Source organism: Streptomyces sp. NPDC048370 (genome assembly GCF_043200825.1).
Taxonomy (GTDB): domain Bacteria; phylum Actinomycetota; class Actinomycetes; order Streptomycetales; family Streptomycetaceae; genus Streptomyces.
This window is the reverse complement of the sequence record NZ_JBICYI010000014.1, coordinates 115,344-171,722: the sequence shown is the minus strand read 5'-3', so window position 1 is coordinate 171,722 and position 56,379 is coordinate 115,344. Positions and strand designations below refer to the sequence as shown.

General features: G+C 71.2%; 54 protein-coding genes and 1 riboswitch (2 of these 55 running past the window's edge). Of the genes, 45 read left to right on the top strand and 9 right to left on the bottom strand.

What is annotated here, in order from left to right; all coding sequences use genetic code 11:
* Both ACGFYP_RS27405 and ACGFYP_RS27400 read right to left on the bottom strand, forming a co-directional pair.
* A protein-coding gene (locus ACGFYP_RS27405; protein ID WP_393498785.1) for a tetratricopeptide repeat protein crosses the window boundary here: on the bottom strand, positions 1 to 1,554 show its 5' portion. The gene continues 1,284 nt to the left of window position 1, outside the view; the window shows 1,554 of its 2,838 coding nt (coding positions 1-1,554); the start codon lies at positions 1,552 to 1,554; its stop codon lies beyond the left edge, outside the window.
* A complete protein-coding gene (locus ACGFYP_RS27400) occupies positions 1,551 to 3,362 on the bottom strand; it encodes an HSP90 family protein (RefSeq protein ID WP_393498782.1) in 1,812 nt (603 codons plus the stop codon). The genes ACGFYP_RS27405 and ACGFYP_RS27400 overlap by 4 nt, the downstream gene beginning before the upstream one ends.
* A 164-nt stretch (positions 3,363 to 3,526) precedes the next feature.
* On the opposite strand from ACGFYP_RS27400, the gene recG reads away from it, so the two are divergent.
* From recG to mutM, 8 genes are all read left to right on the top strand, one after another.
* Entirely contained in the window at positions 3,527 to 5,740 is a 2,214-nt protein-coding gene (recG, locus tag ACGFYP_RS27395) for an ATP-dependent DNA helicase RecG (protein ID WP_393498779.1), read from the top strand.
* Between the two features lie 72 nt (positions 5,741 to 5,812).
* Entirely contained in the window at positions 5,813 to 6,397 is a 585-nt protein-coding gene (gene rsmD / locus ACGFYP_RS27390) for a 16S rRNA (guanine(966)-N(2))-methyltransferase RsmD (RefSeq protein WP_393498776.1), read from the top strand.
* Positions 6,398 to 6,423: 26 nt separating this feature from the next.
* On the top strand, positions 6,424 to 6,915 hold the full coding sequence (gene coaD, locus ACGFYP_RS27385) for a pantetheine-phosphate adenylyltransferase (protein WP_361959284.1): 492 nt from the start codon (positions 6,424 to 6,426) through the stop codon (positions 6,913 to 6,915).
* 110 nt (positions 6,916 to 7,025) lie between these two features.
* Entirely contained in the window at positions 7,026 to 8,111 is a 1,086-nt protein-coding gene (locus ACGFYP_RS27380) for an ATP synthase F0 subunit B (RefSeq protein ID WP_393498772.1), read from the top strand.
* Positions 8,112 to 8,262: 151 nt separating this feature from the next.
* Positions 8,263 to 8,901 (top strand): YceD family protein, encoded by a 639-nt coding sequence (locus ACGFYP_RS27375; protein ID WP_393498887.1) that lies wholly within the window; start codon positions 8,263 to 8,265, stop codon positions 8,899 to 8,901.
* A gap of 2 nt (positions 8,902 to 8,903) precedes the next feature.
* Positions 8,904 to 9,077 carry a 50S ribosomal protein L32 gene (gene rpmF / locus ACGFYP_RS27370; protein WP_030496967.1) on the top strand — a complete coding sequence of 58 codons (174 nt, stop codon included), beginning with the start codon at positions 8,904 to 8,906 and terminating at the stop codon, positions 9,075 to 9,077.
* Positions 9,078 to 9,096: 19 nt separating this feature from the next.
* On the top strand, positions 9,097 to 9,930 hold the full coding sequence (rnc, locus tag ACGFYP_RS27365; protein WP_361959032.1) for a ribonuclease III: 834 nt from the start codon (positions 9,097 to 9,099) through the stop codon (positions 9,928 to 9,930).
* A gap of 178 nt (positions 9,931 to 10,108) precedes the next feature.
* Positions 10,109 to 10,969: a bifunctional DNA-formamidopyrimidine glycosylase/DNA-(apurinic or apyrimidinic site) lyase gene (mutM, locus tag ACGFYP_RS27360; RefSeq protein ID WP_393498767.1), complete on the top strand. Its 861-nt coding sequence runs from the start codon at positions 10,109 to 10,111 to the stop codon at positions 10,967 to 10,969.
* Here the strand turns inward: mutM and ACGFYP_RS27355 are convergent.
* Together ACGFYP_RS27355 and ACGFYP_RS27350 are read right to left on the bottom strand one after the other, a co-directional pair.
* Positions 10,959 to 11,366 carry a winged helix-turn-helix transcriptional regulator gene (locus tag ACGFYP_RS27355; protein ID WP_393498764.1) on the bottom strand — a complete coding sequence of 136 codons (408 nt, stop codon included), beginning with the start codon at positions 11,364 to 11,366 and terminating at the stop codon, positions 10,959 to 10,961. The genes mutM and ACGFYP_RS27355 overlap by 11 nt on opposite strands.
* A gap of 93 nt (positions 11,367 to 11,459) precedes the next feature.
* A complete protein-coding gene (locus ACGFYP_RS27350) occupies positions 11,460 to 12,308 on the bottom strand; it encodes a CAP domain-containing protein (protein WP_393498761.1) in 849 nt (282 codons plus the stop codon).
* 168 nt (positions 12,309 to 12,476) lie between these two features.
* Between ACGFYP_RS27350 and ACGFYP_RS27345 the strand changes: the two genes are divergently transcribed.
* The 4 genes from ACGFYP_RS27345 to ACGFYP_RS27330 all read left to right on the top strand — a co-directional run bounded on the left by ACGFYP_RS27345 (position 12,477) and on the right by ACGFYP_RS27330 (position 18,785).
* Positions 12,477 to 12,758 carry an acylphosphatase gene (locus tag ACGFYP_RS27345; RefSeq protein ID WP_393498758.1) on the top strand — a complete coding sequence of 94 codons (282 nt, stop codon included), beginning with the start codon at positions 12,477 to 12,479 and terminating at the stop codon, positions 12,756 to 12,758.
* A 394-nt stretch (positions 12,759 to 13,152) separates the two neighbouring features.
* Positions 13,153 to 13,368, top strand: coding sequence for a hypothetical protein (locus ACGFYP_RS27340; RefSeq protein WP_315893843.1), 216 nt, complete (start codon positions 13,153 to 13,155; stop codon positions 13,366 to 13,368).
* A 209-nt stretch (positions 13,369 to 13,577) separates the two neighbouring features.
* Complete coding sequence (gene smc, locus ACGFYP_RS27335) at positions 13,578 to 17,129, top strand: chromosome segregation protein SMC (RefSeq protein WP_393498754.1); 3,552 nt, start codon at positions 13,578 to 13,580, stop codon at positions 17,127 to 17,129.
* 222 nt (positions 17,130 to 17,351) lie between these two features.
* Positions 17,352 to 18,785, top strand: a complete 1,434-nt coding sequence (locus ACGFYP_RS27330) for a sugar porter family MFS transporter (protein WP_361959014.1) — start codon at positions 17,352 to 17,354, stop codon at positions 18,783 to 18,785.
* A 47-nt stretch (positions 18,786 to 18,832) separates the two neighbouring features.
* Here ACGFYP_RS27330 and ACGFYP_RS27325 read toward each other — a convergent pair whose 3' ends face one another.
* Both ACGFYP_RS27325 and ACGFYP_RS27320 read right to left on the bottom strand, forming a co-directional pair.
* Positions 18,833 to 19,810, bottom strand: coding sequence for an LLM class flavin-dependent oxidoreductase (locus tag ACGFYP_RS27325; RefSeq protein ID WP_393498749.1), 978 nt, complete (start codon positions 19,808 to 19,810; stop codon positions 18,833 to 18,835).
* Between the two features lie 78 nt (positions 19,811 to 19,888).
* Positions 19,889 to 21,361, bottom strand: coding sequence for a cytosine permease (locus tag ACGFYP_RS27320; RefSeq protein ID WP_393498746.1), 1,473 nt, complete (start codon positions 21,359 to 21,361; stop codon positions 19,889 to 19,891).
* An 85-nt stretch (positions 21,362 to 21,446) separates the two neighbouring features.
* Here ACGFYP_RS27320 and ftsY point away from each other — a divergent pair, with 85 nt between their 5' ends.
* Entirely contained in the window at positions 21,447 to 22,673 is a 1,227-nt protein-coding gene (gene ftsY / locus ACGFYP_RS27315) for a signal recognition particle-docking protein FtsY (RefSeq protein WP_361959005.1), read from the top strand.
* A gap of 65 nt (positions 22,674 to 22,738) precedes the next feature.
* Here the strand turns inward: ftsY and ACGFYP_RS27310 are convergent, their stop codons facing one another.
* Positions 22,739 to 23,392, bottom strand: coding sequence for a bifunctional DNA primase/polymerase (locus tag ACGFYP_RS27310; protein WP_361959002.1), 654 nt, complete (start codon positions 23,390 to 23,392; stop codon positions 22,739 to 22,741).
* A 416-nt stretch (positions 23,393 to 23,808) separates the two neighbouring features.
* Here ACGFYP_RS27310 and ACGFYP_RS27305 point away from each other — a divergent pair, with 416 nt between their 5' ends.
* From ACGFYP_RS27305 to ftsH, 6 genes are all read left to right on the top strand, one after another.
* A complete protein-coding gene (locus tag ACGFYP_RS27305) occupies positions 23,809 to 25,284 on the top strand; it encodes a hypothetical protein (RefSeq protein WP_393498740.1) in 1,476 nt (491 codons plus the stop codon).
* A 400-nt stretch (positions 25,285 to 25,684) separates the two neighbouring features.
* A complete protein-coding gene (locus tag ACGFYP_RS27300; protein ID WP_393498737.1) occupies positions 25,685 to 27,031 on the top strand; it encodes an ammonium transporter in 1,347 nt (448 codons plus the stop codon).
* Positions 27,028 to 27,366, top strand: coding sequence for a P-II family nitrogen regulator (locus tag ACGFYP_RS27295; RefSeq protein ID WP_101390346.1), 339 nt, complete (start codon positions 27,028 to 27,030; stop codon positions 27,364 to 27,366). Before ACGFYP_RS27300 ends, ACGFYP_RS27295 begins: the two co-directional genes overlap by 4 nt.
* Positions 27,367 to 27,393: 27 nt before the next feature.
* Complete coding sequence (locus ACGFYP_RS27290) at positions 27,394 to 29,889, top strand: [protein-PII] uridylyltransferase (RefSeq protein WP_393498732.1); 2,496 nt, start codon at positions 27,394 to 27,396, stop codon at positions 29,887 to 29,889.
* A gap of 113 nt (positions 29,890 to 30,002) precedes the next feature.
* On the top strand, positions 30,003 to 31,556 hold the full coding sequence (ffh, locus tag ACGFYP_RS27285) for a signal recognition particle protein (protein ID WP_393498728.1): 1,554 nt from the start codon (positions 30,003 to 30,005) through the stop codon (positions 31,554 to 31,556).
* 164 nt (positions 31,557 to 31,720) lie between these two features.
* A complete protein-coding gene (gene ftsH, locus ACGFYP_RS27280; protein WP_393498725.1) occupies positions 31,721 to 33,646 on the top strand; it encodes an ATP-dependent zinc metalloprotease FtsH in 1,926 nt (641 codons plus the stop codon).
* A gap of 11 nt (positions 33,647 to 33,657) precedes the next feature.
* Here the strand turns inward: ftsH and ACGFYP_RS27275 are convergent, their stop codons facing one another.
* On the bottom strand, positions 33,658 to 34,404 hold the full coding sequence (locus tag ACGFYP_RS27275) for a class I SAM-dependent methyltransferase (protein ID WP_393498722.1): 747 nt from the start codon (positions 34,402 to 34,404) through the stop codon (positions 33,658 to 33,660).
* A gap of 380 nt (positions 34,405 to 34,784) precedes the next feature.
* Here ACGFYP_RS27275 and ACGFYP_RS27270 point away from each other — a divergent pair, with 380 nt between their 5' ends.
* From ACGFYP_RS27270 to ACGFYP_RS27185, 18 genes are all read left to right on the top strand, one after another.
* Complete coding sequence (locus ACGFYP_RS27270) at positions 34,785 to 35,378, top strand: hypothetical protein (protein WP_361958981.1); 594 nt, start codon at positions 34,785 to 34,787, stop codon at positions 35,376 to 35,378.
* A gap of 180 nt (positions 35,379 to 35,558) precedes the next feature.
* Complete coding sequence (gene rpsP, locus ACGFYP_RS27265; protein ID WP_393498718.1) at positions 35,559 to 36,002, top strand: 30S ribosomal protein S16; 444 nt, start codon at positions 35,559 to 35,561, stop codon at positions 36,000 to 36,002.
* Positions 36,003 to 36,004: 2 nt separating this feature from the next.
* Positions 36,005 to 36,244, top strand: coding sequence for an RNA-binding protein (locus tag ACGFYP_RS27260; RefSeq protein WP_005311361.1), 240 nt, complete (start codon positions 36,005 to 36,007; stop codon positions 36,242 to 36,244).
* Between the two features lie 84 nt (positions 36,245 to 36,328).
* Positions 36,329 to 36,874 carry a ribosome maturation factor RimM gene (rimM, locus tag ACGFYP_RS27255; RefSeq protein WP_393498713.1) on the top strand — a complete coding sequence of 182 codons (546 nt, stop codon included), beginning with the start codon at positions 36,329 to 36,331 and terminating at the stop codon, positions 36,872 to 36,874.
* The gene (gene trmD, locus ACGFYP_RS27250) at positions 36,874 to 37,695 is read left to right on the top strand and encodes a tRNA (guanosine(37)-N1)-methyltransferase TrmD (protein WP_361958973.1); all 822 of its coding nucleotides are present in this window, start codon (positions 36,874 to 36,876) and stop codon (positions 37,693 to 37,695) included. Before rimM ends, trmD begins: the two co-directional genes overlap by 1 nt.
* Positions 37,696 to 37,824: 129 nt before the next feature.
* Complete coding sequence (gene rplS / locus ACGFYP_RS27245) at positions 37,825 to 38,175, top strand: 50S ribosomal protein L19 (protein ID WP_393498709.1); 351 nt, start codon at positions 37,825 to 37,827, stop codon at positions 38,173 to 38,175.
* A gap of 71 nt (positions 38,176 to 38,246) precedes the next feature.
* Complete coding sequence (gene lepB / locus ACGFYP_RS27240) at positions 38,247 to 39,095, top strand: signal peptidase I (RefSeq protein ID WP_393498706.1); 849 nt, start codon at positions 38,247 to 38,249, stop codon at positions 39,093 to 39,095.
* Complete coding sequence (gene lepB / locus ACGFYP_RS27235; protein WP_393498703.1) at positions 39,088 to 40,179, top strand: signal peptidase I; 1,092 nt, start codon at positions 39,088 to 39,090, stop codon at positions 40,177 to 40,179. Before lepB (ACGFYP_RS27240) ends, lepB (ACGFYP_RS27235) begins: the two co-directional genes overlap by 8 nt.
* A complete protein-coding gene (lepB, locus tag ACGFYP_RS27230) occupies positions 40,061 to 41,029 on the top strand; it encodes a signal peptidase I (protein ID WP_393498699.1) in 969 nt (322 codons plus the stop codon). The genes lepB (ACGFYP_RS27235) and lepB (ACGFYP_RS27230) overlap by 119 nt, the downstream gene beginning before the upstream one ends.
* Positions 41,030 to 41,092: 63 nt before the next feature.
* Positions 41,093 to 41,845, top strand: coding sequence for a signal peptidase I (gene lepB, locus ACGFYP_RS27225; RefSeq protein WP_393498696.1), 753 nt, complete (start codon positions 41,093 to 41,095; stop codon positions 41,843 to 41,845).
* Positions 41,846 to 41,967: 122 nt separating this feature from the next.
* Positions 41,968 to 42,444, top strand: a complete 477-nt coding sequence (locus ACGFYP_RS27220; RefSeq protein WP_393498884.1) for an NUDIX hydrolase — start codon at positions 41,968 to 41,970, stop codon at positions 42,442 to 42,444.
* Between the two features lie 55 nt (positions 42,445 to 42,499).
* Positions 42,500 to 42,808, top strand: a complete 309-nt coding sequence (locus tag ACGFYP_RS27215; protein ID WP_005311352.1) for a DUF2469 domain-containing protein — start codon at positions 42,500 to 42,502, stop codon at positions 42,806 to 42,808.
* A gap of 105 nt (positions 42,809 to 42,913) precedes the next feature.
* Positions 42,914 to 43,279: a YraN family protein gene (locus ACGFYP_RS27210; protein ID WP_393498692.1), complete on the top strand. Its 366-nt coding sequence runs from the start codon at positions 42,914 to 42,916 to the stop codon at positions 43,277 to 43,279.
* 1 nt (position 43,280) lies between these two features.
* Positions 43,281 to 44,894, top strand: coding sequence for a YifB family Mg chelatase-like AAA ATPase (locus ACGFYP_RS27205; protein ID WP_393498690.1), 1,614 nt, complete (start codon positions 43,281 to 43,283; stop codon positions 44,892 to 44,894).
* The gene (gene dprA, locus ACGFYP_RS27200) at positions 44,891 to 46,048 is read left to right on the top strand and encodes a DNA-processing protein DprA (RefSeq protein WP_393498687.1); all 1,158 of its coding nucleotides are present in this window, start codon (positions 44,891 to 44,893) and stop codon (positions 46,046 to 46,048) included. The genes ACGFYP_RS27205 and dprA overlap by 4 nt, the downstream gene beginning before the upstream one ends.
* Positions 46,049 to 46,287: 239 nt before the next feature.
* Positions 46,288 to 47,124 carry an RNA polymerase sigma factor WhiG gene (whiG, locus tag ACGFYP_RS27195; RefSeq protein ID WP_393498684.1) on the top strand — a complete coding sequence of 279 codons (837 nt, stop codon included), beginning with the start codon at positions 46,288 to 46,290 and terminating at the stop codon, positions 47,122 to 47,124.
* A gap of 53 nt (positions 47,125 to 47,177) precedes the next feature.
* Positions 47,178 to 47,735 carry a TetR/AcrR family transcriptional regulator gene (locus ACGFYP_RS27190; protein WP_393498881.1) on the top strand — a complete coding sequence of 186 codons (558 nt, stop codon included), beginning with the start codon at positions 47,178 to 47,180 and terminating at the stop codon, positions 47,733 to 47,735.
* Between the two features lie 10 nt (positions 47,736 to 47,745).
* Complete coding sequence (locus tag ACGFYP_RS27185; RefSeq protein WP_393498681.1) at positions 47,746 to 48,048, top strand: hypothetical protein; 303 nt, start codon at positions 47,746 to 47,748, stop codon at positions 48,046 to 48,048.
* On the opposite strand, the gene ACGFYP_RS27180 is transcribed toward ACGFYP_RS27185, so the two are convergent.
* Positions 48,006 to 48,566 carry a M23 family metallopeptidase gene (locus ACGFYP_RS27180; RefSeq protein WP_393498678.1) on the bottom strand — a complete coding sequence of 187 codons (561 nt, stop codon included), beginning with the start codon at positions 48,564 to 48,566 and terminating at the stop codon, positions 48,006 to 48,008. The two genes, ACGFYP_RS27185 and ACGFYP_RS27180, sit on opposite strands and share 43 nt — an antisense overlap.
* 256 nt (positions 48,567 to 48,822) lie before the next feature.
* Between ACGFYP_RS27180 and rpsB the strand changes: the two genes are divergently transcribed.
* From rpsB to ACGFYP_RS27140, 8 genes are all read left to right on the top strand, one after another.
* Positions 48,823 to 49,728, top strand: a complete 906-nt coding sequence (rpsB, locus tag ACGFYP_RS27175; protein WP_361958940.1) for a 30S ribosomal protein S2 — start codon at positions 48,823 to 48,825, stop codon at positions 49,726 to 49,728.
* Between the two features lie 121 nt (positions 49,729 to 49,849).
* Complete coding sequence (gene tsf, locus ACGFYP_RS27170) at positions 49,850 to 50,686, top strand: translation elongation factor Ts (protein WP_361958937.1); 837 nt, start codon at positions 49,850 to 49,852, stop codon at positions 50,684 to 50,686.
* 158 nt (positions 50,687 to 50,844) lie between these two features.
* Positions 50,845 to 51,609 carry a UMP kinase gene (pyrH, locus tag ACGFYP_RS27165; protein WP_329115390.1) on the top strand — a complete coding sequence of 255 codons (765 nt, stop codon included), beginning with the start codon at positions 50,845 to 50,847 and terminating at the stop codon, positions 51,607 to 51,609.
* A gap of 133 nt (positions 51,610 to 51,742) precedes the next feature.
* Positions 51,743 to 52,300, top strand: coding sequence for a ribosome recycling factor (gene frr, locus ACGFYP_RS27160; protein WP_361759870.1), 558 nt, complete (start codon positions 51,743 to 51,745; stop codon positions 52,298 to 52,300).
* Positions 52,300 to 53,385: a phosphatidate cytidylyltransferase gene (locus ACGFYP_RS27155; RefSeq protein ID WP_393498671.1), complete on the top strand. Its 1,086-nt coding sequence runs from the start codon at positions 52,300 to 52,302 to the stop codon at positions 53,383 to 53,385. Before frr ends, ACGFYP_RS27155 begins: the two co-directional genes overlap by 1 nt.
* Before the next feature lie 79 nt (positions 53,386 to 53,464).
* Positions 53,465 to 54,571: a 23S rRNA (adenine(2503)-C(2))-methyltransferase RlmN gene (rlmN, locus tag ACGFYP_RS27150; RefSeq protein WP_362003367.1), complete on the top strand. Its 1,107-nt coding sequence runs from the start codon at positions 53,465 to 53,467 to the stop codon at positions 54,569 to 54,571.
* 29 nt (positions 54,572 to 54,600) lie between these two features.
* A riboswitch (TPP riboswitch) is annotated at positions 54,601 to 54,708 on the top strand.
* A gap of 87 nt (positions 54,709 to 54,795) precedes the next feature.
* Entirely contained in the window at positions 54,796 to 55,875 is a 1,080-nt protein-coding gene (locus tag ACGFYP_RS27145) for a thiamine ABC transporter substrate binding subunit (RefSeq protein WP_393498878.1), read from the top strand.
* Positions 55,876 to 55,913: 38 nt separating this feature from the next.
* A protein-coding gene (locus ACGFYP_RS27140) for an ABC transporter permease (protein WP_393498874.1) crosses the window boundary here: on the top strand, positions 55,914 to 56,379 show its 5' end (the start). It continues 1,151 nt past the right edge of the window; only the first 466 of its 1,617 coding nucleotides appear in the window; the start codon lies at positions 55,914 to 55,916; its stop codon lies off the right edge, out of view.

Below are 56,379 nucleotides of genomic sequence, written 5' to 3'. Positions count from 1 at the left end.
CACCCGTACCCGGGACAGCAGCGCCCCCGCCACCTGGCGGGGCGTCGCCGCGCCCTCGGCGTGGAGGGCGCGTACACGGGTGATCGCCTCCTCCACGGCCGCCGTCGCCTCCGGGAGCCGGTCGTCCATGGCGAGCGCGAACGCGGCCCTGGCGCGGGCGGCCTGGGCCTCGCCGGGGGCGTCCGCCGCCTCGTAGCCCTCGGCCGCGCGGAGGAACAGCCGGACCGACTCCGCGGGGCCCTCGTCCATCGCGATGGCCCGGTGGTCGTCCAGTTCGGCCCTGCCGAGCGTGTCCAGTCCGACGTCCGCCGAGGCCACGGCCTCCCACGCGGTGCGCGCCGCCGGGTTCCGCTCCGCCGAAAGACGCCGGGCCTCCGCCAGCAGGTCGCGCGGCTCCACCGTGGGCTCCGGCGCACGCACCGGAACCGTCACCGGTCCCGCCGCCCGTACCCCCAGCGGCAGCCGGTCCAGGAGCGGCGCCGCGTCCATCCGGGCCCGCGCCCGCTCGCTCACCCGCCCCGTGCCGTTGCGCTCGTCGAAGCGCCGCGCGATCGCCAGCGCCTCCACGCGCGCGTGGGCACCCAGTTCGGCGGCCGTCCACGAGGCGTCCGCCGCCTTTGCAGGACCCGGCACCGACTGCCCGCCGAGGCCGAGCGCGACCAACCGGTCCATGAGCAGCGCCGTCACGGACAGGAAGTCCAGCAGGCTGTCCGGGTCGCCGCCGTCGGTGAGGTACGCGGGCCGCTCCGCCAGGATCTCCAGGCCCCGCGCCTCGTTCCCGGTCAGCGCGCAGAACTCGATGTGGTCGGCCACCGCACCGCGCATGCTCTCCATCGCCCGCACCAGGCGGTAGCCGCGCAGATGGTTGACCCGGGCCTCGTCGGCCCGGCCGAGCCGCACCAGCGGCAGCAGCGAGGAGGCCAGCACCGCGTGCGGCTCGTGCGCGCACGTGTGCTCGCCCGACAGCACCGGCTCCCAGGTCAGCAGGGCCTGCGCGTCGTCGCCGAGCTCCGCCGACCATCCGCCCTGCCCGTGCAGCTCGCACGCGTGGCAGTCGGCCATCCGGTCCCGGTCGGCCGCCAGCCACGCCGCGTACGCGCGCTCCGCCCGACCCAGGTCGCCGATGTGCCGCGCCACCCGGAACTCGCCCTGCCGCACCGCCCGTTCGGAGTGGCCCGCGAGGCGGTAGCGGTGCTCCATCTCGCCGAGCCACTTCTCGATCGAGGCCAGCGGGATGTGCGGCTGGTCGAGCATGCCGCTGGAGACCCACTTGAAGACCCAGTGCAGGGTGTGCGTCTCGTACGCGTCGAAGTCCCCGGGGTTGTCGTCCCACATCCGCAGCAGCCGCGAGAAGGGCACGAACATCTTCGCCTTCTCGGAGCTGTAGTTGTACGCCTGGAGCTGGTGGCCGAGCGCCTCGATGACGGCCAGCGGCTCGCCGAGCTGCTCGGCCTCCACGAGGAGCCGCTCGGCGCGCGCGTTGCGCGCCGGCCCCTCCGGCTGCTGCGAGTTCTCCCGCAGGGCCTCGCGCAGCGCTTCGAAGGTCAGGGTCATGCCTCGTTCTCCCCGTGGTGCGTGGCCCAGGTGAGCAGTCCACCGAAGGCCCGGTTGAGCAGCGCCGAGTCGGCAGGCCGCAGCGGCCGCTGCGCCATCAGCAGCGCCTGCCCGTACAGGGCCTCGACGGCCGTCCCCGCCAACTCCCGGTCGTCGAGCGAACCGATCCGGCGGATCAGCGGATTCAGGTGGTTCAGGACGAGCCGCGCCCTCGGCGCGCTGCCGCGCAGCGAGCCGAGGATCCCGGCCCACAGGTCGTCCGCCGCCTCCTCGGCCTCGGCCCGGGCCTGTTCGTGACGGGCCGCCCGGTCGTCCAGGTGCAGCGCGGGCACGGTCAGCGGGTGGAAGGAGCGCAGCGACACGTCGCAGCCCAGCGGATCCAGCGTGGCACGCGCCACCGACAGGAACGCCGAGAGGGCCAGTTCCTGCGCCGGGTCGACCGAGTCGAGATGGGCGGTGACGGTGTCGGCGTCCAACTCGGCGACAGCCGTGCCCGGACGGACCTCGGGGAGGCGTTCGACCAGCTCCGTGTCGTAGGTGTAGCCGCCGTTGACCACACCGATGCCCTGCGCGGTCGCGATCGCGGCGACCTGCCGGTACTCCTCGACGGTACGGGTGTAGTGCACGACCGGGTGGCGGCGGGCGAACTCCTCGAGCGACAGCCGGCCGTCCGTCGTCTCGAACGGCAGCCACGGCAGCATCGTCCGCAGCATCTCGGCGTCGTGCCGTGCCAGCGACTTCACCCCGAGGTGGTGGACGGCGAGGAACTCCTCCAGGCGCTCGGGGGCGCCGGCGGCAAGCCCGCCGAGCCAGTCCCGTACGGCCACGCCCAGCGCGTCCCGTACGCCGGCCAGCGTCTCGTCCTCGTACAGCGACTCGCGCGAGGCGGTCGGCCGCAGGCTGTCCGTGTCGAGGACGCAGCGCACGAAGAACGCCCAGTCGGGCAGCAGCCCGTCCGCCCGCTCCGTGAGCAGCATGCCCTTCAGGTGCACCCGGTGCCCGGCGCGCTGGGCCGGGCTGACGGCCGAAGGCAGCACGTACGCCACGCCCCGGATGCCGGCCAGCGGCAGGTCCAGGTCGATCGAGTCGAGCGGGGTGAAGCCGAAGGTCTCCCGGCAGTGACCGGCCAGCGCGACCCGACGGGCGGCGGGGCTCGGGTACGCCCGGTCCCAGGGCGCCGGGAGGTCGGTGACCGGCTGGTCCCCGACCCGTACTTCGTACGGGAGGAGGGAGCCGTACGCACGGGCGAGTGCGAGCACCCGCTCCTCGGTCAGCCACTCCCCGGAGCCGGGGCGCGCGGTGAGATGCACGGTGGTGCCCGGCTCGGGACGCGCGCTGTCCGGGAGCGTACGGACGGTGTACGAACCGTCGTCGCGGGCCGTCCACTCGACCGGCGGTTCGGCGGGCGTCCGGGCGCTGCGGCTGACCACCCGGATCTCGGCGGCGACGACGAAACAGGCGAGCAGGCCGATGCCGAACTGGCCGAGGAACTCGGCCCGCGCGCTCGCGATCCCGGCGGCGTCCGCCCGCTTCGAACTGCGGCCGATCGTGGCCAGCAGGCTGTGCACGTCCCGCTCGGTCAGACCGATGCCGCTGTCCTCGACGCGCAGGACGGCGCCGTCCGCGTACAACTGGACCCGTGCCGGGGCGTCCGGCTGCTCGGCGCGGCGCGCGGTGATCGCGTCCACGCCGTTCTGCAGCAGTTCGCGCAGGTAGACCCGCGGGCTCGAGTAGAGGTGGTGGGAGAGGAGATCCACGAGCCCGCGCAGATCGACCTGGAAGGTGTGCGGTGTCTGATCAGCAGTCATCGTCGCTGCGCCGGTGGGGGGACGAGCGACGGCGCGGGTCGGGCGATCCCGGCGGGCGGTGATCGCGGAGCGGGGAGGGTGCGCGTCATCCTAGGGGTCACGGCGCCGACGTGACCAGGAGATTTCCACAGCCTGCGCGACGTGTGTCAGTGCGGTGGTGTGCAATGGAACGCGTGCCAGTGCTCGACGAACCCCTCAAGAACCTCCTCGGCGCCGCCACCGCGAAGGTGATGGCCGAGCACCTCGACCTGCGGACGGTCGGGGACCTCCTCCACCACTACCCCCGGCGGTACGCCGAGCGCGGCGAGCTCACCGCCCTCGCCGACCTGCCGCTGGACGAGCACGTCACGGTGGTCGCGCAGGTGGCCGACGCCCGCGTGCTGACCTTCAACAAGGGCGGCCGGGGCAAGGGCCAGCGCCTGGAGGTCACGATCACCGACGGCAGCGGCCGGATGCAGCTCGTCTTCTTCGGCCGGGGCGTCCACTTCCACCAGAAGGAGCTGCTGCCGGGCCGGCGCGGGATGTTCGCCGGCAAGGTCGGGGTCTTCAACCGCAAGCTCCAGCTCACCCACCCCGAGTACAAACTCCTGGACGCCGAGAGCACCGACGAGACGGTCAAGGCGTTCGCGGGCGAACTGCTGCCGATCTACCCAGCCTGCAAGCAGCTGGAGTCCTGGACCATCGAGCAGTCCGTCTCCATCGCCCTCGACTCCCTGGCCGCCACCGGCTGGGCCGGGCTCGCCGACCCCCTGCCGCCCGCCCTGCGCGAGGGCCGCGGCCTCGCCGAGCTGCCCGAGGCGCTCCAGAAGGTCCACCGGCCGCGGACGAAGGCCGACATCGAGGACGCCCGGCAGCGGCTCAAGTGGGACGAGGCCTTCGTCCTCCAGGTCGCCCTCGCCCGCCGCCGGTACGCGGACACCCAACTGCCCGCCGTCGCCCGAAGGCCCACCCCCGGCGGGCTCCTCGACGCCTTCGACGCCAAGCTCCCCTTCACCCTCACCGACGGCCAGAAGAAGGTCTCCAAGGAGATCTTCGACGACCTCGCCACCGAGCACCCCATGCACCGCCTCCTCCAGGGAGAGGTGGGCAGCGGCAAGACGATGGTGGCTCTGCGGGCGATGCTCGCCGTCGTCGACGCCGGGGGACAGGCCGCGATGCTCGCCCCGACCGAGGTCCTCGCCCAGCAGCACCACCGGTCGATCACCGAGATGATGGGCGAGCTCGCCGAGGGCGGGATGCTGGGCGGCGCCGAGCACGCCACCAAGGTCGTGCTGCTCACCGGCTCCATGGGCACGGCGGGGCGGCGACAGGCCCTGCTCGACCTGGTCACCGGCGAGGCCGGGATCGTCATCGGCACGCACGCGCTGATCGAGGACAAGGTGCAGTTCCTCGACCTCGGCCTGGTCGTCGTCGACGAGCAGCACCGCTTCGGCGTGGAGCAGCGCGACGCCCTCCGGGGCAAGGGCAAGCAGCCGCCCCACCTGCTGGTCATGACCGCCACGCCCATCCCGCGCACGGTCGCCATGACCGTCTTCGGCGATCTGGAGACCTCCGTCCTGGACCAGCTGCCCGCCGGCCGCTCCCCGATCGCCAGCCATGTCGTCCCCGCCGCCGACAAGCCGCACTTCCTCACGCGCGCGTGGGAGCGCGTGCGCGAGGAAGTGGAGAACGGACACCAGGCGTACGTCGTCTGCCCCCGCATCGGCGACGACGAGGACGAGAAGAAGAAGCAGAAGGCCTCTCCCGAGGACGAGGCCGAGAAGCGGCCGCCGCTCGCCGTCCTGGAGGTCGCCGAGAAGCTCCGCTCGGGCCCGCTCGCCGGACTCCGCGTCGAGGTCCTGCACGGCAGGATGCACCCGGACGACAAGGACGACGTCATGCGCCGCTTCGCCGCGGGCGAGGTCGACGTCCTCGTCGCCACCACCGTCATCGAGGTCGGCGTCAACGTCCCCAACGCCACGGCCATGGTGATCATGGACGCGGACCGCTTCGGCGTCTCCCAGCTCCACCAGCTCCGCGGCCGTGTCGGCCGAGGCTCCGCCCCCGGCCTCTGCCTCCTCGTCACCGAGATGCCCGAGGCCGGCCCGGCCCGCCAGCGGCTCGGCGCGGTGGCCTCCACCCTCGACGGCTTCGAGCTCTCCCGGATCGACCTGGAGCAGCGCCGCGAGGGCGACGTCCTCGGCCAGGCCCAGTCCGGCGTCCGCTCCTCGCTGCGGATGCTCACCGTCATCGACGACGAGGAGGTCATCGCCGCCGCCCGCGAGGAGGCCACCGCCGTCGTCCTCGCCGACCCCGACCTCACCGACCACGCCGAGCTGCGCACCGCGCTCGACGCCCTCCTGGACAAGGAACGGGAGGAGTTCCTGGAGAAGGGGTGACATCGGACCGCGCTGACCGGCCATATCGTGGAGACACAGGAGCCCCCTGAACCACAAGGACAAGGACCTCAGATGACCCGCGTGATCGCCGGTACCGCCGGCGGACGCCGACTGGCCGTGCCGCCCGGCACCGGCACCCGCCCGACCTCCGACCGGGCGCGCGAGGGCCTCTTCTCCACCTGGGAGGCGCTCCTCGGCACCCTCGCCGGGGCCCGTGTCGCCGACCTGTACGCGGGCTCGGGCGCCGTCGGCCTGGAGGCCCTCTCCCGCGGCGCCTCCCACGCCCTGCTGGTCGAGGCCGATCCGCGCGCGGCGAAGACCGTACGGGAGAACATCCGCTCCCTCGCCCTGCCCGGCGCCGAGCTGCGCACCGGCAAGGCCGAGCAGATCGTGACGGGCCCCGCCCCCGCGGAGCCGTACGACCTCCTCTTCCTCGACCCTCCGTACGCCGTCTCCGACGACGATCTTCGGGAGATCCTCCTCACACTCCGCTCCGGGGGCTGGATCGCGGACGACGCCGTCGTCACCGTGGAGCGCAGCACCCGAGGCGGGGAATTCGGCTGGCCGGCCGGTTTCGAACCACTACGGGCCCGTCGTTACGGCGAGGGAACGTTTTGGTACGGTCGCGCCGCCTCTACGTGCGAAGACGCACGATGACCGGACCGGAGAGCGAGGGACCCAAGTTGCGCCGCGCCGTCTGTCCGGGGTCATTCGACCCCATCACCAACGGACATCTCGACATCATCGCCCGCGCCTCCAAGCTGTACGACGTCGTACATGTCGCGGTGATGATCAACCAGTCCAAGCAAGGACTGTTCACGGTCGACGAGCGGATCGAGCTGATCCGCGAGGTCACCGCCGACTTCGGCAACGTCGAGGTCGAGTCCTTCCACGGACTCCTTGTCGACTTCTGCAAGCAGCGCGACATCCCCGCGATCGTCAAGGGCCTGCGCGCGGTCAGCGACTTCGACTACGAGCTGCAGATGGCGCAGATGAACAACGGGCTCTCGGGCGTCGAGACCCTGTTCGTCCCCACCAACCCCACCTACAGCTTCCTGTCGTCCTCCCTGGTCAAGGAGGTCGCCGCCTGGGGCGGCGACGTCTCGCACCTGGTCCCGCCGGCGGTCCTCGGCCGGCTCACCGGGCGCCTGGCCGAGCGGCGTGCCCAGCAGTGACCCCGAGCGACCGTCCCTGACGGTCCGTCACCTGGTGTCGGACGGGGGACGACTGCCCTTACAGTCGTCCCGTCCGTCTCCATCCAGCTGTAGAGAGTGGCGAGCACCCGGTGGACGTGCAGAAGAAGCTCGACGAGATCGTTTCGACGATCACCAACGCCCGCTCCATGCCCATGTCGGCGTCCTGCGTGGTCAACCGCGCCGAGCTGCTCGACATGCTCGAAGAGGTACGGGAGGCCCTGCCGGGCTCCCTGGCCCAGGCCCAGGAGCTGCTCGGCGGGCGCGAGCACATGGTCGAGCAGGCGCGCCAGGAGGCCGAGCGGATCATCTCGGCCGCCCACGCCGAGCGCGGCTCGCTGATCTCCGACACCCAGGTCGCCCGCCAGTCCCAGGACGAGGCGGACCGGATCCTCTCCGAGGCCCGCCGGGAGGCCGAGGAGATCCGCGCCGAGGCCGACGACTACGTCGACTCCAAGCTCGCCAACTTCGAGGTCGTCCTCAACAAGACCATCGGCTCCGTCGACCGCGGCCGCGAGAAGCTGCTCGGCCGCGGCCCGGGGCTCGACGAGAACGGCTACGCCGAAGAGGACGCCCCCGAGTACAGCGCGGACCCGCAGACCCTGATCAGCCGTGCCGACGACTACGTCGACGCCAAGCTCGGCGCCTTCGAGGCCGTCCTCTCCAAGACCCTGGAGGCCGTCGGCCGCGGCCGGCAGAAACTGCACGGGCGGATCGCCACGGACGACCTCGGCGCGCACATGGCCGCCCAGGACGCGGCGGGCGGCTCCGTGCACACCAGCGACGCCGACTACCTCGCCGGACTCGCGGAGCTGGCCGACCCCGAGCCGGTACGGCAGCCCGTCCACCAGCAGGTCCCGCAGATCCCGGCGCAGCAGCCCGACCCGTACGGCTACCAGCAGCCGCAGCACCAGGACGCCTACGCGTACCAGGCGCAGCAGGACCCGTACGGCTACCAGCAGCAGCCGGACCCGTACTCCGTCGCGGGCGCCGGCACCACCGGAGCGGCCTACGCCGCGCCCTCCTACGAGCAGCAGTACGGCTACGACCAGCAGCAGCCGCAGCACCAGCCGCAGGCCGCCGCGCTCGACGAGACCAGCTTCTTCGACACGAGCATGATCGACCTGGAGCAGCTGCGGCAGTACGAGCAGGGCCACGGCCACGGTCAGGGCCACTGAGCGAGCGGGCACACGGGCCCGGATTGGGCCCTGAGCGAAGCGTCCAGTATCCTGGCTCTTCGGTCGCGCGTATGCCCGCGATCCCTGCTGCCCGCTTCGTCTCTCGATTCGAACACGGCAGCCCCCTCACGATCCGAAAGCAGGAAGAACCCTGAGCACGCGCCTTGACCACCGCAACCCCCTCGTGTTCGACACACACGAGCTGGGGCGGCGTCCTGGTGCCCTTCAGCGGATCTCCCGCTCGGTCGAGGCCCCCACGAACCTCGGTGTCGAAGGGGTCATCGGTGTGCCGGAAGGCGCGCCCGTGGAAATCGATCTCCGTCTTGAGTCGGTCATGGAAGGGGTGCTTGTCACAGGCACCGCCCGTGCATCGGCCGAGGGGGAGTGCGTAAGGTGTCTGGAGCCCGTCGAGCTTGATCTCGACGTGGACTTCCAGGAGATGTTCTCGTACCCCGACTCCGACGACCGGGGCCGCTCCAAGGCGGTCGCGGACGACGAAGCCGAGGACGACGAGGACATGATCCCCCTCGAGGACGGCATGTTCGACCTCGAACCCCTGCTGCGTGATGCGGTGGTGCTCGCACTGCCGATGCAGCCGGTGTGCCGGGAGGACTGCGCGGGTCTGTGTTCCGAATGCGGAACCAACCTGAACGAGAACCCGGACCACCACCATGATGCCGTCGACATGCGTTGGGCGGCATTGCAAGGACTCGCCGGTTCGCTGGGAACCGGCGAGAAGGACAACATGAGCGGCGCCGAAGCTGGCGTCGACGAGAAGCAGGAGAAGTAGCCGTGGCTGTTCCGAAGCGGAAGATGTCGCGCAGCAACACGCGCCACCGCCGGTCGCAGTGGAAGGCTGCGGTCCCCACCCTGGTTTCGTGTGAGCGTTGCCAGGAGCCGAAGCAGCAGCACATCGCGTGCCCGAGCTGCGGCACCTACAACAAGCGCCAGGTCCTCTCGGTCTGAGTGGCTGGTGAGAGGCGCGATGTCTGAGTCCATCAAGACGGACAATGCCTCGTCCCACACGCTTCTGGAAGGGCGGCTCGGGTATCAGCTCGAGTCCGCCCTTCTGGTGCGTGCGCTGACGCACCGCTCGTACGCGTACGAGAACGGCGGCCTGCCCACCAACGAGCGTCTGGAGTTCCTCGGGGACTCCGTGCTCGGCCTGGTGGTCACGGACACGCTGTACCGCACCCACCCCGACCTGCCCGAAGGCCAGCTGGCCAAGCTGCGGGCCGCGGTGGTCAACTCGCGTGCGCTGGCGGAGGTCGGTCGCGGCCTCGAACTCGGCTCCTTCATCCGGCTCGGCCGGGGCGAAGAGGGCACGGGTGGCCGGGACAAGGCTTCCATCCTCGCCGACACCCTTGAAGCGGTGATCGGCGCGGTCTATCTCGACCAGGGCCTCGACGCGGCCTCGGAGCTGGTTCACCGGCTCTTCGACCCGCTGATCGAGAAGTCCTCGAACCTCGGTGCGGGACTGGACTGGAAGACCAGTCTCCAGGAGCTCACCGCGGCCGAGGGACTGGGTGTTCCGGAGTACCTCGTCACGGAGACGGGTCCGGACCACGAGAAGACCTTCACTGCTGCCGCCCGCGTCGGTGGTGTCTCGTACGGCACCGGCACCGGCCGCAGCAAGAAGGAAGCGGAGCAGCAGGCGGCGGAGTCCGCATGGCGCGCGATTCGCGCGGCGGCGGACGAGCGTGTGGCTGCGGCGAAGGCCGCGGCCGAGGCCGGCGACGCCGGTGACGCCGTTCCGGCCGACGAGCAGCCGGAGACCGGCGGCGGGGTGCCGACGCCCGCCGACGAGGCTTCCGCCTGACCCTTCGTTTTCCTACGCCCCGGGCCGGGACCCCTTGACGGGTCCCGGCCCGGGGCGTTCTCCGTAACTGGGGGCCGTGTCCGGGCCCGGGCCGGGAGTCTCCGTTCGGGGCGCTTTCGGTGTCGGGCCCGGCGGTAGGCTTCGGGCATCGTTTCCGTACGCCTTCCGGAGGAGTCCCGTGCCCGAGTTGCCCGAGGTCGAGGTCGTACGGCGCGGGCTTGAGCGCTGGGTCGACGGGCGGACCGTGGGCGAGGTCGAGGTCCTCCATCCGAGGGCCGTCCGCAGGCACCCGGCCGGGGGCGCGGACTTCGCCGCCCGCCTCAAGGGCCACCGCTTCGGGACCGCGCGCCGGCGCGGCAAGTACCTCTGGATCCCGCTGGCGGACTCCGACGCCTCGGTCCTCGGTCACCTCGGGATGAGCGGCCAGCTGCTCGTCCAGCCCGAGGACGCCCCGGACGAGAAGCACCTGCGCATCCGTGTCCGGTTCCAGGACGGCCTCGGCACCGAGCTGCGCTTCGTCGACCAGCGCACCTTCGGCGGGCTCTCGCTCCACGAGAACACCCCGGACGGACTCCCGGACGTCATCGCGCACATCGCCCGCGATCCGCTGGACCCGCACTTCGACGACGCCGCCTTCCAGGCGGCCCTGCGCCTGCGCCGTACGACGATCAAGCGGGCGCTGCTCGACCAGACGCTGATCAGCGGGGTCGGCAACATCTACGCGGACGAGGCGCTCTGGCGCGCCAAGCTGCACTACGAACGCCCGACCGCAGGCCTGACCCGCCCCCGCTCGGCCGAGCTGCTCCAGCACGTACGGGACGTCATGAACGCGGCCCTCGCCGCCGGCGGGACCAGCTTCGACAGCCTGTACGTGAACGTGAACGGGGAATCGGGCTACTTCGACCGCTCGCTCGACGCCTACGGACGCGAGGACGAGCCGTGCCGCCGCTGCGGGACCCTGATGCGCCGACGGCCCTGGATGAACCGGTCGAGCTACTACTGCCCGCGCTGCCAGCGCCCGCCCCGCGCTACGGCGTGACCGTCTCGCGGGTCGCCTCGCGGGTCGCCTCCTTGGCCGCGTCGTACCGCTCGCGCGCCGTGATGACCTGCGGCATCCGGCCCTCCACCAGCTCGATCAGCCCGACCAGGCGCTCCGCGACCTCGCGGCCCAGTGGCGTGAGGGTGTAGTCCACGCGTGGAGGGTTCGTCGGCTGCGCCTCGCGGTGCACGAGCCCGTCGCGCTCCAGGGCGTGCAGGGTCTGGGACAGCATCTTCTCGCTGACCCCGTCGACCCTGCGCCGCAGTTCGTTGAAGCGGAACGTCCCGTCATGGAGCGCGCCGAGGGTGAGGCTGCCCCACCGTCCGGTCACGTGCTCCAGCGTCACCCGCGACTGACAGGCTCGGGCGAACACGTCGAAGGCGAGGTCGTCACTCATGCCGTTCACCGTACTCCGGCACAGCGCTCACCGCCGGTCTGCGCTTACCAGGAGAGTGCGCGAACCGGCGGTGAGAGGGTCGGGTCGGGGCGGTCAGAAACCGAAGTCCTGCGTCCACCACGGGCCGCCGTCGGCGAAGTGCACGCCGACACCGAGGGTCGTGTAGTCGCAGTTCAGGATGTTCGCGCGGTGGCCGTCGCTGTTCATCCAGGACTCCATCACGGCCGCCGCGTCCACCTGGCCGCGGGCGATGTTCTCGCCGCCCATGCCGGTGACGCCCGCCTGGCGGGCCCGCTCCCACGGGGTGTCGCCGTCCGGGTCGGTGTGGTCGAAGAAGCCGCGCTCGGCCATGTCCTGGCTGAACGCGCCCGCAAGATTGGCGAGCGCAGCGTCCGAGCGGACCGCGCTGCAGCCCACCTTGGCCCGCTCCTCGTTGACCAGCCGGACGACCTCTGCCTCTGCGGCGGCCGCGCGGCTCAGGGTCGGGGCGGCGGGCACCGTGGGCGTCTGGGTCCTGGGGCCGGGCTTCGTGGTCGTCGGGGCCGGCTTCGGCTTCGCCGTCTTCGACGGCGTGACGACGGGCTTCGTCGGCGTCGCCGAGGCGCTCGTCTTCGACGGCTTCGGCTTCGGCTTCGTCGACGGGGTCGCGGAGGGGGACGTCTTGCCGGTGCCCGTGCTCGGGGCGGCCGGCTTCTTGTACGCGGACTCGGACGCGGACGTCGGGTTCGTCGGCGTCGCGGACGAACCGCCCTGCGTCGTCAGCTCCGGCGCCTGCCGGGACTGGGTCTGCTCCGTGCCGGAGCCCGCGCTGCCCACGGTGAGCACGTCACCGCCGGGCAGCAGGCCCGAGGCGACGGCGACCGCGCCGACGGCGACCGCGGCGGAGGCACCGAGCAGTCCGGTGCGCAAAGGCGCGCCGCGCCTCCTGCGATGGCGTCCCATCCCTCTGCCTCCTTGGCGTTCTACGGTGCTGTCTTTGCTGATCTTTGCTTCTGCGGGCTTGTCGAATGCGATGCGCCCGAACGGGTGAGCCGCATTCGGTCGGGACTGTACGCCATGACACGAGGGGGTGGTGTGCTCCCTGAGTAATTGGGCCGTTAGCGTTCATCCATGAACGAAGACGTACGGCTCACCGCCTGGGTGCGCGGCCGAGTACAGGGAGTGGGCTTCCGCTGGTTCACCAGGGCAAACGCGCTGGAGATCGGAGGGCTCGTCGGCTTCGCCCTCAACCTCGACGACGGGCGCGTGCAGGTCGTGGCCGAGGGGCCGAGTGAGAATTGCCACCGTCTGCTCGACTGGCTGCGCTCCGCCGACACTCCCGGGCGGGTGGACGGAGTCACCGAGATCTGGGACGTCCCGCGCGGCGGATACGACGGCTTCGCGATCCGCTGACGACCCCCTCGACGCCACCCCGTCCGATGATCCGAACGGTCCTCGGGCGGACGTTCGGCGAAGGGGCGCCAAAGGGGAAATGACCTGCTGGTTGCCGAGAAGGGCTTGCGGTGGGTGGCCGCGCGAGGAAGGATGATCGCTACGCCCCTGAGGCACCGAGTTGCGAGGCGCAGCCGCCTGTTGTGCGGCCGCGGACCCCCCGGTCGCCCCTTGATACGGGGCGTGATCGTGTTGACCGTCAAACTTTTTGGTGAGACTCTGGAAGCCCCGCGCACCTTAGCTGTTTGGCAGTACGAATCGGCACGACATACAGCACTGCCGAGCACCGCGGGTGCGAAATCCCTCACGACCCACACCGCTTCGGTCGGTCACTCAGTGTGGAGGACCATCCATCATGGCAAAGGCGCTTCTCGGTTACGTCGGCGGCTCCGACCCGCGACTCCTCGCCGAGATGCGACGGCTTCAGCAGCGCGTCCAGGACCTCGAGTCCGAGCTTGTACGGATTCAGTCCGAGAACGACGCGCTCAACGCTGCCGCCGCACATCATGGCGAGTCGCTGCTCGACAGCATCGAACTCGACGTTCCCAAGGCGGAGCCTGCGCTCACCTGACAGTCGGCACCATGGGACAGTCAGCCCCGACAGTCAGCCCCGTGCCGGGGCAAGGTGAGAAACACTCTCGCTGGCACAGTTAGATATGCAAGGGACGCTCAGGCGTCCCTTCTTTCTTGAGTCCCCCACGTCCCACCCCCATCCTTACCGGAGGGTGTGCCCTGCACCTTCATGGGTGAAACGCGCAACCCCAGGTAGAGTCCGGGGGCGTGCATCTCAAGGCCCTGACCCTCCGTGGTTTCAAGTCGTTCGCATCCGCCACCACTCTGCGGTTCGAACCGGGAATCACGTGTGTCGTGGGGCCGAACGGATCCGGCAAGTCCAATGTCGTGGACGCGCTGTCCTGGGTCATGGGCGAGCAGGGCGCCAAGTCGCTGCGCGGCGGCAAGATGGAGGACGTCATCTTCGCCGGCACGACCGGCCGGCCGCCGCTCGGCCGCGCCGAGGTCTCGCTGACGATCGACAACTCCGACGGCGCGCTGCCCATCGACTACGCCGAAGTCACCATCACCCGGATCATGTTCCGGGGCGGCAGCAGCGAGTACCAGATCAACGGCGACACCTGCCGGCTGCTCGACATCCAGGACCTGCTCTCCGACTCCGGCATCGGCCGCGAGATGCACGTCATCGTCGGCCAGGGCCAGCTCGACTCCGTGCTGCACGCCGACCCGATGGGGCGCCGCGCCTTCATCGAGGAGGCGGCCGGCGTCCTCAAGCACCGCAAGCGCAAGGAGAAGGCGCTGCGGAAGCTGGACGCGATGCAGGCCAACCTCGCGCGCGTGCAGGACCTCACCGACGAACTCCGCCGCCAGCTCAAGCCGCTCGGCCGCCAGGCGGCCGTCGCCCGCAGGGCCGCCGTCATCCAGGCCGATCTGCGCGACGCCCGGCTGCGGCTGCTCTCCGACGACCTCGTGCGGCTCCAGGAGGCGCTGAGGACCGAAGTCGCCGACGAGGCCGCGCTGAAGGAACGCAAGGGGAGCGCCGAGAACGAACTGAAGGCGGCCCTCGCGAAGGAGGCCGACCTGGAGGACGAGGTCCGCCGGCTCGCCCCGCGCCTCCAGCGCGCCCAGCAGACCTGGTACGAACTCTCCCAGCTCGCCGAGCGCGTCAGGGGCACGATCTCGCTCGCCGACGCGCGCGTGAAGAGCGCCACCGCCCAGCCTCCGGAGGAGCGCAGGGGCCGCGACCCGGAGGAAATGGAGCGCGAGGCCGCCCGCATCCGCGAGCAGGAGGCCGAGCTGGAGGCCGCCCTCGAGGCCGCCGAACGCGCCCTGGAGGACACCGTCGCCCACCGCGCAGAGCTCGAGCGCGAGCTCGCCGTCGAGGAGCGCCGTCTGAAGGACGTGGCCCGCGCCATCGCCGACCGGCGCGAGGGCCTCGCCCGGCTCCACGGCCAGGTCAACGCCGCCCGCTCGCGCGCCGCGTCCGCCCAGGCCGAGATCGACCGGCTCGCCGCCGCCCGGGACGAGGCCCAAGAACGGGCCGTCGCCGCGCAGGAGGAGTACGAGCAGCTCAAGGCCGAGGTCGACGGTCTCGACGCGGACGACACCGAGCTGGGGGAGCGGTACGAGGCCGCCCGCCGTGACCTCGCGGAGGCGGAGGCCGCGCTGACGGCCGCCCGCGAGGCCGCCACCGCAGCCGACCGCCGCCGCGCCGCGACCCGCGCCCGTCACGAGGCGCTCTCCCTGGGGCTGCGCCGCAAGGACGGCACCGGGGCCCTGCTCGGCGCCCGCGACAGCCTGACCGGCCTGCTGGGCCCGGCCGCCGAACTCCTCACCGTCACCCCCGGATACGAGATCCCCCTCGCCGCCGCACTCGGCGCGGCGGCGGACGCCGTCGCCGTCACCGGCCCCCGCGCGGCAGCCGAGGCCCTGCGCCTCCTGCGCAAGCAGGACGCGGGCCGCGCGGCCCTGCTCCTCACCGGAACCGAAGCCCCCGCCCGGCAGACCGACACCACAGGCCGTCCCCGCGCCGCCGACTTCGTCCGGGGACCCGACGAACTCATGGGCGCCGTACGGCGCCTGCTCGACGGGATCGTCCTCGTCGGGACCCTGGACGAGGCCGAGGAGCTCGTCCACGCGCACCCCGGCCTCACCGCCGTCACCGCCGAGGGGGACCTCCTCGGAGCCCACTACGCCCAGGGCGGCTCCGCCGGGGCGCCCAGCCTCCTCGAAGTGCAGGCCTCCGTCGACGAGGCGGCCGCCGACCTTGAGGAGCTGGAGTCGCGCTGCGCGGAGCTCGCCACCGCCCAGCAGGCCGCGACCGACGGGCGCCGCGCGGCCGCCGCGCTCGTCGAGGAGCTGGCCGAACGCAGGCGCTCCGCCGACCGCGAGAAGTCTCAGGTCGCCCAGCAGCTCGGCCGGCTCGCAGGACAGGCCCGGGGCGCGGCGGGGGAGGCCGAGCGGACCGCGGCCGCCGCCGCCCGCGCCGAAGAGGCCCTGGAGAAGGCGCTCTACGAGGCCGAGGAGCTCGCCGAGCGGCTGCTCGTCGCCGAGGAGACTCCGGCCGAGGAGGAGCCCGACACCTCCGTGCGCGACCGGCTCGCCGCCGACGGCGCCAACGCCCGCCAGACGGAGATGGAGGCCCGGCTCCAGCTCCGTACCCACGAGGAACGGGTCAAGGGGCTCGCCGGACGGGCCGACTCCCTCGACCGGGGCGCACGCGCCGAACGCGAGGCACGCGCGCGTGCCGAGCAGCGGCGCGCCCGGCTGCGCCACGAGGCGGCCGTCGCCGGCGCCGTGGCCGCCGGTGCCCGCCAGCTCCTCGCCCACATCGAGGTCTCCCTCGTCCGGGCCGAGCAGGAGCGCGCGCTCGCCGACGCGGCGAAGGGCGCGCGCGAACAGGGCCTGTCCGCCGCCCGCACCCGGGGCCGGGATCTGAAGGCCGAGCTGGACAAGCTCACCGACTCCGTCCACCGGGGCGAGGTCCTCGGCGCCGAGAAGCGGATGCGGATCGAGCAGCTGGAGGCCAAGGCCCTGGAGGAGTTGGGCGTCGAGCCGGCCGGCCTCGTCTCCGAGTACGGCCCCCATCAGCTCGTACCGCCGTCGCCGCCCGCCGAGGGCGAGGAGCTGCCGGAGGACCCGGAGCATCCGCGGAACCAGCCGCGCCCGTTCGTCCGTTCGGAGCAGGAGAAGCGGCTCAAGGCCGCCGAGCGGGCGTACCAGCAGCTCGGCAAGGTGAACCCGTTGGCTCTCGAGGAGTTCGCGGCGCTGGAGGAGCGGCACCAGTTCCTCTCCGAGCAGTTGGAGGACCTGAAGAAGACCCGGGCCGACCTCCTTCAGGTCGTGAAGGAGGTCGACATCCGGGTCGAGCAGGTCTTCACCGAGGCGTACCGGGACACCGCCCGCGAGTTCGAGGGTGTGTTCTCCCGCCTCTTCCCGGGCGGCGAGGGGCGGCTGATCCTGACCGACCCCGACAACATGCTCACCACGGGCGTCGACGTCGAGGCCCGTCCGCCGGGCAAGAAGGTCAAGCGGCTCTCACTGCTCTCCGGCGGCGAGCGTTCTCTGACCGCCGTGGCCATGCTGGTCTCCATCTTCAAGGCCCGCCCCAGCCCGTTCTACGTGATGGACGAGGTGGAGGCGGCGCTCGACGACACCAACCTCCAGCGGCTGATCCGGATCATGCAGGAGCTGCAGGAGTCCTCGCAGCTCATCGTGATCACGCACCAGAAGCGCACGATGGAAGTCGCGGACGCGCTCTACGGCGTCTCCATGCAGGGCGACGGCGTCTCGAAGGTCATCAGCCAGCGGCTTCGCTGAGCAGCGAGGCGGCACGCAGTGATCAACTTCAAGTCTTGAACGAAAGCCCCCCCATAGCTTGTTTTAAGTCATACGACATCAGGTATTGACTTCGAAACTTGAAGGCATAGTCTCTGCAACGTTGCTTTTACCTTCACGTGGTGGGCGGCGTGATGTTGTGCGCCACTGGAAGGGCTCGCCCCCCACGCCCCGGCACCGCCGCCGGAGCCTCCAGGAGTCCATGTGACCAACACAGCGCAGGCGCCCACGCCGCCGCCGTCCGAAGGCCGAGCCGCTCACCCCGACCACCTCGGTCACGTCATCTTCATCACGGCGTCCGCGGCGATGGGTGGCTTCCTCTTCGGATACGACAGCTCCGTCATCAACGGCGCCGTCGAGGCCATTCGGGACCGCTACGACATCGGCTCCGGCACGCTCGCCCAGGTCATCGCGATCGCCCTGATCGGCTGTGCCATCGGCGCCGCGACCGCCGGCCGGATCGCCGACCGCATCGGCCGCATCCGCTGCATGCAGATCGCCGCCGTGCTCTTCACGATCAGCGCCGTGGGCTCCGCCCTGCCCTTCGCGCTCTGGGACCTCGCCTTCTGGCGGATCGTCGGCGGCTTCGCCATCGGCATGGCCTCCGTCATCGGCCCCGCGTACATCGCCGAGGTCGCCCCCGCCGCCTACCGCGGCCGCCTCGGCTCCTTCCAGCAGGCCGCCATCGTCATCGGCATCGCCATCTCCCAGCTGGTCAACTACGGCATCCTGCAGCTCGCCGACGGCGACCAGCGCGGCGAGATCGCCGGCATCGAGGCCTGGCAGTGGATGCTCGGCGTGATGGTCGTCCCGGCCCTGCTCTACGGTCTGCTCTCGTTCGCCATCCCCGAGTCGCCCCGGTTCCTCATCTCCGTCGGCAAGATCGACCGGGCCAAGGAGGTCCTCTCCGAGGTCGAGGGCAAGGAGGTGAACCTCGACCACCGCGTCGCCGAGATCGAGCTGGCCATGCGGAGCGAGCACAAGTCCACCTTCAAGGACCTGATGGTGGCCGGCGGCCGCTTCAAGCTGCTGCCCATCGTCTGGGTCGGCATCGGACTCTCGGTCTTCCAGCAGCTCGTCGGCATCAACGTCGCCTTCTACTACTCCTCGACGCTCTGGCAGTCGGTCGGCATCGACCCCTCCAGCTCGTTCTTCTACTCGTTCACCACGTCGATCATCAACATCGTCGGCACCGTGATCGCGATGGTCCTGGTCGACCGGGTGGGCCGCAAGCCGCTCGCGCTCGTCGGCTCCGTCGGCATGGCGATCGCCCTCGCCTTCGAGGCCTGGGCCTTCTCCGCCGACCTCGTCGACGGCAAGCTCCCCGAGACCCAGGGCGTCGTCGCGCTCGTCGCCGCCCACGTGTTCGTGCTCTTCTTCGCCCTCTCGTGGGGCGTGGTGGTCTGGGTCTTCCTCGGCGAGATGTTCCCCAACCGGATCCGCGCCGCCGCCCTCGGCGTCGCCGCCTCCGCGCAGTGGATCGCCAACTGGGCCATCACCGCGAGCTTCCCGTCCCTGGCGGACTGGAACCTCTCCGGCACGTACATCATCTACACGGTCTTCGCCGTGCTCTCCATCCCCTTCGTGCTCAGGTACGTGAAGGAGACGAAGGGCAAGGCGTTGGAGGAGATGGGCTAAACCCCGCTGCCCCTCTCCTCGCGCTCGGAACTGCCCCGGCCACGGTCCTATGCCGTGAGCCGGGGCAGCACCGTCTCTCCCAGCAGCCGCATCGACCGCCACGCCTCCTCCAGCGGCATCCCGCCGCAGAGCGGATGCAGCACCAGGCTCTCCAGCTCCTGCCCGAGCGCCACGCACTCCTCCGGCGTGACGATCCGGTAGACCCCCTCGGCGCGCAGCTCCGCCACCGTCGTCGCCGCCGACCGCACCGCCGAGCGGATGTCCTTCGACTGCCAGGAGGCGTACGTCCGCGCCTCGTGCAGGAAGTGCTCCCCGTACAGCTCCCAGGACCGGTCGGGGTCCTCCGAGAGGTGCACCAGCGGGGTCTTCTCGGCCGGCATCATCGTCCAGCCCTCCGTCCCGTGCTCCGCGCACTGCTGCCGGTAGTACGTCTCGAGCTCCGGCAGGTGCGCGCTCGGGAAGAGCGGAAGGCCGAGCCGGGCCGCCCGCCGCGCCGCCGCCTTCGAGGAACCGCCCACGAGCAGCAGCGGATGCGGCTGGGTGAACGGCCGCGGGGTGACTCGTACCGTACGGCCCTCGTACGTGAACGGTTCGCCGGACCAGGCCTTCAGTAGGGTCTCCAGGAGCAGGTCCTGCAGCTTGCCCCGGCGGCCCCAGTCGACCCCGCGCTCCTCGTACTCCTCCGGCCGGTAGCCGATGCCCGCGACCGTCACCAGACGGCCCCCGCTCAGCAGGTCGAGGACGGCGATCTCCTCCGCGAGCCGCAGCGGGTCGTGCAGCGGCCCGATGATCGCGGAGACCGTGACGGCGATCCTCTTGGTGGCGCCGAACACCGCGCCCGCGAAGGCGAAGGGGGAGGGCAGCCAGTTGTTCGTCGCGCCGTGGTGCTCCTCGGTCTGGATGGTGTCGACGCCGTGTTCGTCGGCGTACGCGGCCATGGCGAGGGCGGCGCGATAGCGCTCCGAGAGGGACTCGGGGGTCGCGTGCGGATCGACCAGGTTGAACCGTACGACTGTGAAGGGCATGGGAAGTCCCCCTCCGCGCGTGGGAAGTCGGCGAAGGGGGACGGTATCTGACGTGACGTCAGATGAGAACGGGGTGCGTCAGACGGAAACCGACCCGCGGGCCTCGACGGGCTCCGCGGAGGGCTGCGCGCGGTCCCGCGGCAGCACGGCGTACAGCACGCCCGCCACCACGATCGTCGCGCCCCAGCCGAGCCCGTTCTCGCCGATCCAGGAGGAGGCGAGCGGACCGGAGAACCAGTCGACCTTCGTGAACAGCAGCCCCACCACGAGCGCCACCGCCCACGCCGTCATGGCCTGCCAGGCGAAGCCGCCCCGGTACCAGTACGCGCTGGTCCGCGTGGTGTCCATCAGGGCCACACCGTCGTACGACCTGCGGCGCAGCATGTCGACGCCGAAGACGCCGATCCACGCCGAGAACGCCACCGCGAGGAGCGTCAGGAAGGAGATGAACGAGCCGATGAAGCTGGTCGCCACCACCATCAGGAGGAAGCCGAAGACCAGGCTGATCACGGCGTTCACGCTGACCGCCGCCGCACGCGAGACCTTGATGCCGAGCGTCTGCGCCGTGAACCCGGCCGAGTACATCGACATCGAGTTGATCAGCAGCATCCCGATCAGCGCGATGAGCAGGTACGGCACGGAGATCCAGGCCGGCAGCAGCTCGCCGATGAACGACACCGGGTCCTGCGCCGAGGCGAGGTCCGGGGTGGCCACCGCCATCACCGCGCCCATCAGGACCATCGGCAGCACGACGATCCCCGCGCCGCCGATCGTGGTGCCGACCATCGCCTTCGAGGAGGCCGTACGCGGCAGATAGCGGGTGAAGTCCGGGCCGGAGGGGACCCAGCTGATGCCGCCCGCCGCGATGGTGCCGATGCCCGCGATCATCATCGCCGTCGAACCGGCCGGCTTGTCGAAGACCGCCGACCAGTCGGTGTTGGCCACCAGATGGACGAGCACGAGGACCGAGAAGGCACCGAAGAGGTACGTCGACCACTTGCTGCACACCCGCAGGGCGTTGATGCCGAGACCGGACACCAGGAAGGTGCAGGCCACGAAGAGCAGCAGCGTGATGACGATCAGCGCGGTGTTCGACTCGATCCCGAAGAGCAGGTCGAGCACGGTCAGGACGGCGTACGCGCCGGTGACCGCGTTGATCGTCTCCCAGCCCCAACGGGCCACCCAGATCAGCGAGCCCGGGAAGAGGTTGCCGCGCTGACCGAAGACCGCCCGCGACAGGGCCATGCCGGGGGAGCCACCGCGCTTTCCGGCGATCGATATCAGGCCGACGATCCCGTACGAGAGGATCGGCGCCGCCGTCGCGACGACGAGCACCTGCCAGAAGTTCAGGCCGTTGAAGACGATCAGTCCCGCGCCCATCGTGAGCAAGAGCACACTGATGTTGGCGGCGACCCAGGTCGGAAACAGCTCGCGGACGTGGCCGGTGCGCTCGGCGTCGGGGACGGGTTCGAGACCGCGGGTCTCGACGGCGCCTTCGCTCTCCGCGCTGTTCACGGGGCTCGCGGGGGCTGTTTCGGCGGCAGGGGGCATGGCGGTACTCCGTGCGGGGTGTGGGGGACCCACCCAGCGTACGTGCTCTTCCAACCGTCCCCGCGTGGCCGATACTGGACGCGTTATGGAACTCATTCTTGCTGTAGTCATCGCCCTGGTCGTCGCCGTCGCCGTGACCAGCGGGCTCGTGATCAGCGGCCGCAAGAAGAAGCAGCTGCCACCGCCCGAGGCACCGTCCACCACGCCGACCATCACCGCTCCGCCCGCCGAGCCGCACGTCGGCGACGAGGCGGAGACACCGCGGGAAGAACCACGCCGCACCATCGAGGAGGTCGACCTCCCGACCGCGGAGGAGGCCGTCGAGGCCCCGGCCGCCGTCGAGGACCCGGTCGTCGCCGAGGCGCCCGCGATCGAGATCGAGGTGCCCGAGCCGACCGCCGGCCGCCTCGTCCGGCTCCGCGCCCGCCTTGCCCGCTCCCAGAACTCCCTCGGCAAGGGGCTCCTCGCCCTGCTCTCCCGGGACAACCTCGACGAGGACACCTGGGAGGAGATCGAGGAGACCCTCCTCACCGCCGACGTCGGCGTCGCCCCGACCCAGGAGCTGGTCGAGCGGCTGCGCGAGCGCGTCCGGGTCCTCGGCACCCGCACCCCCGAGGAGCTGCGCGGCCTGCTGCGCGAGGAGCTCATCACCCTCCTCGGCCCCGACCTCGACCGCGCCGTGAAGACCGAGAGCGACCCGGGCACCCCGGGCGTCGTCATGGTTGTCGGCGTCAACGGCACCGGCAAGACCACGACCACGGGCAAGCTGGCCCGCGTCCTGGTCGCCGACGGCCGCTCCGTCGTCCTCGGCGCAGCCGACACCTTCCGGGCCGCGGCCGCCGACCAGCTCCAGACCTGGGGCGAGCGCGTCGGCGCGCGGACCGTGCGAGGCCCCGAGGGCGGCGACCCGGCGTCGATCGCCTTCGACGCCGTCAAGGAGGGCATCGCGGAGGGCGCCGACGTCGTCCTCATCGACACCGCCGGCCGACTGCACACCAAGACCGGCCTCATGGACGAGCTCGGCAAGGTCAAGCGGGTCGTCGAGAAGCACGGCCCGCTGGACGAGGTCCTGCTCGTCCTCGACGCCACCACCGGCCAGAACGGCCTGGTCCAGGCGCGCGTCTTCGCCGAGGTCGTGGACATCACCGGCATCGTGCTCACCAAGCTCGACGGCACGGCCAAGGGCGGCATCGTCATCGCCGTCCAGCGCGAGCTGGGCGTCCCGGTCAAGCTGATCGGCCTGGGCGAAGGCCCGGACGACCTGGCCCCCTTCGAGCCGGGCGCCTTCGTCGACGCGCTGATCGGCGACTGAGTCGCACGGACATCCGCGAAGGGCCCCGCCGGTCTCGGCGGGGCTCTTCACGTGTCAGGCGTCCCTCAGAAGTGCGTGCGGTGGCAGATGTACGCGAGCGTCCCCAGGAGCAGCCTCGCCTGCGGCGGCGCGCCCGCCGTGTCCAGCGTCGGCGGCCGCAGCCAGCGGACAGGGCCGAGGCCCCCGAGGTCCGACGGCGGCGCCGTCACGTGCGCGCCAGGACCCAGGCCCCGCAGGTCCAGATCGGCGTCGTCCCAGCCCATCCGGTACAGCAGCTGCGGCAGCTCCGCCGCCGCGCCCGGCGCCACGAAGAACTGCGCCCGTCCCGTCGGCGTCGCGCAGACCGGGCCCAGCGGCAGGCCCATGCGCTCCAGGCGGACCAGGGCCCGCCGCCCCGCCGGCTCGGCGACCTCGATCACGTCGAAGGACCGGCCCACCGGCAGCAGCAGCGCCGCGCCCGGGTACTCGGCCCACGCCTTGGTCGCGTCGTCCAGGCCCGCGCCGGCCGGAACCGGCTCGGCGAACGAGAGCGGATGCGCCCCCGGAGCCGTACAGGACGCGTCTCCGCAGGAACACCGGCCGGAGACGGCCCGCGCGCCGGGGACCACGTCCCAGCCCCACAGCCCTGTGTACTCGGCCACCGCTGTGCACTCCGTGGTGCGGACGCGGCGACGTGAGCCGGACCGCATCTCACGAATGCCGCCGATCGTGAAGCCCATGCCCCCTCCAACGGGTCGGACGCGCCGGTGGTTACGACCCGGATCCCCACTGTCACGCTCCGTCGCCGGGGGTGGCGCGCGGACGCCGGCGAGGTGGTGCGGACCGTGGCGCGCGCCTGCTCGCGCTCCGGTCCGCCGATCCTGGTTCGTCGCATGTCAAGTGAATCGTGTTCAGCGGCAGGCGAGTTCATTCGATGGGGTGGCGAATGGTGGCGTTTCTTGAATCCGCGTCGCCAGATGGGTGATCGTAGGATTACTTTCGGTGCTCGAACCCTGGAGTCCTTGCGCGCGTGGGTATGCCGGGGGCAACCCGCTTTCCTGTTCGAAGGAGTGGAAGCCCCGGACGGACGCCGCAAGACACGGCATTCTGATAGGGGTTCGCGTAACAGAGTCTCGACGTGGATGGGGGCGTTCCTGTGAGCGGCAACGGCGCAGACGGTACGACTACCGGCAAGCGCCCGAACGAGCAGCTGAGCTCGTGGTTCGTGCGGAGCGGCTGGTCGAAGGGCGAACTGGCACGCCAAGTGAACCGCAGAGCACGCCAGATGGGCGCGCACCACATCTCCACGGACACCTCGCGCGTGCGCCGCTGGCTGGACGGCGAGCAGCCGCGCGAGCCCATCCCCCGGATCCTCTCCGAGCTGTTCTCCGAACGGTTCGGCTCGGTCGTCGCCGTCGAGGACCTCGGACTGCGCACGGCCCACCAGGCGCCGTCCGTCTCCGGTGTCGACCTGCCCTGGGCCGGTCCCCAGACCGTCGCCCTGCTCAGCGAGTTCTCCCGCAGCGACCTCATGCTCGCCCGCCGGGGCTTCCTCGGCACCTCCCTCGCGCTCGCCGCGGGACCCTCCCTCATCGAGCCCATGCAGCGCTGGCTCGTCCCCACCCCGGCGGGCGAGCCCGCCCCGCCCGAGCCGATCCCCGCCGGCCACCGCCCCGGCAAGCTCTCCGCGATCGAGCTCGACCTCCTCGAATCCACCACGGCGATGTTCCGCCAGTGGGACGCCCAGTGCGGCGGCGGACTGCGCCGCAAGGCCGTCGTCGGCCAGCTCCACGAGGTCACCGACCTCCTCCAGGAGCCGCAGCCGGCCGCCACCGCCCAGCGCCTCTTCCGCTGCGCGGCCGAACTGGCCGAACTGGCCGGGTGGATGAGCTACGACGTGGGCCTGCAGCCCACCGCCCAGAAGTACTTCGTCCTCGCCCTGCACGCCGCGAAGGAGGCCGGGGACAAGCCCCTCGGCTCGTACATCCTGTCCTCGATGAGCCGCCAGATGATCCACCTCGGCCGGCCCGACGACGCCCTCGAACTCATCCACCTCGCGCAGTACGGCAGTCGCGACTGCGCCACCCCGCGCACCCAGGCCATGCTGTATGCGATGGAGGCCCGCGCCTACGCCAACATGGGCCAGCCCTCCAAGTGCAAGCGGGCCGTGCGGATGGCCGAGGACACCTTCGCCGACGTCGGCCTCGACGGCGAGCCCGAGCCCGACTGGATCCGCTTCTTCTCCGAGGCCGAGCTCAACGGCGAGAACTCGCACTCCTACCGCGACCTGGCCTACGTCGCCGGGCGCTCCCCGACGTACGCCTCGCTCGCCGAGCCCGTCATGGAGCGGGCCGTCTCCCTCTTCGAGAAGGACACCGAGCACCAGCGTTCGTACGCACTCAACCTGATCGGCATGGCCACCGTGCACCTCCTCAAGCGGGAGCCCGAGCAGTCGGCCGTCCTGGTCGAGAAGGCGCTCGGCGTCGCCAGGAGCGTCCGCTCCGAGCGGGTGAACACCCGGCTGCGCAAGACCGTCGACACCGCCGCCCGCGACTTCCGCGACGTCGCCGAGGTCGTCCAGCTCACCGACCGGCTCACCGCTCTGCTGCCCGAGACGGCCGAGGCCGTCTGACCCCACCGGCCCGTTCCCGGCGGGCCCCGCGTACTCCGGCCGCGACAGCGTTCCCGTACTGCCCGACTCGGCTCCCCCGCCGCCAGGACACAGGGACCGTCGCGGCCGGTCCCTTTTTGCGCCTGATCCGGCGCCCGCTCTCGCGGATGTGGCTGATCGCCGTCGTGGTTGCTCAGTCGCTGGTCGCGGTTGTGGGACGGTACCCCCGTTACATGTCCGTGACCCTGGGGTTCACAGCGGCGTAACACGCCCCACCCCTTCGTCACTGCGGCGAAACATCGTGCGGCATCGACGGAAACGGCGCTGCGCCAACCTCTGGCGCATAACCGGCCACCCCTCACGGCCAAGCCACCTCCCGGCCCCGCCCCCGCACAGGCCGTACGACGACGAGGAGACGCCGATGGCACCAGCCATCACGACCCTGGCCGCAGACGCCCCCGAGCTGTCTGCCGCCAACACCGGGTTCATGCTCATCTGCTCCGCCCTGGTCATGCTGATGACCCCGGCACTCGCCTTCTTCTACGGAGGCATGGTCCGCGTCAAGTCCACCCTGAACATGCTGATGATGAGCTTCATCAGCCTCGGGATCGTCACGATCCTGTGGGTGCTCTACGGCTTCAGCCTCGCCTTCGGCACCGACTCCGGATCGATCATCGGCTGGTCCTCCGAGTACGTCGGCCTCAGCGGCATCGGCGTCACCGAGCTGTGGGACGGCTACACCATCCCGGTGTACGTCTTCGCCGTCTTCCAGCTGATGTTCGCGATCCTGACCCCCGCCCTGATCAGCGGCGCGCTCGCCGACCGGGTCAAGTTCACCGCCTGGGCCCTCTTCATCGCCCTCTGGGTCACCGTCGTCTACTTCCCGGTCGCGCACTGGGTCTGGGGCGCCGGCGGCTGGCTCTTCGAGATGGGCGTCATCGACTTCGCCGGCGGCACGGCCGTCCACATCAACGCCGGTGCCGCCGCCCTCGGCGTCATCCTCGTCATCGGCAAGCGCGTCGGCTTCAAGAAGGACCCGATGCGCCCGCACAGCCTCCCGCTGGTGATGCTCGGCGCCGGTCTGCTCTGGTTCGGCTGGTTCGGCTTCAACGCCGGCTCGTGGCTCGGCAACGACGACGGCGTCGGCGCGGTCATGTTCGTCAACACGCAGGTCGCCACCGCCGCCGCCATGCTCGCCTGGCTCGGCTACGAGAAGCTCCGCCACGGCTCCTTCACCACCCTGGGCGCCGCCTCCGGCGCCGTCGCGGGCCTCGTCGCCATCACCCCGTCCGGCGGCTCCTGCTCCCCGCTCGGCGCCATCGCCATCGGCGCGATCGCCGGTCTGCTCTGCGCCATGGCCGTCGGCCTGAAGTACAAGTTCGGCTACGACGACTCCCTCGACGTCATCGGCGTCCACCTCGTCGGCGGTGTCATCGGCTCCCTGCTGGTCGGCTTCTTCGCCACCGGCGGCGTCCAGTCCGACGCCAAGGGCCTCTTCTACGGCGGCGGTCTCGACCAGCTCGGCAAGCAGGCCATCGGCGTCGTCGCCGTCCTCGCCTACTCTCTGATCGCCTCCGCGATCCTCGCGCTGATCATCGACAAGACGATGGGCATGCGGGTCAGCGAGGACGACGAGATCTCCGGCATCGACCAGGTCGAGCACGCCGAGACCGCGTACGACTTCAGCGGAGCCGGCGGCGGCGCCTCCTCGCGCTCCACCGCCGCGCCCGTCCCGGCAGCTACGGAGACCAAGAAGGTGGACGCATGAAGCTCATCACCGCAGTCGTGAAGCCGCACCGTCTGGACGAGATCAAGGAGGCCCTCCAGGCCTTCGGAGTCCAGGGCCTCACGGTCACAGAGGCCAGCGGATACGGCCGCCAGCGCGGTCACACCGAGGTCTACCGCGGTGCCGAGTACACCGTCGACCTCGTCCCCAAGATCCGCATCGAGGTCCTCGTCGAGGACGACGACGCCGAACAGCTCATCGATGTCGTGGTCAAGGCGGCCCGAACCGGCAAGATCGGTGACGGCAAGGTGTGGAGCGTCCCGGTCGAGACCGCCGTACGGGTCCGCACCGGCGAACGCGGTCCGGACGCACTGTAAGCACGGAGCACGTTAAGGAGCTGCTGGGTGACGAGCGTCGACACGAGCACACGAGCGGAAGACTCGGGACCCAGCGGCTACGCGGCGGCCCGGCTGCGCCTTCTCACCGAGAAGGCCCAGTCCGGGCCGCCGCGCCGTGCCGCCCTGGCCCGGCTCACCGACGACTGGCTGACCGGCCTGTTCACCGCCGCCCGGCCGCCACGAGGGGTGGCGCTCGTCGCCGTCGGCGGCTACGGGCGCGGTGAACTCTCCCCGCGCAGCGACCTCGACCTGGTCCTGCTGCACGACGGCACCGCCGACGCGGGCACCGTCGCCACCCTCGCCGACCGGATCTGGTACCCGGTCTGGGACCTGGGCCTCGCCCTCGACCACTCCGTCCGCACCCCGGCCGAGGCCCTGAAGACGGCGGGGGACGACCTCAAGGTCCAGCTCGGCCTCCTCGACGCCCGGCCCGTCGCCGGCGACCTCGGACTCGTCGCCGGGCTGCGGACCGCGGTCCTCGCCGACTGGCGCAACCAGGCCCCGAAGCGCCTCCCCGAACTCGACGCCCTCTGCCGAGAGCGCGCCGAGCGGATGGGGGAGCTCCAGTTCCTCCTCGAACCCGACCTGAAGGAGGCCAGGGGAGGGCTCCGCGACGCCCAGGTCCTGCGCGCCGTCGCCGCCTCCTGGCTCGCCGACGCGCCCCGCGAAGGCCTGGACGGCGCCCGCCGCCGCCTCCTCGACGCCCGCGACGCGCTGCACCTCGCCACCGGACGGGCCACCGACCGGCTCGCCCTCCAGGAGCAGGACGCCGTCGCCGAGGAGCTCGGCCTCCTCGACGCCGACACCCTGCTGCGCGAGGTCTACGAAGCGGCGCGGATCATCTCGTACGCCGCCGACGTCACCTGGCGCGAGGTCAACCGGGTCCTGAAGGCCCGCTCCTCCCGGCCCCGGCTGCGCGGCCTCCTCGGCGGCCGCTCCGGCGCGAGCCGGACGGCGGGCGGACGCACGGCGGGCGGACGTACGGGCGGCGCCAAGCCGCCGATCGCACGCACCCCGCTCGCCGAGGGCGTCGTGGAGATGGACGGCGAGGTCGTCCTCGCCCTCAGCGCCAAACCCGACCGCGACCCCGTGCTCCCGCTGCGCGCCGCCGCCGCGGCCGCCCAGTCCGGCCTTCCGCTCTCCCTGCACGCCGTACGCCGCCTGGCCGCGGGCGCCGCGCCGCTGCCCGTGCCCTGGCCCGCAGAGGCGCGCGAACAGCTGGTCACCCTGCTCGGCGCCGGGGAGTCCACCGTGCCCGTCTGGGAGGCCCTGGAGGCCGAAGGGCTCGTCTCCCGGCTGCTGCCCGACTGGGAGCGCGTCCGCTGCCGCCCGCAGCGCAACCCCGTCCACACCTGGACCGTCGACCGGCACCTCGTCGAGACCGCCGTCCGCGCCTCCTCGCTCACCCGCCGCGTCGGCCGGCCCGACCTGCTGCTCGTCGCCGCCCTGCTGCACGACATCGGCAAGGGCTGGCCCGGCGACCACTCCGTGGCCGGGGAGACCATCGCCCGCGACGTCGCCGCCCGGATCGGCTTCGACCGCGCCGACGTGGCCGTCGTCGCCACCGTCGTCCGCCACCACCTGCTGCTCGTCGAGACGGCGACCCGGCGCGACCTGGACGACCCCGCGACCGTACGGTCCGTGGCCACCGCCGTCGGGACGCAGGGCGCGCTCGAACTGCTCCACGCCCTCACCGAGGCCGACGCGCTCGCCACCGGGCCCGCCGCCTGGTCCACCTGGCGGGCCTCGCTCGTCGCCGACCTCGTCAAGCGCGTCGGGGCCGTCCTCGCGGGCGAGCCCGCGGCGGAGCCGGAACCGGTCGCGCCCAGCGCGGAACAGGAACGCCTCGCGATCGAGGCGCTGCGCACCGGGGAGCCGGTCCTCGCCCTGCACACCCAGCCCGAGGCGGCCCCCGAGGACGGCACGCCCGAACCCGTCGGCGTCGAACTCCTCATCGCCCTGCCCGACCAGCCCGGCGTCCTGCCCGCCGCGGCCGGCGTCCTCGCCCTGCACCGCCTGACCGTGCGGGCCGCGGACCTGCGCGCCGTCGAGCTCCCCACCGAGCTCGGCCCCGCCGCCGTCCTGGTCCTGAACTGGCGCGTCGCCGCCGAGTACGGCTCCCTGCCCCAGGCCACCCGGCTCCGCGCCGACCTCGTACGGGCCCTCGACGGCGGCCTCGACATCCCCGCCCGCCTCGCCGAACGCGACGCCGCCTACCCGCGGCGGCGCGGCGTCACGGCCCCGCCACCCCGGGTCACCGTCGCCGCCGCCGGCTCCCGGCTCGCCACCGTCATCGAGGTCCGCGCCCAGGACGCCCCCGGCCTGCTGCACCGGATCGGCCGGGCCCTGGAGGGCGCCGAGGTCCGGGTCAGGAGCGCACACGTCTCCACCCTCGGCGCGAACGCCGTGGACACGCTGTACGTGACCCGCCCCGACGGCTCCCTCCTCTCCGACGAGGAGGCCTCCGACCTGGCGAAGGCGCTGGAGGGCGCACTGCGCTGAGAAGGCCGTGTTCCCGTCCGATTTCGACGGGCGGGGGCACGTACTTCGACCGGGCAGATACCCTTGAGGGCAATCCGTCCGCCTGCCCCCGACACCGAGGATCCGCGACCGCCGTGTTCGATACCCTCTCCGACCGCCTCGCAGCGACATTCAAGAACCTCCGGGGCAAGGGCCGCCTGTCCGAGGCGGACATCGACGCCACCGCGCGCGAGATCCGTATCGCCCTCCTCGAGGCGGACGTCGCCCTGCCCGTCGTCCGGGCGTTCATCAAGCAGGTCAAGGAGCGGGCCACCGGCGCCGAGGTCTCCCAGGCGCTGAACCCCGCCCAGCAGGTCATCAAGATCGTCAACGAGGAGCTCATCGGCATCCTCGGCGGCGAGACCCGGCGCCTGCGCTTCGCCAAGACCGCGCCGACCGTGATCATGCTCGCCGGTCTCCAGGGTGCCGGTAAGACCACCCTCGCCGGAAAGCTCGGCCTCTGGCTCAAGGGCCAGGGCCACTCCCCGCTGCTCGTCGCCTGTGACCTCCAGCGCCCCAACGCCGTCACCCAGCTCGGCGTCGTCGCCGAGCGCGCGGGCGTGGCGTTCTACGGCCCGCAGCCGGGCAACGGCGTCGGTGACCCGGTCCAGGTCGCGAAGGACTCGATCGAGTACGCGCGGACCAAGCTGTACGACGTCGTGATCGTCGACACCGCCGGCCGCCTCGGCATCGACCAGGAGCTGATGCAGCAGGCCGCGGACATCCGCGACGCCGTCAGCCCCGACGAGGTCCTCTTCGTCGTCGACGCCATGATCGGTCAGGACGCGGTCAACACCGCCGAGGCCTTCCGCGACGGCGTCGGCTTCGACGGTGTCGTGCTCTCCAAGCTCGACGGCGACGCCCGAGGCGGTGCCGCGCTCTCCATCGCGCACGTCACCGGCCGCCAGATCATGTTCGCCTCCAACGGCGAGAAGCTGGACGAGTTCGACGCGTTCCACCCGGACCGCATGGCGTCCCGCATCCTCGGCATGGGCGACATGCTCTCCCTGATCGAGAAGGCCGAGCAGACCTTCAGCCAGGAAGAGGCCGCCAAGATGGCCTCCAAGCTGGCGTCCAAGAAGGGGCAGGAGTTCACGCTCGACGACTTCCTGGCCCAGATGGAACAGGTCCGCAAGATGGGCTCCATCTCCAAGCTGCTCGGGATGCTCCCCGGCATGGCGCAGATGAAGGAGCAGATCAACAACATCGACGAGCGGGACGTCGACCGCACGGCCGCGATCATCAAGTCGATGACCCCGGGCGAGCGCCACGACCCGACCATCATCAACGGCTCGCGCCGCGCCCGTATCGCCAAGGGTTCCGGCGTCGAGGTCAGCGCGGTCAAGGGCCTCGTCGAGCGGTTCTTCGAGGCCCGCAAGATGATGTCCCGCATGGCCCAGGGCGGCGGGATGCCCGGCATGCCCGGTATCCCGGGCATGGGTGGCGGCCCCGGCCGGCAGAAGAAGCAGGTCAAGCAGGCCAAGGGCAAGCGCAAGAGCGGCAACCCGATGAAGCGCAAGGCCGAGGAGGAGGCCGCCCAGGCCCGCCGCGAGCAGGGCCAGCAGGGCGGCGCGTTCGGCCTCCCGGCGGCCGGCCAGGGCCCGGGCGACTTCGAGCTGCCGGACGAGTTCAAGAAGTTCATGGGCTGACAGCCCGGCCGGCCGTCGTGACCGACGGCCGCACGACGAGGGGCCCGAGGCGGTGCGAAACCGCCCCGGGCCCCTTTTCACTCCTCCGAGCCACCCGAAATGCCGGGATTGACGGTGCTTCCGATACTGAGGGCCGGGCCTGACGTCGGTATGAGGAGAGCAGCGTGCCCAACTCCGTACCCCCGCGCGACCGGACCGACCAGCCCTGGCGCTCGGAAGGGGCCCCGCCGCCACCGCCGGCGAAGAAGAAGATGCCCGGCGGCTGGGGCGGCCTCATCCTCACCGCCCTGATCGTCTACCTGATCGCCAACCTCGTGCTGTCGTTCTTCAACCGGGGCGACGAGCCGACGATCTCGTACACCGAGTTCAGCAAGCAGGTGAACGCCGGCAACGTCACCAAGATCTACTCCAAGGGCGACGCCATCCAGGGCGAGCTGAAGAACAAGCAACCCCTGCCCAACGGAGACAAGGGCGACTACAGCAAGTTCGTCACCCAGCGGCCCGCCTTCGCCGACGACAAGCTCTGGTCCGAGCTGACCTCGAAGGGCGTCACCGTCACCGCCGAGCCCGTCGTCCAGGAGCGCAGCTTCCTCGCCAACCTGCTGATCTCGCTCGCGCCGATGCTGCTGCTCGTCGTGCTCTGGATCTTCATCGCCCGCCGGATGAGCTCGGGGATGGGCGGCGCCGGCGGCATGCTCGGCCGCAAGGCCCCGCCCAAACCCGTCGAGCTGGAGGCGGGGGAGAAGCGCACCACCTTCCAGGACGTGGCCGGCATCGACGAGGTCGAGGGCGAACTCAACGACGTCGTCGACTTCCTGAAGAACCCCGCCGCCTACCGCGAGATGGGCGCCAAGATGCCGCGCGGCGTACTGCTCGCCGGACCGCCGGGAACCGGCAAGACCCTGCTCGCGCGGGCGGTCGCAGGCGAGGCGGGGGTGCCGTTCTTCTCGGCCTCGGCCTCGGAGTTCATCGAGATGATCGTCGGCGTCGGCGCCTCGCGGGTACGGGAGCTGTTCGCCGAGGCCCGCAAGGTGGCCCCGGCGATCATCTTCATCGACGAGATCGACACCATCGGCCGGGCGCGCGGCGGGGGCTCGGGCATGGGGGGCCACGACGAGCGCGAGCAGACGCTCAACCAGATCCTGACCGAGATGGACGGCTTCACCGGCTCCGAGGGCGTCATCGTCCTCGCCGCCACCAACCGCGCCGACGTCCTCGACCCGGCGCTGACCCGGCCCGGCCGCTTCGACCGGATCGTGCACGTGAACCCGCCCGACCGCGGGGGCCGCGAGGCGATCCTCAGGATCCACACCCGTGACATCCCGCTCGCCCAGGACGTCGACCTGCTCCAGGTGGCGCGTACGACCCCGGGGATGACCGGCGCCGAACTGGCCAACCTCGCCAACGAGGCCGCCCTCCTCGCCGTGAAGCGGCAGCAGAAGGCGGTCACCCAGTCCGATCTGTCCGACGCCCTGGAGAAGGTCCAGCTCGGCGCGGAGCGGCCCCTGGTGATGCCGGAGGAGGAGCGGCGCCGCACCGCGTACCACGAGAGCGGCCACGCCCTGCTCGGCATGCTCCAGCCGGGCGCAGACCCGGTCCGCAAGATCACCATCGTCCCGCGCGGCCGGGCCCTCGGCGTCACGCTCTCGACCCCGGACGCCGACAGGTACGCCTACACCGAGGAGTACCTGCGCGGCCGGATCATCGGCGCCCTCGGCGGCATGGCCGCCGAACAGGTCGTCTTCGGCGTCATCACCACCGGCGCCGAGAGCGACCTGGAGCAGGTCACCAACATCGCGCGCGGCATGGCGGGCCGCTGGGGCATGAGCGAGCGCGTCGGCCGTCTCACGGCCATCCCGAGCGACGCCCAGCAGGCGTACGGACTCTCCGCGGCCCCCGCGACCCTCGACATGGTCGCGGAGGAGATGCGCCGCATCGTCGACGAGTGCTACGAGAGCGCGGTCCGCCAACTCCGCGAGAACCGCGACAAGCTCGACGCCCTGGCCGCGGCCCTCCTGGCCAACGAGACCCTGGAGGAGGACGCGGCGTACCGCGCGGCGGGCATCACCCGCCTGACGAAGGAGAGCTAGGGACTGTCCGGCTACGGCACCCGGGCGATCAGGTACCGGAAGACGTTCGGCATCCAGACCGTCCCGTCCCGACGGACGAACGGATCCAGCGCCTCCGCGATCTCCTTCTCGACCTGGGACGGGTCCGTCGCCCGGACCGCCGCGTCGAAGTCGCCCGTCGACAACAGCCCACGCACCGCACTGTCCTGGTCCGCGTAACCGAACGGGCACGACACCCGGCCCGAACCGTCCGGCTTCAGGCCGGCCCGCGCGACGACCTCCTCCAGGTCGTCACGGAGCGCCGGGCGCCAGCCCGTCAGCCGGGCGGCGACCCGCAGCACCGACGCCGTCGCGCACCGCTCGGGCGGCCCCCATCCGGCGAGCACGACAGTCGTGCCCGGTTGGGCCAGGGGAGTGACGGCAGCCAGTTCCCGGCCGAGCTCCGCCGAGGCGTGGAAGGCCGTGATCACGTCGTACGGAGAGGGGCCGCCCACGGCCGCCGCGGCCTCGCCCTCCACCACCGCGTGCCCCGCCCCCTCCGGCATCCGGTCACGGGCCAGCTCCACGCGCGCGTGGTCCCGGTCCACGCCGGTCACCCGCGCCCCCCGCGAGGCCGCCATCAACAACGCGAGCCCCGAACCGCAGCCGAGCCCCAGGACCCGGGAGCCGGGGCCCACCTCAAGTCGGTCGTACACGGCCTCGTAGAGCGGTACGAGCATGCGTTCCTGGATCTCGGCCCAGTCGCGCGCGGGGTGGTGCGGGACGAGCGTAGGTGTCATGGAAAGCGCCCCAATCAGTGCCTGGTCGACAGCCCCCGTGTACATGCGCCCGCATCCCCCCGTATGTCAGGGAACTGCCGATCCGTGCCCGCGTCCAGTGCTCGCGCCGGACCACTTCCCCGTCCGGGTGGGGCCGGTGCGCCTCCTTGACGGATGACCCGGTACTGTCCCTGCATCGACCCCCCGGGCGCGTACGGTCTCCCTACGCGCGGGGGCGTATGCGCCGCTACGCACCACCTTGCCGCGAGCTGTGCGACTTCTCCGTACATCTGCGCACTGACCCTCGTCCGGACGCATCAACGGCAACTGACGGGTAAGTGCAAAATATTTGGGATGCCCCGGAATGGAACCCGGGGGCGCGTCGGCTCGTTGTACGCGACGTGAGCACGACACCCCCTGTTCTCGCCGCAGAGCTGGCACAGGCGTGGGCCGACATTCAGCGGCACCACCCCGAACTGCCGGATCTTGCCGCGCCCGAGTCCCTGATCGGAGAGTCCTCGTCCGCCTGCGGCGCCGAACTCTCCTTCGAACGACTGCTCCACGAGGCAGTCCACGGCATCGCCGCCGCCCGAGGAGTCCGCGACACCTCACGCGCCGGCCGCTACCACAACCGCAGATTCCTGGCGATCGCCGAGGAGATGGGCCTGGACCACCCCGAGGAACCGCACGCCAGCAGCGGCTTCTCCCTGGTCACGCTCAACCCCGAGGCGAAGCGGCGGTACCGGCCCACGATGGAGCGGCTCCAGCGCGCCCTCAAGGCCCACACCGTCGCGACGGCCGCCGACACCAAGCGTTCCTTCCGCGGGCCCGCCGCCCGTCACGGCTCCTCCGGCGGCGGCGTGCGCGTGAAGGCCGTCTGCGACTGCGGCCGGAACGTGCGCGTGGTGCCCTCCGTGCTCGCCCAGGCGCCCATCGTCTGCGGCGGCTGCGGCAAGCCCTTCCGCATCCCGGAGACCGTGGGCGCGGCGGGCTGATCCCCGACCCGGCCGGGTCGGGGGCCGCCACGGGCGTGTGGCACAATGGCTAGCTGTACTCGACAGTCGCATAGGACCCCTCTCTCCTCCGGCTGACGCGTCCATCGGGCACCCGAGTACCGCAACCCCACGTGGCATCTCATGTGCCCAACCACGTCAAGACCAGGAGACACCACTCCAGTGGCAGTCAAGATCAAGCTCAAGCGCCTCGGCAAGATTCGCCAGCCGCACTACCGCATCGTCGTCGCCGACGCCCGTACCCGTCGGGACGGTCGCGCGATCGAAGAGATCGGTATCTACCACCCCACGTACAACCCGTCGAAGATCGAGGTCGACGGTGAGCGCGCGCAGTACTGGCTGTCCGTCGGCGCCCAGCCGACCGAGGCCGTGCTCGCCATCCTGAAGCTCACCGGTGACTGGCAGGCGCACAAGGGCCTCCCGGCCCCCGCGCCGCTGCTGCAGCCGGCGACGAAGGAAGACAAGCGCGCCTCCTTCGACGTCTTCGCGAAGACCCTCGAGGGTGACGACGCCAAGGGTGAGGCCATCACCCCGAAGGCGAAGAAGGCCGACAAGAAGGCGGACGAGGCCGAGGCGGCCGCGTCCACCGAGTCGACCGAGGCCTGAGCATGCTCGAGGAGGCTCTCGAGCACCTCGTGAAGGGCATCGTCGACAACCCCGACGACGTGCAGGTCGCCTCGCGCAACCTGCGTCGCGGACGCGTGCTGGAGGTCCGGGTCCACCCCGACGACCTCGGCAAGGTGATCGGCCGCAACGGCCGCACCGCGCGTGCACTGCGTACCGTCGTGGGCGCCATCGGCGGCCGTGGCATCCGGGTCGACCTCGTCGACGTGGACCAGGTCCGCTGAGCAAGTTGGACACACCGGCACGGGCCGGGGAGGGCCTTCGGGTCCGCCCCGGCCCGTCGTCGTCGGACAAGAGAGAATGAAGACGTGCAGCTGGTAGTCGCGCGGGTCGGCCGCGCCCACGGCATCAAGGGCGAGGTCTCCGTCGAGGTACGGACGGACGAGCCCGAGCTGAGGCTCAGTCCGGGAGCGGTCCTGCTCACCGACCCGGCCTCCACGGGCCCCCTGACCATCGAGACCGGGCGCGTGCACAGCGGCCGCCTGCTGCTCCGCTTCGAGGGAGTGCGCGACCGCAACGCGGCCGAGGCGCTCCGTAACACCCTCCTCATCGCCGAGGTCGACCCCGACGAACTGCCGGCGGAGGAGGACGAGTACTACGACCACCAGCTCATGGACCTGGACGTGGTACTCACGGACGGCACCGAGGTCGGCCGGATCACCGAGATCTCGCACCTGCCGTCCCAGGACCTCTTCATCGTCGAGCGGCCCGACGGCACCGAGCTGATGATCCCGTTCGTCGAGGACATCGTCACCGAGATCGACCTGGAGCAGCAGCGGGCCGTCATCGACCCGCCGCCCGGTCTCATCGACGACCGCGCCGAGATCGCCTCCTCCCGCGAGGAAGAGTCCTGATGCGGCTCGACGTCGTCACGATCTTCCCCGAGTACCTGGAGCCGCTGAACGTCTCCCTGGTCGGCAAGGCACGCGCGCGTGGACAGCTCGACGTCCACGTCCACGACCTGCGGGAGTGGACCTACGACCGGCACAACACGGTCGACGACACCCCCTACGGCGGCGGCCCCGGCATGGTCATGAAGACCGAGCCCTGGGGCGACGCCCTCGACCAGACCCTCGCCGACGGCTTCGAGGCGGGCGCCCACGGTCCCGTCCTCGTCGTCCCCACGCCGAGCGGACGCCCCTTCACCCAGGAACTGGCCGTCGAGCTCTCCGAGCGCCCCTGGCTGATCTTCACGCCCGCCCGCTACGAGGGCATCGACCGCCGCGTCATGGACGAGTACGCCACCCGGATGCCGGTCTACGAGGTCTCCATCGGCGACTACGTCCTTGCCGGCGGGGAGGCCGCCGTCCTGGTCGTCACCGAGGCCGTGGCGCGGCTGCTGCCCGGCGTCCTCGGCAACGCCGAGTCCCACCGCGACGACTCCTTCGCGCCCGGCGCCATGGCCAACCTGCTCGAGGGTCCCGTCTACACCAAGCCCCCCGAGTGGCGTGGCCGGACCATCCCCGACGTACTCGTCAGCGGGCACCACGGGAAGATCGCCCGCTGGCGCCGCGACGAGGCCTTCCGGCGTACGGCACTGAACCGGCCCGACCTGATCGAGCGCTGCGACCCCGCCGCCTTCGACAAGAAGGACCGGGAGATCCTCTCGATGATGGGCTGGGCCCCCGAGCCCGGCGGCCGATTTTGGCGCAGGCCCGAGGCCGTGGAAGAATAGGCCGCTGTTGTGTGTCCGGCGAGCGCCCCTGCCACAGGGGGACGACGCCCGCCCGGTGCGCACGACGCTCCATCTCCTTTTCGAACGTTCCGCTGATGACCTGTGGCATCAGCGAGGAAAGAGACCACCATGGCCTCCCTGCTCGACACGGTCAACGCGGCTTCGCTCCGCTCCGACCTCCCCGCCTTCCGCCCCGGCGACACCGTGAACGTCCACGTGCGCGTCATCGAAGGCAACCGCTCCCGTATCCAGCAGTTCAAGGGCGTCGTCATCCGCCGCCAGGGTTCGGGCGTCAGCGAGACCTTCACGGTCCGCAAGGTCTCGTTCTCCGTCGGCGTCGAGCGCACCTTCCCGGTGAACAGCCCGATCTTCGAGAAGATCGAGCTCGTCAGCCGCGGTGACGTCCGTCGCGCCAAGCTCTACTACCTGCGTGAGCTGCGCGGCAAGGCTGCCAAGATCAAGGAGAAGCGCGACCGCTGAGCTCCGGCTCACCGATCGCGCGGGGCTTCGGAGCACTGACTCCCAGGGTGGCCGGATAGGCTCTGCCCCCGATGGACACCGAAGCACAGCACACGGAGCGCGACCGCTCCTCCGAGACGGAGGAGCGGTCGCGCTCCGCGCGTATATCCGGGCCCGACGGGCAGCCGGCCGAGCCCGCGGGCGGGTCCCTGGGTCCGCCGCCGGCGGAGCCCGAGGAGGGCGACGAGCGCTCCGGGATCGCCGACCGCTTCGGCTGGTCCTGGCGGCGCACCGGGGGCATCGGCGCCCTCTGCGTCGTCTTCGTGCTGCTCCTGAGCCACTTCGTGCTGCAGCCGTTCCTGATCCCCAGCAGCTCCATGGAGCCGACGCTCCAGGTCGGGGACCGGATCCTGGTGAACAAGCTGGCGTACCGTTTCGGCGACCAGCCACGCCGAGGGGACGTCGTCGTCTTCGACGGCACCGGCTCCTTCGTCCGGCAGGCCCCCGAGGAGAACCCGGTCACCGGGCTCCTACACGGCGCGGCGGCCGCCCTCGGGCTCGCCGAACCCGCCGAGACCGACTTCGTGAAGCGGGTCGTGGGCGTCGGCGGCGACCGCGTCGTCTGCTGCGACAAGAACGGCCGACTCACCGTCAACGGCGTGCCCGTCGAGGAGTGGTACGTCCAGCTGGGTGACGCGCCCTCGAAGGTTCCTTTCGACATCGTCGTACCGCAGGGCACCCTGTGGGTGATGGGCGACCACCGCAGCCAGTCCAGCGACTCCCGCGACCACCTCGGACAGCCGGGCGGCGGCATGGTGCCCGTCGAGCGGGTGATCGGGCGCGCGGACTGGATCGGCTGGCCCTTCGGCCGCTGGGCGGGGGTGCCCGAGACCGGCGCCTTCGATGCCGTACCGTCCCCCGCGGCAGGCGGCCATGGGTAACCGGGGCAGGGCCGGCGGGCACCGTGCCGACACACGGCTGCCCACCGGCACACGGCCCACGGAAGGCGGCCGTCCGCTGCCCGGGCGGGCGGAGCGACGCAGGCTCGCCCGCAAGGTCAAGCGCAGGCGCCGGCGCTCGGCGATCAAGGAGATCCCGCTCCTGATCACCGTCGCCGTGCTGATCGCGCTCGTCCTGAAGACCTTCCTGGTGCAGGCGTTCGTCATCCCGTCCGGCTCGATGGAGCAGACGATCCGGATCGACGACCGGGTCGTGGTCGACAAGCTCACGCCCTGGTTCGGCGCCACGCCCGCGCGCGGTGACGTCGTCGTCTTCAAGGACCCGGGCAACTGGCTGCAGGACGCCGCGCCGCCCGCCGACGACCCCGTCGGGGTCAAGCAGATCAAGCAGGCCCTGACCTTCATCGGACTGCTGCCGTCGGCCGACGACCAGGACCTGATCAAGCGGGTGGTGGCGGTCGGGGGCGACACCGTCGCCTGCTGCGGCAAGGACGGGCGGATCACGGTCAACGGCGTGCCGTTGGAGGAACCGTATCTGCACCCGGGGAACGAACCCTCGAAGATCAAGTTCAATGTGAAGGTGCCCGAAGGCCGCATCTTCGTCCTGGGTGACCACCGCTCGGACTCCGCCGACTCGCGCTACCACCTGGACGAGAAGGACCGGGGGACGATCTCCGTGGACGATGTCGTCGGCCGTGCGGTCGGCATCGTCTGGCCGGTGGGGCACTGGCGCCGCCTGGAGGAACCGGACACCTTCGCGGCCGTACCGGACGGTCGTTCGGGCGCTGTGTCCGCGGACGGCGTGTCGCATAGTGTGTCCTCGCGGAATCTGAACGGATTGCCCTGGCTCCCGACTCCTGCGGAACTCCCGCTCGTTATGGGAGTGGTGGGCCTGTCCCTGTTCTGGGGCAGGCATGTGCACGGACTGAGGAGTGGATGTGGGGGATGTGGCCGTCGGCGCACGATCCGGACACGACGAGCCCGAGGAGAGGCCCGAGCAGCTCGCCGAGTCGTCGGTGGCCATGAGGGAAGACTCCGCCGGCGGGCGGGACGCCGACCCTGCTGACGGCTCCGACGACTCGGACGGCGCCGGTGACAGCGGGCAGGGCGACGAGGCCGGTCAGGCCGACGGTGCGCCGAAGAAGCCGCGTTCCTTCTGGAAGGAACTGCCGCTGCTGATCGGCATCGCCCTGGTGCTCGCCCTGGTGATCAAGACCTTCCTCGTGCAGGCGTTCTCGATCCCCTCGGACTCGATGATGAACACGCTGCAGCGCGGCGACCGGGTCCTGGTCGACAAGCTGACCCCGTGGTTCGGCTCCGAGCCGGAGCGCGGCGAGGTCGTCGTCTTCCACGACCCGGGCGGCTGGCTGGAGGGCGAGCCCACCCCGGACCCGAACGTGCTCCAGGAGTTCCTCTCCTTCATCGGCCTGATGCCGTCGGCCGAGGAGAAGGACCTGATCAAGCGGGTCATCGCGGTGGGTGGCGACACGGTCTCCTGCAAGGAGGGCGGCAAGGTCATCCTGAACGGCAAGGCGCTGGACGAGACCTCGTACATCTACCCCGGCTCCTCGCCCTGCGGTGACAAGCCCTTCGGGCCGCTCACCGTCCCCAAGGACAGCATCTGGGTGATGGGCGACAACCGCCAGAACTCGCTGGACTCCCGTTACCACCAGAACCTGGCGGGCGGCGGCACGGTCCCCAACGACAAGGTCGTCGGGCGCGCGGTCTTCGTGGCCTGGCCGGTCACCCGCTGGGCGACGCTGCCCGTGCCGGAGACCTTCGACCAGCCGGGGCTGAACAAGGCCCTGGCGGTGGCACCGGGCGCGGCCGGTCTGGCGGGCGTCGGACTGGTGGCCGCGCTGCCGCTCGTCCTCCGGCGCAGGAAGAGGCTCGCCGCTCGGCATACCGCCGAGTAGTGACGCGCGGGTAGGGTGCCGTCCCAGATCGTCGAACCGACCTTCGAGGTGGGGAGCGCTGGGATGGCCGGAACCATACGTACGGAAGGCGGCCGCGGCCGCCTCGGCAGTGTTCTGTCGGGGCTGGCCGTGGCCGTCGGCTGTGTGCTCTTCCTCGGCGGCTTCGTCGTGGGCGCCGTGCTGTACCAGCCCTACACCGTGCCCAGCGACTCGATGACCCCGGCCCTTGCCGTCGGGTCCAAGGTCCTCGCCGAACGGATCGACGGCGACGAGGTGCGGCGCGGCGACATCGTGATCTTCAACGACCCGCTCTGGGGCGACATGCCCATGGTGAAGCGGGTCGTCGGCGTCGGCGGCGACACGGTGGCCTGCTGCGACAAGGACGGGCGGCTCACGATCGACGGCAAGGCGATCGTCGAGCCGTACACGCGGCCCGGCGCCCCCGCCTCGGGGCAGGAGTTCTCGGCGACCGTGCCCGACGGGAAGCTCTTCCTCCTCGGCGACGAGCGGCACAACTCCCTGGACTCCCGGACACACCTGGAGGAGGCCGGGCAGGGCTCCGTGCCGCGCTCGGCGGTCACCGCCCGGGTCGACGCCGTGGCCTGGCCCGACGTGGACCTCGTGGAGCGTCCTGCGGGCTTCGCGGCACTGCCGGGCGGTCTCTCGGCCCCCGGGCCCGTGGCGCCGCTCTTCTACGCGATCGTCGGCGGGTGTGTACTGATCCTGGGCGGCGCGGCGTACGGGCCGGTGGCACGGCTCGCGGGCCGCAGGCCGGGAGGCCGCCGGCCGACAGGGAGAGAGACGGTGGACGCGTGACGGGTACGGCGACGGGTGGCGCGGGTACGGCGGACGGTGCGGGCTCGGTGGACGGCGCGGGCGCCTCTGCGTCCGGGGGTGCGGCCCGTGCTGCGGGCTCGGAGGAACCCTTCGGGTCGGAGCTGCGTCGGGTGGCCCGGGTCGTGCTGCTCGATCCCGACGACCGCATCCTCCTCATGCACGGCTACGAGCCCGACGACCCGGCCACGACCTGGTGGTTCACGCCCGGGGGTGGCCTGGAGGGCGACGAGACCCGCGAACAGGCGGCCCTGCGCGAGCTGGCCGAGGAGACCGGGATCACGGAGGTCGAACTCGGACCGGTCCTGTGGCGGCGGATGTGCTCCTTCCCGTTCGACGGGCGGCGCTGGGACCAGGACGAGTGGTACTACCTGGCACGAACCAGTCAGACCGTGACCGCCCCCGGCGGCCTCACCGAGCTGGAGGAACGCAGTGTCGCGGGGCTGAGGTGGTGGACCTCCGCCGAACTGTCGGCGGCGCGTGAGACGGTGTACCCGACCAGACTCGCCGAGCTGCTGCACAGGCTGCTCGACGAGGGACCGCCGAGTGCGCCGCTGGTGCTCGCCCCGGAAATCGCTTAACGGTGCGAGCGGCTGGCGCACAATAGGTGGACGCACGGCTGAAGGGGAACATGCCATGAGCGCCGAGGACCTCGAGAAGTACGAGACCGAGATGGAGCTGAAGCTCTACCGGGAGTACCGCGATGTCGTCGGGCTGTTCAAATACGTGATCGAGACCGAGCGTCGCTTCTACCTCACCAACGACTACGAGATGCAGGTGCACTCGGTCCAGGGCGAGGTGTTCTTCGAGGTGTCCATGGCCGACGCCTGGGTCTGGGACATGTATCGGCCGGCCAGGTTCGTGAAGCAGGTCCGGGTGCTCACCTTCAAGGACGTGAACATCGAGGAGCTCAACAAGAGCGACCTGGAGCTTCCCGGCAGTTGAAACCACCCGCAGGGGTGACGGGGTTCTCCACAGGCCGGGGGTTGTCCACCGGCCCGCACACGGAACGTCGCGAAGCGTCACAGTCGGTGCCGGAGGTGGTACCGAATGAACGCAACGAGCGCCCTCGGTCAGTACGGAGAACAGCTGGCGGTCCGCAGGCTCACGGCGGCCGGGATGGTCATCCTCGCGCGGAACTGGCGCTGCGGACGGACCGGAGAGATCGACATCGTCGCCCGGGACGGGGACACCGTCGTCGTCTGCGAGGTGAAGACCCGGCGTGACGGTGCCTTCGAGCACCCCATGGCCGCCGTCACCCCCGTCAAGGCCGACCGACTCAAACGCCTCGCGGCCTGCTGGCTCGACCGCCACGGCGGATCACCACCCGACGGCGGCGTCCGCATCGACCTCGTCGGAGTCGTCCTGCCCCGGCGAGGCGCCCCGGTCGTCACCCACGCACAGGGGGTGGCCTGAGATGGGATTCGCCCGCACCTGCTCCGTCGCCCTCGTCGGGGTCGAAGGCGTCGTCGTCGAGGTCCAGGCCGACCTGGAGGCCGGAGTCGCCGCCTTCACCCTCGTCGGCCTCCCCGACAAGAGCCTCAGCGAGAGCCGCGACCGCGTCCGCGCCGCCATCGTCAACTCGGGCGCCGAGTGGCCCCAGAAGAAGCTGACCGTCGGCCTCAGCCCCGCGTCCGTGCCGAAGGGCGGCTCGGGTTTCGACCTGGCCGTCGCGGCCGCGGTCCTCGGCGCCGCCGAGCGGATCGATCCCCGGGGCATCGCCGACCTCGTCCTGATCGGCGAACTCGGCCTCGACGGCCGCGTCAGGCCCGTGCGAGGCGTCCTGCCCGCCGTCCTCGCCGCCGCCGACGCCGGCTACCGCCAGGTCGTCGTTCCCGAGCAGACCGCGGGGGAGGCCGCCCTCGTCCCCGGGGTCTCCGTCCTCGGTGTCCGCAGCCTGCGCCAGCTCATCGCCGTCCTCTCCGACGAGCCCGTCCCCGAGGAGGAGCCCGCCGACGAGGGCCGCCCCGACGCCATGCTCGCCGGGCTCCTCGTCCCCGGCGCGGGCGTCGGCACCGGCCTCGCCGCCGACCCCGCCGACGGACCCGACCTCGCCGACGTCGCCGGCCAGCACGGAGCCCGGCGCGCCCTGGAGGTCGCCGCCGCCGGCAGCCACCACATCCTGCTCTCCGGGCCACCCGGAGCCGGGAAGACCATGCTCGCCGAACGGCTCCCGGGCATCATGCCCCCGCTCACCCGTCAGGAGTCCCTCGAAGTCACCGCCGTCCACTCCGTCGCCGGCATCCTCCCGCCCGGCGAACCCCTCGTCCGCCGCGCGCCCTACTGCGCGCCCCACCACTCCGCGACCATGCAGTCCCTGGTCGGCGGCGGCAACGGACTGCCACGCCCGGGCGCCGTGTCCCTCGCCCACCGCGGGATCCTCTTTCTGGACGAGGCGCCCGAATTCTCCGGAAAGGCGCTGGACGCCCTGCGTCAGCCGCTCGAATCCGGGCACGTGGTCGTCGCCCGCGCCGCCGGAGTCGTCCGCCTCCCCGCGCGGTTCCTCCTCGCCCTGGCCGCCAACCCCTGCCCGTGCGGACGGCACAGCCTGCACGGCGCGGGATGCGAATGCCCCGCCTCCCTCATCCGCCGCTACCAGGCACGCCTCTCAGGACCGCTCCTCGACCGGGTCGACCTGCGCGTCGAGGCCGAACCGGTCACGCGCTCCGACCTCCTCGGCCAAGGCGGGCGCGGGGAGTCCACCGCCACCGTCGCCGACCGCGTCCGCGAGGCCCGGGCCCGCGCGGCCGCCCGCCTCGCCGGCACCCCCTGGACCGTCAACAGCGAAGTCCCCGGCCATGAGCTGCGTACGCGCTTCCTCGTCGCCCCCGGAGCCCTCGCCGCCGCGGAACGGGACATCGAGCGGGGGCTGCTCACCGCACGCGGACTCGACCGGGTCCTGCGCGTCGCCTGGACCGTCGCCGACCTCGCCGGGCACGACCGCCCGGACGTCCAGGACGTCGACCTCGCCCTCGAACTGCGGACCGGCATCGCCCGAGGCGTACCGGTGGGAGCGGGGGAGCGCGCATGACCTCCGTCGACGAACGTCTCGCCCGCGCCGCCCTCACCCGCGTCGTCGAACCCGGCGACGTCCACGCCGGGCGTTGGCTCCGGCAGTACGGAGCCGTGGGGTTCCTCCAGCGTCTCCGGGACGTGGCCGAGGCCCCGGACGCCTTCGCCGGCACCGGGGAGAAGCGGGTCGCCGGCTGGCGGCTGCGTGCCGCGAACACCGAGCCCGGACGCGACCTCGACGCCGTCGGTCGGCACGGCGGCCGGTTCGTCGTCCCCGGCGACGTCGAATGGCCCCGGCAGCTCGACGACCTCGGCGACACCCGGCCGGTCGGGCTCTGGATCCGCGGCCGCGCCGACCTGCGGACCTGGGCGCTGCGCTCCGTCGCCGTCGTCGGCGCCCGCGCCTGCACCCCCTACGGAGCGCACATGGCGACCACGCTCGCCTCCGGTCTCGCCGAGGAGGGTTGGGTCGTCGTCTCCGGCGCCGCCTTCGGCATCGACGGCGCCGCGCACAGAGGGGCCCTCGCCGCCCGGGGAGCCACCGTCGCCGTCCTCGCCTGCGGCGTCGACATCCCCTACCCGCGCGGCCACGCGGGACTCATCGGGCGCGTCGCCGAACAGGGCCTCGTCATCGGGGAGTTGCCGCCCGGCAGTCACCCCACACCCAGCAGGTTCATCCTCCGCAACCGGGTCATCGCCGCCCTCACGCGGGGCACGGTCGTCGTCGAGGCCGAGTACCGCAGCGGCTCCCTCGTCACCGCCCGCGCCGCCGCCCGCCTCGGCCGGCACACCATGGGCGTGCCCGGCGCCGTCACCAGCGGCCTCTCCGCCGGCGTCCACGAACTCCTGCGCGGCGAGGCCACCCTCGTCACCGAGGCCGCCGAAGTGATCGAACTCGTCGGGGACATGGGCCAACTCGCCCCCGTCCGGCGCGGGCCGGTCCTGCCGAGAGACCTCCTCGCCCCGGACGCCGCCCGGGTCCTCGAAGCGATGCCCGCCGGTCCCGCCACCCCCGTGGGTGACATCGCCGACCGGTCCGGTGCCACCCTCGACGACACCCTCGTCCGACTGTACGAACTGCACTCCCTGGGGTTCGTCGAACGGCAAGGCGACGACTGGCGGTTGACGAACACCGCCACGGAAGGGGCTAACGCGCGGCGAGGCGGTACTTGACCTGGAGCATTCGGGTGAAATGGTGAGAGTGATGAACAACCCAGCTGTCTCGGCCGCACCCGAGGGGCCGACACGCGCCACGGCCCGGGTTCGAAGATGTGGCCGAGGACGTCCACCCACAGCGGTGCGATCCGCAGAGGTTCGCACACCGCGACCGTCCAGTCACGCTACGCTCGCCAGGATTCCCCGCCGGACACCCACCCCGACAAACCCGCCAGCAGAACGGCTCAAGGCAACGCATGCCCCAGCACACCTCCGGGTCTGACCGCGCTGCGGTGCCCCCAGCAGCCCGGGGCACCGTGCGACCGCCCGCACCGACATCGCTCGACGAGCTGTGGCGGTCGTACAAGGACACGGGCGACGAGCGGCTGCGCGAACAGCTGATCCTGCACTACTCGCCGCTCGTGAAGTACGTCGCAGGACGCGTCAGCGTGGGGCTGCCGTCCAACGTGGAACAGGCCGACTTCGTCTCCTCCGGGGTCTTCGGGCTGATCGACGCCATCGAGAAGTTCGACGTCGAGCGGTCGATCAAGTTCGAGACCTACGCGATCACCCGGATCCGGGGCGCGATGATCGACGAACTCCGCGCCCTCGACTGGATCCCCCGCTCCGTGCGGCAGAAGGCACGCAACGTCGAGCGCGCCTACGCCACCCTGGAGGCCAAGCTCCGCCGCACCCCGAGCGAGAGCGAGGTCGCGTCGGAGATGGGCATCGGCCTGGAGGAACTCCACGCGGTTTTCAGCCAGTTGTCCCTGGCGAACGTGGTCGCCCTTGAGGAGCTGCTGCACGTCGGCGGCGAGGGCGGCGACCGGCTGTCGCTGATGGACACCCTGGAGGACACCGCGGCCGACAACCCGGTCGCGGTCGCCGAGGACCGCGAGCTGCGGAGGCTGCTCGCCCGCGCCATCAACACCCTCCCCGAGCGGGAGAAGACCGTCGTCACGCTCTACTACTACGAAGGCCTCACCCTCGCCGAGATCGGCCATGTCCTCGGGGTCACCGAGAGCCGCGTCAGCCAGATCCACACCAAGTCCGTCCTGCAGCTCCGCGCGAAGCTGGCCGATGTGGGGCGCTGACGGACGGCGGCCGGTCGTATGGTGGATCCGTGCCAAGGATTCGAGCGGCCTCGGTGGCCGAGCACCGGACGATGCAGCGCGGCGCCCTGCTGGACGCCGCGCGTTCCCTGCTGTCCGAGGGCGGTACGGAGGCGCTGACCTTCCCCGCCCTCGCCGAGCGCACGGGCCTGGCCCGCTCCTCGGTGTACGAGTACTTCCGGTCGCGCGCGGCCGTGGTCGAGGAGCTGTGCGCCGTCGACTTCCCCGTCTGGGCGGCCGAGGTCGAGACGGCGATGGCCGGGTCCGACACGCCTGAGGGCAAGGTCGAGGCCTACGTCCGCAAGCAGCTCGAGCTCGTGGGGGACCGGCGCCACCGGGCGGTCGTCGCGATCTCCGCGAGCGAGCTCGACGACGGCGCCCGCGAGAAGATCCGCGCCGCCCACGGCGGCCTCGTCACCATGATCGTCGAGGCTCTCGTCGACCTGGGCCAGCCCCAGCCCCGCCTGGGCGCGATGCTCCTCCAGGGCGTCGTGGACGCGGCCGTGCGCCGCATCGAACTGGGCGCGGCAGAGGACCCGGACGCCATCGCCGAGGCCGCCGTCACCATGGCCCTCCGAGGCGTCAGCGGCTGAGGCCCGGCTGATGACGGCTCTGGCCTCCTTCGCCTTCGTGCGTCACGTCGACGGGCTGCGCCAGCCCTTCGAACGGGACGGCGAGCGCCATGGCCGGCCCGCGTACCGCCGCACGGACGGCCAGGTGTGGTGCGTCTGGGCGCCGGACCTCGGCTGGCACTGCGTGATCGGCGACGGCCTCGTCACCGCCCACCCCGTGGACGGCGAGGGCGACGAGCCGGAGCCCCCGGCCACCGTGTGGCGCAGCTTCAAGGGCGACCGCTCGTACCTCTACGACCTCGTGCCGCCTCCCGATCCCGCGAAGAGCGCCTGACCCGTCACCGGAAGCAGCCGCGACGGGCCCTGCCGGAGCAGGAGCAGAGGGTTCAGGTACGTGTCGCCCCGCAGCAGGCCCCAGTGCAGGCACGACCCCGCGCAGTGGGCCGACCCGGCCGCTCCCGACGACCCTGCCGCCCCCGTCGCCGCGGGCGCCAGCGTCGCCACCGGGTCCCCGCGAGTGACCTTCGTACCCGCCGTGACCAGAGGGTCCACCGGTTCGTACGTGGTGCGCAGCGGAGGGTCTCCGGTGTCCGGCAGGGTGATCGTGAGGACGCCCCGGCCGGCCACACGGCCCGCGAAGGTGACGACGCCCGACGCCGCCGCGCGGACCGGGGCGCCCACCGGGGCCGCCAGGTCGAGCCCGCGGTGACCGGCCGCGTACGGACCGGCCGGAGGCTCCCAGCCGCGCACGATCTCGGGGCGCGGCGGGCCCAGGGGCCACGTCAGGGGCGGGGACGGCAGGCTCGCGGGCCACGCCAGGGCCAGGGTGAGAAGCAGTGTCGTGAGGTGCATGGCGCCACCGTCCCGCACCCGCCCGATTCGCGGTGATCATGGTCGCCATCTGTGGACCACCCGCCGGTTGTGGACAGCGCCGTCACCCGGCACCCCCGGGGTCCCGTACACTTCCTATGGCGATCCGGGTCACCGGGTCGACTTCGCACGCCCCGCCACACAGCCCTCACCGGCCGTGGCAGCGCCTTTTCGGTCCCTTGCGGCACGGCGCGTCGGGGCGTCAGGACATAACCGAGAAACACAAGGAGATACGGCCATGGCCGTCGTCACGATGCGGGAGCTGCTGGAAAGCGGCGTCCACTTCGGTCACCAGACCCGTCGTTGGAACCCGAAGATGAAGCGCTTCATCTTCACGGAGCGCAACGGCATCTACATCATCGACCTGCTCCAGTCGCTGTCGTACATCGACCGCGCCTACGAGTTCGTCAAGGAGACCGTCGCCCACGGCGGCTCCATCATGTTCGTCGGTACGAAGAAGCAGGCCCAGGAGGCCATCGCCGAGCAGGCGACGCGTGTCGGCATGCCGTACGTCAACCAGCGTTGGCTCGGTGGCATGCTCACCAACTTCTCCACCGTCTACAAGCGTCTGCAGCGCCTCAAGGAGCTCGAGCAGATCGACTTCGAGGATGTGGCCGCGTCCGGCCTCACCAAGAAGGAGCTCCTGGTCCTCTCCCGCGAGAAGGCCAAGCTGGAGAAGACCCTCGGTGGTATCCGCGAGATGCAGAAGGTGCCGAGCGCCGTCTGGATCGTCGACACCAAGAAGGAGCACATCGCCGTCGGTGAGGCGCGCAAGCTCCACATCCCGGTCGTCGCGATCCTCGACACCAACTGCGACCCCGACGAGGTCGACTACAAGATCCCGGGCAACGACGACGCGATCCGCTCCGTCACCCTGCTCACCCGCGTGATCGCCGACGCCGTCGCCGAGGGCCTCATCGCCCGCTCCGGCGCCGCGACCGGCGACTCGAAGCCGGGCGAGAAGGCCGCGGGCGAGCCGCTCGCCGAGTGGGAGCGCGACCTGCTCGAGGGTGAGAAGAAGGCTGACGAGGCCGAGGTCCAGACCTCTGCCGAGACCGAGAAGGTCGCCGACGCCGAGGCCACCGAGGTTGTCGAGGCCGTCGAGGCCGCCGAGACCCCGGCCGCCGAGGCCGAGCAGGCCTGACCCACGGCCTGACCTCACAGGTCAGGCTGGTTGGTTGTTTCGGATGTCGACGGCGGGGGCCTACGAAGCCCCCGCCGTCCACCCGTAGATCTTTCAGACTTCGAGAGAGAAACTCAGACTCATGGCGAACTACACCGCCGCTGACGTCAAGAAGCTCCGTGAGCTCACCGGCGCCGGCATGATGGACTGCAAGAAGGCTCTGGACGAGGCCGACGGCAACGTCGACAAGGCCGTCGAGGCCCTGCGCATCAAGGGCCAGAAGGGCGTCGCCAAGCGCGAGGGCCGCTCTGCCGAGAACGGCGCCGTCGTCTCCGTCATCGCCGACGACAACACCTCCGGTGTCCTCGTCGAGCTGAAGTGCGAGACGGACTTCGTCGCCAAGGGCGAGAAGTTCCAGGCCGTCGCCAACACCCTCGCCGCCCACGTCGCCGCCACCTCCCCGGCCGACCTGGAGGCGCTGCTCGCCTCCGAGATCGAGCCCGGCAAGACCGTCCAGGCGTACGTCGACGAGGCCAACGCCAACCTGGGCGAGAAGATCGTTCTCGACCGCTTCGCGCAGTACGCCGACGGCTTCGTCTCGGCCTACATGCACCGCACCATGCCCGACCTGCCCCCGCAGATCGGTGTTCTCGTCGAGCTCGACAAGGAGAACGCCGAGATCGCGAAGGGTGTCGCCCAGCACATCGCCGCCTTCGCGCCGAAGTACCTCACCCGTGAGGACGTCCCGGCCGAGGTCGTCGAGACCGAGCGTCGCGTCGCCGAGGAGACCACCCGCGCCGAGGGCAAGCCCGAGGCCGCGCTCCCGAAGATCGTCGAGGGTCGCGTCAACGGCTTCTTCAAGGACGCCACGCTGCTCGGCCAGCCGTACGCGCTGGACAACAAGAAGTCCGTCCAGCAGATCCTGGACGAGGCCGGTGTCACCCTGAAGCGCTTCACGCGCATCAAGGTCGGCATCTGAGTCCGTACGCAACGGACACCGGACCCCGGTAGGGTCTGAAGCAGTCGTCCACGCTCGCGTAGGACGACCGCAGATCTGACGAGGAGGCCATTGCCGTACGGGAAACCGCAAGGACCCACCGGCAATGGCCTTCGTCGTATGTGCACGAGGAGATCTCCATGAACCAGTCCGCCGCACAGGGCGACGACATCCACGGCAAAAAGGCCGGCCGCTTCATGCTGAAGCTGTCCGGCGAGGCATTCGCCGGCGGCGGCGCGCTCGGCGTCGACCCCGACGTCGTGCACAAAATCGCGCGCGAGATCGCCGCAGTCGTCCGCGACGGAGCGGAGATCGCGGTCGTGATCGGCGGCGGTAACTTCTTCCGCGGCGCCGAACTGCAGGTACGCGGCATGGACCGGGCCCGCTCCGACTACATGGGCATGCTCGGCACCGTCATGAACTGCCTCGCCCTCCAGGACTTCCTGGAGAAGGAGGGCATCGACTCCCGCGTCCAGACCGCCATCACGATGGGCCAGGTCGCGGAGCCGTACATCCCGCTGCGGGCCGTGCGCCACCTGGAGAAGGGCCGCGTCGTCATCTTCGGCGCCGGCATGGGCATGCCGTACTTCTCCACCGACACCACGGCCGCCCAGCGCGCCCTGGAGATCGACGCCGAAGCCCTGCTCATGGGCAAGAACGGCGTGGACGGGGTCTACGACTCCGACCCGAAGACCAACCCCGACGCGGTCAAGTTCGACGCGCTGGAGTACGGCGAGGTGCTCTCCCGCGACCTCAAGGTCGCCGACGCCACCGCCATCACCCTGTGCCGCGACAACAATCTCCCGATCCTCGTCTTCGAACTGCTCGCCGAGGGCAATATCGCGCGCGCGGTGAAGGGTGAGAAGATCGGCACTCTCGTGAGCGACCAGGGCACCCGGGCCTGAGCCTCGGCTCGAACCGGGCACCGCCCCTCCCCCAGGGCCTGAACGGCCTGGGGGGACCCCCATGGGGATGGACAGAGCCCTGCCGGTCGTATCACCGTGCAGGACAAGACGCGACGACACGCAGGAGCAAGTGGTGATCGAAGAGACCCTCCTCGAGGCCGAGGAGAAGATGGAGAAGGCCGTCGTGGTCGCCAAGGAGGACTTCGCCGCGATCCGCACCGGCCGTGCGCACCCGGCGATGTTCAACAAGATCGTGGCCGACTACTACGGTGCGATCACGCCGATCAATCAGCTGGCGTCGTTCTCGGTTCCCGAGCCGCGCATGGCGGTCGTGACGCCGTTCGACAAGAGCGCGCTGCGCAACATCGAGCAGGCGATCCGGGACTCGGACCTGGGCGTCAACCCCAGCAACGACGGCAACATCATCCGTGTGGTGTTCCCCGAGCTGACCGAGGAGCGCCGCCGGGAGTACATCAAGGTCGCCAAGTCCAAGGCCGAGGACTCCAAGATCTCCATCCGCTCCGTCCGCCGCAAGGCCAAGGAGACCATCGACAAGCTGGTCAAGGACGGCGAGGTCGGCGAGGACGAGGGCCGCCGCGGCGAGAAGGAGCTCGACGACACCACCGCGAAGTACGTCACGCAGGTGGACGAGCTGCTCAAGCACAAGGAAGCCGAGCTGCTCGAGGTCTGATGAACGACTCTTCCTGGGGGGCCCCGGCCGGTTCCGGCTACTGGGGGCCCGACCAGGGGCCTGCCCCGGCGGGTCCCGCATACGATGGGCTGCAGGCGGCGCAGACTCGGCCCATGCCCATCGTGCCCGACGTCCCCGCCGGCGATCACCAGGACGATCACGACAGGGGGGCCGCTCAGCCGAGTGGTCCCCTGTTCCGTGACGAGACGCCGAACGAGCACCCGCAGGAGCCCATGTCCAGCCCGAACCGGCCCGCTGCCCCGCAGAAGAAGAGCGCGGGGCGCGACCTGGGCGCGGCCATAGGAGTCGGGGTCGGGCTCGGCGCGGTCATCATCGCGTCGCTCTTCATCTGGAAGGCCGCGTTCATCGGCGTCATAACGGTCGCCGTCGTCGTCGGTCTGTGGGAGCTCACCTCCCGACTCCAGGAGCGCAAGGGCATCAAGGCCCCGCTCGTTCCGCTGGCCGTCGGCGGCGCGGCGATGGTCGTCGCCGGCTACGTCCGCGGCGCGGAGGGGGCCTGGGTCGCCATGGCCCTGACCGCCCTCGCGGTCCTCGTGTGGCGTATGACGGAGCCGCCCGAGGGCTATCTGAAGGACGTCACGGCGGGCGTCTTCGCCGCGTTCTACGTGCCGTTCCTCGCCACGTTCGTGGCACTGATGCTCACCGCCGACGACGGCGCGGAGCGGGTGCTCACGTTCCTGCTGCTCACCGTCGTCAGCGACACCGGCGCGTACGCGATCGGCTGGCGCTTCGGCAAGCACAAGCTGGCACCGCGGATCAGCCCCGGCAAGACCCGCGAGGGCCTGGTCGGAGCGGTCACGTTCGCGATGGCGGCGGGCGCGCTGTGCATGGAGTTCCTGATCGACGACGGCACGTGGTGGCAGGGCCTGCTGCTCGGCCTGGCGGTGGCGGCGAGCGCGACGCTCGGCGACCTCGGCGAGTCGATGATCAAGCGCGACCTCGGCATCAAGGACATGGGCACCCTGCTGCCGGGCCATGGCGGCATCATGGACCGCCTGGACTCCCTGCTGCCGACGGCCCCGGTGGTCTGGCTGCTGCTCGTGATCTTCGTCGGCACCACCTGACCTGCGTATTTCTAGGTGAAGGGCCCTCTGTCCACAGACGGCGGGCCCTTCGCCGTTCCTCTGCGACACTGGTAGGACCATGCCCAAGCCCGGAGAACTCACTTTCGTCGCGCCGCGCGGAGCCAAGAAGCCGCCGCGGCACCTTGCCGACCTCACGCCCGCCGAGCGCAAGGAGGCCGTCGCCGCGATCGGCGAGAAGCCGTTCCGCGCCAAGCAGCTGTCCACGCACTACTTCGCGCGGTACGCCCACGACCCCGCCGAGTGGACCGACATCCCCGCCGGCTCCCGCGAGAAGCTGCAGGGTGAGTTGCTGCCCGACCTGATGTCGGTGGTCCGGCACATCTCGTGCGACGACGACACCACCCGTAAGACCCTGTGGAAGCTGCACGACGGCACGCTCGTCGAGTCCGTGCTGATGCGGTACCCGGACCGGGTCACCATGTGCATCTCCTCGCAGGCCGGCTGCGGGATGAACTGTCCGTTCTGCGCCACCGGGCAGGCCGGGCTCGACCGGAACCTCTCGACCGCCGAGATCGTGCACCAGATCGTCGACGGGATGCGCGCCCTGCGCGACGGCGAGGTGCCTGGTGGGCCCGCGCGGCTCAGCAACATCGTCTTCATGGGCATGGGTGAGCCGCTCGCCAACTACAAGCGGGTCGTCGGCGCCATCCGCCGGCTGACCGACCCCGAGCCGGACGGGCTCGGGCTCTCGCAGCGCGGGATCACCGTCTCCACCGTCGGTCTGGTGCCCGCGATGCTGCGCTTCGCCGACGAGGGCTTCAAGTGTCGGCTCGCCGTCTCGCTGCACGCCCCCGACGACGAGCTGCGCGACACCCTCGTGCCCGTCAACACGCGCTGGAAGGTCCGCGAGGTCCTCGACGCCGCCTGGGAGTACGCCGAGAAGTCCGGCCGCCGGATCTCCATCGAGTACGCCCTGATCCGCGACATCAACGACCAGGCCTGGCGGGGCGACCTGCTCGGGCGGCTGCTCAAGGGCAAGCGGGTCCACGTCAATCTCATTCCGCTGAACCCCACGCCCGGGTCGAAGTGGACCGCGTCGCGGCCCGAGGACGAGAAGGCCTTCGTCGAAGCCATCGCCGCCCACGGTGTTCCGGTCACCGTCCGTGACACCCGCGGTCAGGAGATCGACGGTGCCTGTGGACAGCTGGCGGCCTCGGAGCGCTGACCTTGTAGTCTGTGCTCGAACACATCTCCATATTCCGACAGGGGAGCGCCACAGCGCTGAGAGTGCGGTCGTCGGACCGCAGACCCTCTGAACCTCGCCCAGGTCATTCTGGGTAGGAAGTTCGGTCGCAACTCGAGCTGTTGCGCCCTGCCCGCCTTCCGGTGGGCAGGGCCGCGTCTCTTCCTGGTCACACCCAGGAGGAAATTTCAGTGAGCACCAAGAAGATGGCCGCCGCGGCCCTCGCCGCCGCGCTGGGCGTCACGACCCTCGCCGCCTGCGGCACCGAGGCCGTCAGGGACGCCGCAGGCAAGTCCGGCGCTCCCGCGCCGAAGACCGTGACCCTCGTCAGCCACGACTCCTTCAACGCCTCCAAGGAAGTCCTGGCGGAGTTCACCAAGCAGACCGGCTTCACGGTCAAGGTGCTGAAGAGCGGTGACGCCGGCGTCGCCGTCAACAAGGAGATCCTGACCAAGGGCTCCCCGCAGGGAGACGTCTTCTTCGGCGTCGACAACACCCTGCTCTCCCGCGCCCTCGACAACGGGATCTTCGTCCCGTACGAGGCGAAGGGCCTGGACGCCGTGCAGCCTGCGGCGAAGCTCGACAAGGAGCACCGGGTCACCCCGATCGACACCGGCGACATCTGCGTCAACTACGACAAGAAGTACTTCGCCGACAAGAAGCTCGCGCCCCCGCAGACCTTCGACGACCTGGCCAAGCCGGAGTACGAGAACCTGCTCGTGGTCGAGAACCCCGAGAAGTCCTCCCCGGGACTCGGCTTCCTCCTCGGCACCGCCGCGCAGTACGGCGACGACGGCTGGCAGGACTACTGGACGAAGCTCAAGGCCAACGGCGTGAAGACCGTCGACAGCTGGGAGCTCGCCTACAACCAGGAGTTCTCCGGCTCCGCCGGCGGCAAGAAGGCCAAGGGAGACCGGCCGCTGGTCGTCTCGTACGCCTCCAGCCCGCCGGTCGAGGTCCTCTACTCCGAGCCGCAGCCGAAGGACGCCCCCACCGGCGTCTCCACCGGCACCTGCTTCCGGCAGATCGAGTTCGCCGGCCTGCTGAACGGGGCGAAGAACCCCGAGGGCGGCAAGGCGCTGATCGACTTCCTGATCTCCAAGAAGTTCCAGGAGGACATGCCGCTGCAGATGTTCGTCAACCCGGTGACCGAGGGCGCCCAGCTGCCCGAGCTGTTCACGAAGCACGGCGTGGTGATCGACAAGCCGCTGACGATGGCGCCCGAGAAGATCGCCGAGAAGCGTGACCAGTGGATCCAGTCGTGGTCCTCGACCGTTCTGAAGTAGTCCCCGACCGCCGGGGAAGCGCGGCGCGGCTCGGCCTGATGGTCGTGCCCGTCGCCTTCTTCGCGCTCTTCTTCGCCTGGCCCGTCGCCTCGATCGTCGAGCGCGGGCTGCGGGTCGACGGGGCGTGGGAGTTCGGCCGGTTCGGCGAGACGCTGAGCCGGCCGGAGATCCTCGACGTCCTGTGGTTCACCCTGTGGCAGGCGCTCGCCTCCACCGCGCTCACCCTGCTGATCGCGCTGCCCGGCGCGTACGTCTTCGCGCGCTTCGACTTCCCCGGCAAGGGGCTGCTGCGCGCCGTCGTCACCGTGCCGTTCGTGATGCCGACCGTCATGGTCGGCACGGCCTTCCTCGCGCTCGTCGGGCGCGGCGGGCTCCTCGACGAGCTGTGGGGCGTCCGCCTGGACACCACCGTCTGGGCCATCCTCCTCGCGCATGTCTTCTTCAACTACGCCGTCGTCGTCCGGACCGTCGGCGGACTGTGGGCGCAGCTCGACCCCCGCCAGG

Bases quoted from the DNA above. Each gene is read 5' to 3' on its own strand.
- ACGFYP_RS27400 (WP_393498782.1), bottom strand. From the start codon at position 3,362: ATGACTGCTGATCAGACACCGCACACCTTCCAGGTCGATCTGCGCGGG.
- recG (WP_393498779.1), top strand. From the start codon at position 3,527: ATGGAACGCGTGCCAGTGCTCGACGAACCCCTCAAGAACCTCCTCGGC.
- rsmD (WP_393498776.1), top strand. From the start codon at position 5,813: ATGACCCGCGTGATCGCCGGTACCGCCGGCGGACGCCGACTGGCCGTG.
- rnc (WP_361959032.1), top strand. From the start codon at position 9,097: ATGTCTGAGTCCATCAAGACGGACAATGCCTCGTCCCACACGCTTCTG.
- ACGFYP_RS27355 (WP_393498764.1), bottom strand. From the start codon at position 11,366: ATGAGTGACGACCTCGCCTTCGACGTGTTCGCCCGAGCCTGTCAGTCG.
- ACGFYP_RS27350 (WP_393498761.1), bottom strand. From the start codon at position 12,308: ATGGGACGCCATCGCAGGAGGCGCGGCGCGCCTTTGCGCACCGGACTG.
- ACGFYP_RS27345 (WP_393498758.1), top strand. From the start codon at position 12,477: ATGAACGAAGACGTACGGCTCACCGCCTGGGTGCGCGGCCGAGTACAG.
- ACGFYP_RS27340 (WP_315893843.1), top strand. From the start codon at position 13,153: ATGGCAAAGGCGCTTCTCGGTTACGTCGGCGGCTCCGACCCGCGACTC.
- ACGFYP_RS27325 (WP_393498749.1), bottom strand. From the start codon at position 19,810: ATGCCCTTCACAGTCGTACGGTTCAACCTGGTCGATCCGCACGCGACC.
- ACGFYP_RS27320 (WP_393498746.1), bottom strand. From the start codon at position 21,361: ATGCCCCCTGCCGCCGAAACAGCCCCCGCGAGCCCCGTGAACAGCGCG.
- ftsY (WP_361959005.1), top strand. From the start codon at position 21,447: ATGGAACTCATTCTTGCTGTAGTCATCGCCCTGGTCGTCGCCGTCGCC.
- ACGFYP_RS27310 (WP_361959002.1), bottom strand. From the start codon at position 23,392: ATGGGCTTCACGATCGGCGGCATTCGTGAGATGCGGTCCGGCTCACGT.
- ACGFYP_RS27300 (WP_393498737.1), top strand. From the start codon at position 25,685: ATGGCACCAGCCATCACGACCCTGGCCGCAGACGCCCCCGAGCTGTCT.
- ACGFYP_RS27295 (WP_101390346.1), top strand. From the start codon at position 27,028: ATGAAGCTCATCACCGCAGTCGTGAAGCCGCACCGTCTGGACGAGATC.
- ACGFYP_RS27275 (WP_393498722.1), bottom strand. From the start codon at position 34,404: ATGACACCTACGCTCGTCCCGCACCACCCCGCGCGCGACTGGGCCGAG.
- ACGFYP_RS27260 (WP_005311361.1), top strand. From the start codon at position 36,005: ATGCTCGAGGAGGCTCTCGAGCACCTCGTGAAGGGCATCGTCGACAAC.
- trmD (WP_361958973.1), top strand. From the start codon at position 36,874: ATGCGGCTCGACGTCGTCACGATCTTCCCCGAGTACCTGGAGCCGCTG.
- rplS (WP_393498709.1), top strand. From the start codon at position 37,825: ATGGCCTCCCTGCTCGACACGGTCAACGCGGCTTCGCTCCGCTCCGAC.
- lepB (WP_393498706.1), top strand. From the start codon at position 38,247: ATGGACACCGAAGCACAGCACACGGAGCGCGACCGCTCCTCCGAGACG.
- lepB (WP_393498703.1), top strand. From the start codon at position 39,088: ATGGGTAACCGGGGCAGGGCCGGCGGGCACCGTGCCGACACACGGCTG.
- lepB (WP_393498696.1), top strand. From the start codon at position 41,093: ATGGCCGGAACCATACGTACGGAAGGCGGCCGCGGCCGCCTCGGCAGT.
- ACGFYP_RS27215 (WP_005311352.1), top strand. From the start codon at position 42,500: ATGAGCGCCGAGGACCTCGAGAAGTACGAGACCGAGATGGAGCTGAAG.
- ACGFYP_RS27210 (WP_393498692.1), top strand. From the start codon at position 42,914: ATGAACGCAACGAGCGCCCTCGGTCAGTACGGAGAACAGCTGGCGGTC.
- ACGFYP_RS27205 (WP_393498690.1), top strand. From the start codon at position 43,281: ATGGGATTCGCCCGCACCTGCTCCGTCGCCCTCGTCGGGGTCGAAGGC.
- dprA (WP_393498687.1), top strand. From the start codon at position 44,891: ATGACCTCCGTCGACGAACGTCTCGCCCGCGCCGCCCTCACCCGCGTC.
- whiG (WP_393498684.1), top strand. From the start codon at position 46,288: ATGCCCCAGCACACCTCCGGGTCTGACCGCGCTGCGGTGCCCCCAGCA.
- ACGFYP_RS27185 (WP_393498681.1), top strand. From the start codon at position 47,746: ATGACGGCTCTGGCCTCCTTCGCCTTCGTGCGTCACGTCGACGGGCTG.
- ACGFYP_RS27180 (WP_393498678.1), bottom strand. From the start codon at position 48,566: ATGCACCTCACGACACTGCTTCTCACCCTGGCCCTGGCGTGGCCCGCG.
- rpsB (WP_361958940.1), top strand. From the start codon at position 48,823: ATGGCCGTCGTCACGATGCGGGAGCTGCTGGAAAGCGGCGTCCACTTC.
- tsf (WP_361958937.1), top strand. From the start codon at position 49,850: ATGGCGAACTACACCGCCGCTGACGTCAAGAAGCTCCGTGAGCTCACC.
- pyrH (WP_329115390.1), top strand. From the start codon at position 50,845: ATGAACCAGTCCGCCGCACAGGGCGACGACATCCACGGCAAAAAGGCC.
- ACGFYP_RS27155 (WP_393498671.1), top strand. From the start codon at position 52,300: ATGAACGACTCTTCCTGGGGGGCCCCGGCCGGTTCCGGCTACTGGGGG.
- rlmN (WP_362003367.1), top strand. From the start codon at position 53,465: ATGCCCAAGCCCGGAGAACTCACTTTCGTCGCGCCGCGCGGAGCCAAG.
- ACGFYP_RS27145 (WP_393498878.1), top strand. From the start codon at position 54,796: ATGGCCGCCGCGGCCCTCGCCGCCGCGCTGGGCGTCACGACCCTCGCC.